A 52,176-nucleotide genomic window follows, 5' to 3' on the forward strand; every position below is an offset into this window, starting at 1 on the left:
ACCGCCGCGCGGTCGGCGGCGGGCGTCGCGGCCCAGCGCGCCGCGGCATCCCGCACCCGCGCGATCGTGTCGTCGAGCGCGAGCTGGTCGGCGATGCCCGCCCCGGCGAGGGTGTCGTCGCCCGCCGTGGACGACGGAATGCGGGCGAGGATGCCGCGGGCCCACTCCCGATTCACCGCGAGGGCGGGGTCGGTGTCGGGCGCGTTGCGGAATCCCGGCGCGCCGACGACCGCGCGGCGGCTCTCTTGCGTCGCGTAAACGGCCGTCTCCACAAACTCCTGCCCGCCGAACAACTGCGAGGCGGCGTCGGGTGGCAGTGGCGCCGTGTCGTCGCCCGCGCCCGCCGAGCGGGCGATGCCGAGCACCGCCTGCGTCGCGTCGCCGGCGCGGGTGCCTCCCTCCTCGAGCTCGGCAGCGACCGGCCGCGGGGCCGACGAGCGGTCTTGGCTCCGGCGCGGGCCGACCGGAAGCGACGGATCGGCCGCCCGCCGCATGGAGGCGAGGAAGCGGTCGCGCTCCCGGTCGAACAGCTCGGGCGTGTCGGCGAGGTCGAAGGCGGCGGAGAGGAAGTTGTCGCTGGACGCGTTCTCTTCCAGACGCCGCACGAGGTACGAGATGGCCACGTCGAACTCGTCGGGGCGCACAACCGGCACGTACAGCAGCACCGCGCCGACGTCGGCGGCCACCGCGGCGACCTGGCCCTGGGCCATGCCGAGCAGCATCTCGAACTCCACGGCGTCGCGCACCCCGCGCTCGCCGGCGAGCAGCCACGCGTACGCGATGTCGAACAGGTTGTGCCCAGCCACGCCGAGGCGCACCGCGCGCGTGCGCTCGGGCTGCAGCGCCCAGTCCAGGCACTTCAGATAGTTGGCGTCGGAGTCGAGCTTCGTGTCGAACGTCGCCAGCGGCCAGTCGTGCATCACGGCATCCACTCGCTCCATGGCGAGGTTCGCGCCCTTCACGAGCCGCACTTTGATGCGCGCCCCTCCGGCGTCGACGCGCTGCGTCGCCCACGCGGCGAGCTCTTGCAGGGCGGGCAGCGCGTCGGGCAGATAGGCCTGCAGCACGATGCCCGCCTCGAACCCCTTCAGACGCGGGTCTTCGAGCAGGCGCGTGAACACCGCGATCGTGAGGTCGAGGTCGCGGTACTCCTCCATGTCGAGGTTGATGAACGTGGCGCTCTCGGCGGCCTGCAGGTACAGCGGCAGGAGCCGCTCGACGACCTTGTGCACGGTCTGGTCGAAGCCCCACATCGAGATGTGGCTGATCACGGCCGACACCTTCACCGACACGTAGTCCACGTCGGGACGGGCGACGAGCTCGGCGATGCCGTCGAGCCTGCGCTGCGCCTCCCGCTCGCCGAGCACGGCCTCGCCCAGCAGGTTGAGGTTCAGCCGGATCTCCGGCCCCTGAGCCCGCGCTGCCCTGAGCTTGTCGAAGGGAAGGGCGCGCAGCTTCTCCAACGCGGGGCCGAGCTTGTGCGGCCGGGCGTCGACGATGAGGTGCCCGACCATCTCGCGCAGCACCCGGCGCGCGATCGGCACCACGGGGGTCGGCAGCACGGGGGCGACCTCGCCTCCCACGCGCACCGCCGCGCGCAGCGGCCACGGCAGGAAGCCCGGCACCAGCGGCGCGATCCGGTGGAGCTGGGATGCCGCGGCGGTCAGGCTCTCCGGGCGCATGACGCCGTCGACGAAGCCGAGCGTGAAGGGCAGCCCGTTGTCGTCCTGCAGCACGCCGGCCAGGCGCTGCGCCGCGGGCGCGATGTCGGCGTCCGCCTCCGCGGCCGCCCAGCGGGCGGCGAGGGCGACCGCGTGCTCGGCGAGCGGGTGATCGTCATTCATGCGCGTTCCTGCTCCTGCTCTCGGGCTGCCCAGCGGCGGCCGCCTGTGGTTCTAGCGTGCGCCATCCAATTATTCGCGAAAAGCGATGATCTATGATCATTACCGTTCGATCCTATCGATGGGATTCCGTGTTCGAGTTGCGACGCCTTCGCCTGCTCCACGAGCTGTCGCTGCGCGGCACGCTCGCTGCCGTCGCCGAGGCGCTGTCGTACAGCCCCTCCACCGTTTCACAGCAGCTCGCGCAGTTGGAGAAGGATGCCGGCGTGCCCCTTCTGGTGGCCGACGGCAGGCGTGTGCGCCTCACCGGCCACGGCGAGCACCTCGCCGCCCACGCCGCCCACGCGCTCGAGCTCGACGAGCGGGTGCGCGGTGAGCTCGAGTCGCTGCAGACTGCCGGCGCGCCCGTGCGGATCGCGGCCATGCAGACGGCCGCGCAGTCGTTGCTCGCGCCGGCGCTGTCGCTGCTGGCCGAGCGAGAGCCGGCGCTTCCCGTCGTGGTCTCGGAGGCGCCCCCGGAAAGCGGCCTGTTCGAGCTGGCAGCCCGCCGGTTCGACCTCGTCGTCGCCGAGCAGTACCCCGGGCACACCCGCGAGCACCGCTCCCGCATCGACCACGACACGCTCGGCGCCGATCCGATCCGGCTCGCGCTGCCCTCGCATGACTCCGCTGACGGCCTCGCCGCGCTGCGCGACCGGGCGTGGGTGCTCGAGCCGGAGGGCACGGCCGCCCGGCAGTGGGCCGTGCAGCAGTGCCGGGCCGCGGGCTTTGAGCCGACCGTGCGCTTCGAGGTCTCCGATCTCACGGCGCACGTGCGGCTCATCGCCGCGGGCCACGCGGTCGGGATGCTGCCCGACCTCGTGTGGGCCGACGAATCGCCGCGAGTGCGACTGGTCGACCTCCCCGGCTCGCCCTCGCGGGAGATCTTCACGGCCACGCGGTCGTCGTCGGTGTCGCGCCCCGCCATCCGCGCCGTGCGCGACGCGCTGCGAGACGCGTTCGCCGCCCGCGCGGGCTGACCGCCCACGATTTCGCGAGTCGCGCGGCCGAGCGTAGAGTCTGGCCATGGAAGCCGATCTCCAGACCACCGTCATCATCCGGCCGGTGCGAGATGTCGACGCCGAGGCCCTCGGGCGAGTCCACGCGACGTGCTGGCACGAGACCTACGACCACCTGATCAGCCAGGCGGCCCTCGAGAAGATCTCGCCGCGTCGGCTGGCGGAGCTGTGGACGCACTGGGCCGAGCAGGGTCCCGACTATCCGATGTTCGCCGCGCTCGTCGAGGGCGAGATCGTGGGGTTCGCCGGCTCCGGGCCCGCGCGCGACAACGACGCTCCGCGCCCGCGCGAGCTGTACTTCATCTACCTCCTGCACGCTTTCCACGGCACCGGTCTCGGCCAGAAGCTGTTCGACGCCGTCGTCGCCGACGACGAGCCCGTCTACTTGTGGGTCGCCGACGACAACCCCCGCGCCCACCGCTTCTATGCGCGCAACGGATTCTCGCTGGACGGCGCGTCGCACACCGAGCCGTTCCTCGGCGAGACGCTGACCGAGGTGCGGTTCGTCCGCTGAACGATGCTCCACGTGTGGGCGCTGGACGGCATCCCCGAGATCGAGTCGGGTGACGATCTCGTCGCGGTGATCGCCGACGCCGCGAGCGGCACGCTGGCCGACGGCGACATCGTGGTCGTGACATCCAAGATCGTCTCCAAAGCCGAGGGGCGCGCCGTGGCCGCCACCGACCGCGAGGACGCGATCTCGGCCGAGACCGTGCGGGTCGTCGCGACCCGCGCCTCGTCCTCGGGGCGCACTCGCATCGTCGAGAACCGCCTCGGCATCATCTCCGCCGCGGCTGGCGTCGACTCGTCGAACACCCCGCGCGGCACCGTGTTGCTGCTGCCGGTCGACCCCGATGCGTCCGCCCGCGCCCTCGCGGCGGGGTTGCGCGAGCGCACCGGCGCCCGGGTCGGAGTGCTCGTCTCCGACACGATGGGCCGCGCGTGGCGCGACGGGCAGACCGACGCCGCGATCGGCGCCGGCGGCGTGCGGGTCTTCGAGGATCTGCGCGGACAGACGGATGCCGAGGGCCGCCCCCTCGTCGTCACGATGCCGTGCGTCGCCGACGAGCTGTGCGCGGCCGCCGATCTGGTCAAGCGCAAGTCGCTGGGCCTTCCCGTGGCGGTCGTGCGCGGCCGCGCCGACCTCGTCGGCGAGCTCGGCCTGCCCGGTGCGCGCTCGATCATCCGGCCCGCCGAGCGAGATCTGTTCCACACCGGCGCCGAGGAGGCGTACGAGCAGGGCTACGCCGCCGGGGCCGCCGAGGTGTGGGACGAGAATCCGGGCTGAGCTTCTGTTCCTCTCCCGTGCCTAACTCAGTCTGGCGTGGCATGCGGCGCGAGGCAGTCCGCGCCAATCCGCGGCTCACGCGGCGAACGGCACCCGCCAGACTGAGTTGTGCACGCGTCTGACGCCTGTCGGGTCATCCCCCCTGTCGGCCGGTGACCGTGCCGAACAGCCGCGCGATGGGCGCGAGCACGAGGGGGCGCGCGGCGATCCAGCCCGCGGCGATCACGGCGAGGGATGCCACGAAGATCCAGAACCCGGCCCAGTTGCCGGCGTACGCGGTCGGATCGACGCTGCCCTGGGCCGCGTACATGTGGTTGAGGTTGCGCAGGGCTCCGGTCGCGAACACGAGCGCGGTGTGCACGACGATGAACAGCACGAACACGACCATGACCGGGAAGTGGAGTGCGCGGGCGAGTTCGACGGGGTAGGCGCGGTTCAGCGCTTTCGCATCCCGCGGCCACACCCCCGACATCCGCGCGCCCGTGATCGCCGCGAGCGGCGCCGCGACGAACACGACGACGAAGTAGGTGAGCTGCTGCAGGCTGTTGTAGTTCACCCACCCGTTCTCGGTGGGCCAGTCCAGGCTGGCGTACTGCAGGGCGGCGCTGAGGGCGTTGGGGAAGACCTCCCCGCTCGTGGGCACGAGCCGCATCCACTGCCCCGTCGCGAACAGCAGAATGACGAACACGGCGCCGTTGACGAGCCACAGGATGTCCAGCGACTGGTGCAGCCAGAGGTTCAGGCTGATCTTTCGGTTGGCTTTGCGGCGCGGCGACCAGAACGCGGTCGGGCGCTTCTCGGTGCGCACGCGCAAGCCGCTGCGGATGATCAGCACGATCAGGAACACATTGAAGAAGTGCTGCCAGCCGACCCACGCGGGGATGCCGACCGGAGCCCCGTCCGGCAAGCAATACGTGCCGGGGTACGCGTCGAGGAACTCGCGCATCGTGTCGAGGCTGACCAGCCACCGGGTCGCCAGCACCACCATCGCCGCGACGAAGACAAGCGCCGCGGCGGCGACGACGATCGAGCCCGCCCATTGCGCCCTCGTGAACGGGCCGACACGGCACGGCTCGGGCGGCGCGAGCGGCGGCTTGCCCCGGCGCTCGACGCGGTCGGCGTTCCAGCGCTCGGCGTTGGGGGTGAGGAACACGGTCGGCGTGAACCCCAGCGGCTCTCTGTCCCCTGAGCTTGCCTTGGCCCCTGAGCTTGTCGAAGGGCCTCCCCGCGAAAGTGGCGCTTCGCGCCGCATCCCGGACCCCGACGCGGCACCTCGCGCCACCTTCGCGCCCGACGGCGGCGCGAGCCCGGCGGGCGGCCACGGCTCCCCGCCCGGCACTCGAGGCAGCCCGCGCCGCAACACCTTCCCCGACGCGCCCTGTCCTTCATTTCCTGGCGCGACGACGGCCACACTCTCCTGCGAAAGTGGCGCTTCGCGCCGCATCCCGAGCCCCGGTGCGACGCCGTGCGCCACCTTCGCGCCCGGACCCTCCTGCGAAAGTGGCGCTTCGCGCCGCAACTCGAGCCCCGGTGCGGCGCCGTGCGCCACCTTCGCCCCCAAGCCTCCCTGCGAAGACGGCGCGAGCCCGGCGGGCGGCCACGGCTCGCCGCCGGGCACACGGGGCAGCCCTCGACGAATCGCACGGCCAGAGGTCGCCACGGACTACGCCTTCTTCGCCTTCAACGCCTCGATCAACTGCGGCACGACCGTGAACAGATCGCCCACGACGCCGAAGTCGGCGATGTCGAAGATCGGCGCGTCGGGGTCTTTGTTGACGGCGACGATCGTCTTGGCGGTCTGCATTCCCGCGCGGTGCTGGATGGCTCCGCTGATGCCGAGCGCGATGTACAGCTGCGGCGACACCGAGACCCCGGTCTGCCCGACCTGGTAGGCGTACGGCACGTATCCCGCGTCCACCGCCGCGCGCGACGCCCCGACGGCCGCGCCGAGCACGTCGGCGAGCTCTTCCACGAGCGCGAACTTCTCCGCCGAGCCGAGCCCGCGGCCGCCCGACACGACTCTCGCGGCGCCGCGCAGCTCGGGCCGGGTCGACACCGCCGCCGCCTGCTCGAACGACTCGACGACGGCGGCCGGCTTGCCCGACGCCGTCACCACCAGCCGCTCGGTCGACAGCGGGCGGGCCACGGCGCGCTCGTCGACGGCGCCTTGCCGCACCGTGGCCACGAGCGGCCCGAACGTCGGCGCCGAGTCCACCGTGTACGCGCCGCCGTACACCGAGTGGCGCGCGACCACTCCCTCCGCGTCGCGCGTCACGCCCACGGCGTCGACCGCGAGCGGGGCGCCGGTCCGCGCGCAGAAGCGGCCCGCGGCATCCCTCCCGTCCACCGAGTTCGAGATCAGCACCGCGTCCGGGCGGACGAGATCGGATGCCGCCTCCAGCGCGTCCACGACCGGCACGACGAGCCCGTCGCCCGGGTCGGCGACCAGCACGACGGCGGCGCCCAGGGTCGCCGCGTCGGAAGCCAGCTCGGCGTTCTCGGTGACCAGCAGCGCCACGGGGGTCCCGACCGCGGCGGCGGCGCCCAGCAGCGCCGCCGAGCTCTTCGCGAGCTCGCCCGTGGCCGTGACCTCGAGCAGCACGAGAATCGCGTCGTCAGCGAACTCTGTCATGACCTCACGCCAGCCTGTTCTGCACGAGGAACTCGGCCAGCTGCTCGCCCGCGTCGCCCTCGTCGGTGATCTTCACGCCCGCGCCGCGCGGCGGCCGCTCGCTGATCGCGACCATGATCGACCTCGCCGCATCCGCCCGCTCCGCCTCGATGCCGAGATCGTCGAGGGTGAGCGTCTCGAACGGCTTCTTCTTCGCCGCCATGATGCCCTTGAAGTTCGGGAACCGCGCGTCGGGCAGCGCCTCGGTGATGGAGATCACAGCAGGCAGCTCGGCCGACACGGTGGCGACGCCGTCATCGGCCACGCGCGTGCCGCGCACTGTCGTCTCGGTCAGCTCCACCGTCGACAGCACCGTCGCGTGCGGCGCTCCGAGCAGTTCTGCGACCATCGCGGGCAGCACGCCGCCCGAGCCGTCGGTGGACTGGTTGCCCGCGATCACGAGATCGAATCCGACGCGGCGGATCGCGGCGGCGAGCACCTCGGCGGTCAGCCCGAGGTCGGCGCCGGCGAGGCGCTCGTCGGCGACGTGCGCCGCCGACGTCGCGCCCCTCGCGAGCCCCTTGAGGATGGTCGAGGCCGCCGATTCCGGCCCCATCGACACCAGCGTGATCTCGGTGTCCGGGTGCTGGTCGGCGTGGGCGAAGGCGACCTCGAGCGCCCGCTCGCAGATCTCGTCGAGCACCGCGTTGCTCGCCGCCCGGTCGGCGAGCCCGGTCTCCAGGCTCAGAACGCGATCACCGTAGGTGTCCGGGACTTCCTTCACCAGAACAACGATCCTCACGAGCGCTCCTTCGTGTCTTCGAGTCTAGGCGCGCGCTCGCCGGGCGCCGCCGGGCGTCGGATAGTTTGGGGAGCGGCCGGAAGGGGGCGCACGATGGCACAGCCGAAACGCCTCCCGGTCGACCCGATCGCCGAGGCGAAGCGGCAGTGGCTCGCCCACGGGTGGACGGATGCCGCGGCCGGAATGACCGCTGTCACGTCGATCATGCGGGCGCACCAGTTGATGCTCGCGCGCGTCGACGAGACGCTGCGCCCGCTCGGCCTCACCTTCGCCCGGTACGAGCTGCTGACGCTGTTGAGCTTCTCGCGGTCGGGACGGATGCCGATGGCCTCGGCATCCGCTCGCCTCCAGGTGCACCCCACGAGCGTGACCAACACGGTCGACCGGCTGGAGGCATCCGGTCTCGTGCGTCGCGAGCCGCACCCGACCGACGGCCGCGCGACGCTCGTGGTGCTGACGGATGCCGGGCGCGCGCTGTCGCGCGAGGCGACCGCCGCCCTCAACGCCGAGGTGTTCGAGCACCCCGGGCTGAGCGCCGACGACACCAACGAGCTGGTGCGGCTGTTGGCCAGGATGCGGCGGGATGCGGGCGACTTCGACGACCCCCGCCCGACGCCCGACCCGCTGTAGACGGCGTGGGCCGCGTCGCCGAACGACACGTCAGCGGTGGCGGAAGTCGGGGGCGCGCTTCTCGCGGAAGGCCGCCATCCCCTCCTTCTGGTCGGCCGTGTCGAACAGCGCCGCGAAGGCGCGCGACTCGAAGCGCATTCCTTCGGCGAGGGTGGTCTCCAGCGCCGCGTCGAGCGCCGCCTTCGCGGCGTAGAGCGACGGCAGCGACTTCGACGCGATGGCCTCGGCGACCGTGGCGGTCTCCTCCAGCAGTTCGGCGGCCGGCACGACACGCGACACGAGCCCGGCGCGCTCGGCCTCGGCGGCATCCATCATCCGACCGGTCAGGACCAGCTCGGCCGCCTTGTAGTAGCCGATCGCGCGGACGAGACGCTGCGTGCCACCCATGCCCGGGATGACGCCGAGCCGGATCTCGGGCTGGCCGAACCTCGCCGAGTCGGCGGCCAGGATGACATCGCACATCATCGCGAGCTCGCACCCGCCGCCCAGCGCGTAGCCCGACACGGCGGCGACCACGGGCGTGCGCACCGCCGCGAACCGCGCCCACGCGCCGAAGTGGTCGTCCATGACCATGTCGAGGCCGGACTTGTCCTCCATCTCCTTGATGTCGGCGCCGGCGGCGAACGCTCGCTCCGACCCCGTGACGACGATCGCCCCGATCCCGGGGTCGGCGTCGAAGGCCTCCGCCGCCTCGACCACCTCGCGCATCACGCGCGAGTTCAGCGCGTTCAGGGCGTCGGGCCGGTCCAGGGTGATCCAGCCCACGCGGCCGCGGGTGCCGACGCGGATCGTGTCGTACGTCATGAAGTCTCCGATCGGCGGGCGCCCGGCGTGCGGAAGGCCGGCACGATGTCGGTGTGGGAGAAGTCGTCGCCCACGAACAGCAGTGACTCGCCCGCCGAGATCGCGAGCGCGTAGGCGAAGCAGTCGCCGTAGTTCAGGCGGGCGGGATGCCCTGTTCCCCGGCCGAATCGCCGGTATGCCTCGCGCGCGATGCGCGCGTGCGCGGCAGTCACCGGCTCGATGGCCACCTCCGCGAGCTCCAACGCCTCCTCGAACTCGGCCTGCGCGAGAGCCGAGCGACTGTCGAGCACGATCGCGGCCTCCAGCCAGTTCACGGCCGACATCCGGCAATTCTCGTCGATCAGGAGCGCGGCCAGGCTCGCGGCATCCTTCTCGCCCTGCACGACCGCGACGATCGCCGAACTGTCCACGATCATCTCGGGAGCCCCGTCGTCGCGTCGTAGAGGTCGTCGATCGTCGCGACGTCGCCTCGGGGCTCGTCCTCGTGCGCACGGAACCGATCGCCGATGGCGATCAGCCGCTCCAGCCGCCGCGTCCGCTCCGCGGAGTCGGGGTCGGCGCCGAGGTCTCGCAGGTACTGCCGCAGAGCCGCCTCGATCGCGCTCGTCTGCGACAGCCCGCTGACGAGCGCTGCTTCGCGGGCCAGCGCGTGCACCCTGTCGCTCTTGATGTTGAGGCTCATGGAACCATGGTAGATCGCATCCTCGGAAGTCTTCTACCCTGATCGATCGCGGATCGTGTGGATGATTGCGGAGAAGTCCTGGCCCGCGCCGGCGCCGGCGGCGAACTCCTGGCAGGCAGGCCCATGTGCCCGAGGCCGAGGAAGGCGACGCGCTGGTCAGCCACGAGCCCGCTCCAGCAGGTCGCGCCCGATGATCACGCGCATGATCTCGTTCGTCCCCTCGAGGATCTGATGCACCCGCAGGTCGCGCACGACCTTCTCGATGCCGTACTCCTGAAGGTAGCCGTAGCCGCCGTGCAGCTGAAGGGCCTCGTTGGCGACGCGGAAGCCGGCATCCGTCGCGAAGCGCTTGGCCATCGCGCACTGCGCCGCCGCGTCGGGCCTCTGCTCGTCGAGCGCGATCGCGGCATCCCGCACGAGCGCCCTGGCCGCCTGCAGCTCGGTCGCCATGTCGGCCAGCGCGAACACGACGGCTTGCTTCTCGGCGAGCGGCTCGCCGAACGTGAAGCGCTCGTGCACGTAGCGCAGCGCGCGGTCGAGCGCCCATTGCGCGCCGCCGAGCGAGCAGGCGGCGATGTTGAGGCGGCCGCCGTTCAGGCCGGTCATCGCGATCTTGAAGCCCTGGCCGATGCCGCCGAGCATGGCCGACGCCGGCACGCGCACGGCGTCGAGCACGACCTGGCGGGTGGGCTGGGCGTTCCATCCCATCTTCTTCTCGTTGGGCCCGAACGAGAGGCCGGGAGTGCCGTCGGGAACGAGGAACGCGGTGATCCCACGCGCGCCCTCGGCGCTCGTGCGGGCCATGACGACGTAGACGGATGCCTCGCCCCCGCCGGAGATGAACTGCTTGACGCCGGTCAGCACGTAGCCGTCGCCGTGCTCGTCGCTGACGGGGATGGCCGACGTGGCGATCGCCGCGGCATCCGACCCCGCCCCCGGCTCGGTGAGGCAGTACGCGCCGAGGTCGTCCATCGTGGTGAGAGTCGGCAGCCACTGCGCGCGCTGCGCGTCGGAGCCGTACGTGTCGATCATCCACGCCACCATGTTGTGGATCGTGATGTACGCCGCGATCGCGGGGTCGCCCTTGGCGAGCTCCTCGAAGATCGCGACGGCGTCACGGCGCGCGAGGCCCGAGCCCCCGCCGTCCTCGCGGACGTAGATTCCACCGAGCCCCAGCTCCCCCGCCTTGCGCAGCGTCTCGCGGGGGAAGTGCTTGGTCTGGTCCCACTCCAGCGCGTGCGGCGCGAGCTCGGTGTCGGCGAAGTCGCGCACCGCGTCGATCATCGCGGCGCGCTCTTCCGGGGTCAGGGTCGGGGTGACAGTCGTCGTGGCCACAGGGGTCTCCTCGTCGGCGGGATCCCGGCTCGTTGTGCGATCCGGTCGTTGGTACACCTCGATAATACTAGGATATCCATGTAAATGGGCCGCGTGCCCTTCGCGCTATCGGAACACGCAGTCGCGCATGCGGCGATCACGCGCGATTGCGGGTTTCAGCCGCGCGAGGGATGCCGCGGCAGCCCGCGGTGCGAGGGGCTCGGGCACAGAGTTAGAGGCGCTCGATGATGGTGGCGTTCGCCATGCCGCCGCCCTCGCACATGGTCTGCAGGCCGTAGCGGCCGCCGGTCGCCTCGAGGTGCGCGAGCAGTGTGCCGAGCAGGCGCGTGCCGGAGGCGCCGACGGCGTGGCCGAGCGCGATCGCGCCGCCCCACGGGTTGAGCTTCGCGGGGTCGGCGGCGAGCTCGGCCGCCCACGCGAGCGGCACCGACGCGAACGCCTCGTTGACCTCGTACGCGTCGAGGTCGTCAAGCGACAGCCCGGAGCGGTCGAGGATGCGACGGGTCGCCGGAATCGGACCGGTCAGCATCAGCGTCGGGTCAGAGCCGGTGACCGCGAACGCGTGGAAGCGGGCCCGCGGCGTCAGGCCGAGTTCGGCGGCCTTGCGCTCGCTCATGATGAGGACGGCGGATGCGGCGTCGGTCAGCGGCGACGAGTTGCCCGGCGTGATCCTCCAGTCGAGCTCGGGGAAGCGCGCGACCAGCTCGTCGGTGCGGAACGCGGGCGGAAGCGCCGCGAGCCCTTCTGCCGTCGTGCCGGGGCGGACCGTCTCGTCCTGCGCCACATCGCCCACCACGAGCAGCTGCGAGTCGAAGCATCCGTTCGCCCACGCGTCGGCCGCGCGCCGGTGCGACTCGGCGGAGTACGCGTCGAGCTGCTCGCGCGAGAAACCCCACCGCTCGGCGATCAGCTCGGCCGACACGCCCTGGTGGACGAGGCCGTCCGGATAGCGGGCCCGGATGCCGGCGGCCGCCGTGCCGCCGCGGGCCGGCGAGCCGAGCGGGACGCGGCTCATCGACTCGACGCCGGCCGCGATCACGACGTCGTAGGCGCCGGCGATCACACCCTGGGCGGCGAAGTGCGCAGCCTGCTGGCTCGATCCGCACTGCCGGTCGATCGAGACGGCGGGCACGGTCTCGGCGAAGCCCGCTGCCAGCACGGCCTGCCGCGCGACGTTGAGCGACTGGTCGGCGACCTGGCTGACGCAGCCCATGATCACGTCGTCGACCTGCGTCGACTCGAGTCCGTTGCGCTGAAGCAGCTCGGTGAGCGTGAGGGCGGCGAGGTCGACGGGGTGCACGTCGCTGAGCGCTCCCCCGGGCTTGCCGCGGCCTGACGGCGTGCGGACAGCGTCGACGATGACAGCGGTAGTGCTCATGACATCCATCCTTTCCTGCACAGGCGGCGGCGTCGACGGGTTGTGCACAGATCTGGCGATCTTCGCCGCGGCGTCGCCGACGATTGGCAAACTGTGGGGACGGGCCGACAATGGGAAGGTGAACCCGATGACCGAGCCGCAAGCGTGGACGCTGATCGGCGTCTTCGCGGCCATCATGCTCGGCGGCATGACGTTGACGACCACGCTCATCATGCACACGATGCGCGCCGAGATCGGCGGGCTTCGTGGTGAGATGCGGGCCGAGGTCGGCGGGCTTCGTGGTGAGATGAACGCGCGATTCGACGCCGTGGACACTCGGATCGATCACCTGGACCGCGACATCACCGCCCTCACGCGCCGCGTGTGGGGCGATCCCTAGAGGGGATCGGCGCCTGGAGGGTCGGCGTCTCTCCGCGGACGCCCGCGCGGGCGCACCGGCTTGATGTCTTGGGGCAGTCGCCCGGCGTCGCGGAGCGCCTCGCGCAGCAGGATCTCGATCTGCGCGTTCACACTGCGCAGCTCGGCGGCCGCCCACCGCGCGAGAGCGTCGTGAACGGCCGGGTCGAGCCGCAGAGGAACCTGCTTGCGTTCGGTCACCGCCGTGTCACGACGTGTAGAGCGTTCCCGCGTTGACGATCGGCGCAGTCGGCTGATCGCTGCACAGCACGACCATGAGGTTGCTCACCATCGCCGCCCGCCTCTCGTCGTCGAGATCGACGATGTTCTGCTCGCTGAGATTGCGCAAAGCCAACTCGACCATGCCGACAGCGCCCTTGACGATGCGCTTGCGAGCCGCCACAACGGCGTCGGCCTGCTGTCGACGGAGCATGACCTGCGCGATCTCCGGCGCGTAAGCGAGGTGGCTGATGCGCACCTCGACGATCTCGACGCCGGCGACCGCCGTGCGCAGCCCGACCTCGGCGGCCAGCTCGTCGCTGACCTCGGGGGTCGAGCCGCGCAGCGACTCCTCGCCATCCTTCCCGTCATACGGGTACGAGCCGGCGATGCGCCGCAGCGCGGACTCGGCCTGTGTGAAGACGAACTGCTCGTAGTCGTCGACGGCGTAGGCGGCCTTCGCCGTGTCGGCGACGCGCCACACCACGATCGCGACGATCTCGATGGGGCTGCCGCCGGCGTCGTTGACCTTGATGCGGCCGGTCTCGAAGTTTCGCACGCGCACGCTGATCCGGCGGCGCGTCGAGAGCGGCATGATCCAGGAGAAGCCCGGCTCGCGCACTGTGCCGACGTAGCGGCCGAAGAACTCGACGACCGCCGAGCCACCCGGCGGCACCGTGATGAGCGACATGCCGATCACGATCGCGGAGACCACGAACAGCATCGAGAGCACTTTCCAGGCGTCCGGCAGCCACACCACCAGCATGATCGCCCCGGCCAGCAGAACGGCGACGACGAGCGTGCCGACGAAGCCATTGGCCGCCCACGCGGGCCGCTCGGAGATGTCGACTCCCGTCACCGGGACGCGCGGGGTGGCGGCGGTGGGGACTTCTGGCGGGGCGGCGAGTGTGCTCATGGCTCGTCCTCCTTAAAGTGATATCACTTTACCGGATGGAGCCGGGGCATCGCAATCCCGGGCTTAGGCGCCCGCCTCTTCTGGCCGCGCCGCGACGTCGATCGCGGCGGTGTCGGGCACGTAGCCGTCAACGTGTCGTTCGTCGGGCCCGTTGTACGCCGACAGCGGGCGGATGAGCGCGTTGGCGGCGAGTTGCTCCATGACGTGGGCGGTCCAGCCCGTGACGCGAGCAGCGACGAACAGCGGCGTGAAAGTGAGCGTGTCGAATCCGATGAGGCTGTACGCGGGCCCGGACGGATAGTCGAGGTTGGGGTAGATGCCCTTGCGCGAGACGAACTCCGACTCCAGCGCGTCGTAGAGGGCCGCGACCTCCGGCCGGTCGTAGTGCTCGACGAGCGTGTCGAGAGCCGCTTTCATCGTCGGCACCCGCGAGTCGCCGCGCTTGTACACGCGGTGCCCGAAGCCCATGATCTTGCGCTTGGAGGCGAGCGCGGCATCCAGCCACGGCACGACATTGTCGGCCGAGCCGATCTCGTCGAAGATGTGCAGCACCGCCTCGTTGGCGCCGCCGTGCAGCGGGCCCTTGAGCGCGCCGATGGCGGCCACGACTGCCGAGTACAGGTCGCTGAGGGTGCTCGTCACGACGCGGGCGGTGAAGGTCGACGCGTTGAACGAGTGCTCGGCGTACAGGATCATCGAGCGGTTGAACGCGTCGACGACGACCGGGGGGGCCTGCTCGCCGAAGGTCATCCAGAGGAAGTTCGCGGCGTAGTCGAGGTCGTCGCGCGGGGCGACGGCCTCTTGCCCGCGGCGGCGGCGCTGGCCGTACGCCACGATCGCGGGGAGGGCGGCGAACAGGCGGATGCTGCGGGCGAGGTTCTCTTCCGGGCTGCCGCTGGCATCGAGCACGGAGTCGATGCCGGCGAGGTCGCGCGCGCCGATGAGGCTCACGGCGGTGCGCACTTCGTCCATCGGATGGGCGTCGACAGGCACGAGGTCGATGACCGCCTTGATCTCGGGCTCGAGCGCGCGATGCCGGCGCTCTTCGGCGCTCAGCTCGGCAAGCTGCTCGTCGGTGGGCAGCTCGCCGTGCCACAGCAGGTAGGCGACCGCCTCGAACGACTGGGTCGCCGCGAGCTCTTGCACGGGGTAGCCGCGGTACAGCAGCGAGTTCGTCTCGGGGTTGACCTTGCTGACGGCGGTGTGGTCGACGACCACGCCGGCCAGGCCCTTCTTGATCTCGGGGTCGGTCATGGCGCTCCTAACGCTCGATGCGGAAGTTGAAGACGTCGGTGTCGAAGTGGTTGTAGCCCTCGTAGTCGATGAGGTCGTAGAGGTCGGCGCGATGCTGCATCTCGTCGAGCCGCGACGTCAGCGCGCCCTCGTCGACGAGCGTGTCCAGCGCTCGCCCGGCGGCGCCCATCGCCATGCGCAGCAGCGACACCGGCCAGATCACGAGGTTCACCCCGACGTCGCGCAGCTGGTCGACGGTGAACAGGTCGGACTTGCCGAACTCGGTCATGTTGGCAAGGACCGGCACGTCGACCGCGGCGCGCATCGCGGCGAACTCGTCGAGCGTGCGCATCGCCTCGGGGAAGACCGCGTCGGCGCCGGCGTCGACGAGCGCCTTGGCGCGGTCGAGCGCGGCATCCAATCCCTCCACCGCGCGGATGTCGGTGCGCGCCATGATGAGGAAGTTCGGGTCGCGGCGCGCGTCGACGGCGGCGCGGATGCGCTTGACGGCGGTGTCCTGGTCGACGACGGCCTTGCCGTCGAGGTGGCCGCAGCGCTTCGGGTTGATCTGGTCCTCGATGTGCGTGCCCGCGAGCCCCGCGTCTTCGAGGGTCTGGATCGTGCGGGCGACGTTCATCGGCTCGCCGAAGCCGGTGTCGGCGTCGATGATCGCGGGAAGCTCGGTCATCCGCGCGATCTGCTGACCGCGCGCGGCGACCTCGGTGAGCGTCGTGAGGCCGATGTCGGGCAGGCCGAGGTCGGCACTGAGCACCGCGCCCGAGATGTACACGCCCTCGAACCCCTTGCGCTCGATGAGCCGGGCCGACAGCGGGTTGAACGCGCCGGGGAACCGCAGCAGCTCGCCGCTGGCGAGCCGTTCGCGCAACAGCCGCCGCTTCTCGGCCGCCGGGGTTCGCGCGTACAGCATCAGAACAGGCCCTTCGGGGCGGGCGCGCCGGCCAACACGCCGGGCTTCGCGACGATCGTGAGCTGCAGCACCTCGTCGGCGGTGAGCTCGGGCAGGCGCTGGGCGAGGTCGAGGAACCGCTCGATCTCGTCGGGCTCGAGCACGGGCTCGGCCAGCGTCCGGAACTTGGCGATGTAGTCCTCGCGCGCGAACGGCCGCGCGCCGAGCGGATGCGCGTCGGCGACAGCGATCTCGTCGACGATCGTCGACCCGTCGGCGAAGCGGATCTCGACGCGGCCGCCGAACGCCTTCTCATCGGGGTCTTCCGAGTGGTAGCGGCGCGTCCACTCCTCGTCCTCCGCGGTCGTCACTTTCCGCCACAGCGCCACGGTGTCCTCGCGGCCCGCCCGGGAAGGCAGGTACGAGTCGACGTGGTGCCACGCGCCGTCCTGCAGCGCGACCGCGAAGATGTACGGGATCGAGTGGTCCAGCGTCTCGCGCGACGCCGCCGGGTCGTACTTCTGCGGGTCGTTCGCGCCCGAGCCGATGACGTAGTGCGTGTGGTGGCTGGTGTGCAGCACCACCGACTCGATCTGCTCCTGCGACCCCGGCCCGTGGGCTTGCCGCAGCGCGGGGTGCTCGTTGCCGAGCCGGCGCGCGAGGTCGATCCACGCCTGCGCCTGGTACTCGGCCGAGTGCTCCTTCGTGTACGAGTCGAGGATCGCGCGCTTCGGCTCGCCCTCGCCGGGCAGCGGCACGTCGTACGCGGCGCCCGGGCCGTCCAGCATCCACGCGATCACGCCGTCCTCGCCCTCGTAGATCGGGCTCGGCGACGTCTCGCCGCGCATCGCCCGGTCGACGGCCTCCACGGCCATCTTCCCCGCGAACGCCGGAGCGTGCGCCTTCCACGTGGAGATCTCTCCCTTGCGGCTCTGCCGCGTCGCGGTCGTGGTGTGCAGCGCCTGGCCGACCGCCTGGTAGACCGTCTCGACGGGCAGGCCCAGCAGCGTGCCGATGCCGGCGGCCGCCGACGGGCCGAGGTGCGCGACGTGGTCGATCTTGTGCTTGTGCAGGCTGATGGCGCGCACGAGGTCCATCTGGATCTCGTAGCCGGTCGCGATGCCGCGGACGAGCGCCCGCCCGTCGGCGCCGACGTGCTGGGCGACCGCCACGATCGGCGGGATGTTGTCGCCCGGGTGCGAGTACTCCGCGGCCAGGAACGTGTCGTGGTAGTCGAGCTCGCGCACCGCGACGCCGTTGGCCCACGCCGCCCACTCTGGCGACGTGCGCCGGTCGAGCCGGCAGCCGAACACCGTCGCGCCCACGCCGCTGACCGACACGGCGTGGTCGAGTGCCTGCTGGCGGGCCGCGCTCACGGGGGCGCGGGTGAGGGATGCCGCGGCCACCGCGGCGTTGTCGATCACCCGGTTCACGATCATGTCCACGACATCGGGGTCGACCTCGACGGGATCGGCGGCGACACGCGCAATGGCCCACGCGAGCTGGCCCTCGCGCGCGAGGTTCTCCTCGCTGCGGTGCACGCGGACGTGGTGGGTGATGCTCATCGGACTCCTCCGGTCGGGACGGCTTGTCGCCTACAAGCATCCCACCGCCTGAGCGGGACCGAGCACACGCCGAGTGGCGCCGGGCGCCTCGGCGCGAAGCGCGTCACCCTGCGAGCAGCCGCTCGGCGCGCGCGTTCCCGAACGTCGGAGGAACGCCCGAATGTCGGAGGGTCGGGGCGGAATCCTCCGGCATTCAGCACAATCTCCGACATTCAGGTGGCGAGGGGAGGCTCACCGACCGAGAACGGCCGCCGCGTTTCGACTCGCTTCGCTCACTCAACGACCGGGGGTCGGGTGCACGGCGGCGGTATCCGCCTCGACCGTCGCAACGGCGCCGGTCGCGAGCTGCGCGCCGGTGGGGTCGTCGACGTCGATGGCGGCCTGCTCGAACTGCGAGCGGTACAGCCGCCAGTACGCGCCCTCGTCCGCGATCAGCTCGTCGTGCGTGCCCTTCTCGACGATGTCGCCGTGCTCCATCACGAGGATGAGGTCGGCGTCGCGGATCGTCGAGAGCCGGTGCGCGATGACGAACGATGTGCGCCCCTCGCGGAGGGCCGACATCGCGTGCTGCAGCAGCAGCTCGGTGCGCGTGTCGACCGACGACGTGGCCTCGTCGAGGATGAGCAGCGACGGGCCGGCCACGAACGCGCGCGCGATCGTGATGAGCTGCTTCTCGCCCGCCGACACGTTCGACGCGTCTTCGTCGAGCTCGGTGTCGTACCCGTCGGGCAGCGAGTGCACGAACCGGTCGACGCGCGTCGCGCGGGCGGCCTCGACGATCTCGTCATCGGTGGCGGTCGCCTTGCCATAACGGATGTTCTCGCGGATCGTTCCGGCGAACAGCCACGGGTCCTGCAGCACCATGCCGGTGCGCGAGCGCACGTCGTGGCGCGTGAGCTCGGCGATGTCCTGCCCGTCGAGCAGGATGCGGCCCTCGTCGAGCTCGTAGAAGCGCATGAGCAGGTTCACGAGCGTCGTCTTGCCGGCGCCGGTCGGACCCACGATCGCCACCGTCTGGCCCGGCTCGACGCGGAACGACAGGTCGCGGATGAGCGGGCGGTCGGGCGAGTACGAGAACGAGACGTGCTCGAATTCGATGAGGCCCCGGCCGCCGTCTGCGATCGGGGCGTCCGCGGCATCCGGCTCCTGCTCCTCCTCGTCGAGCAGCTCGAACACGCGCTCGGCCGACGCGGTTCCCGACTGCACGACCGCGGCCATGCCGCCGAGCTCGGCCAGCGGCTGGGTGAACTGCTGGGCGTACTGGATGAAAGCCTGCACGTCGCCAAGTCGCAGCTGGCCCGTCGTCACCATCAAGCCGCCCAGCACCGCGATGCCGACGTAGGTGAGGCTGCCGATGAACGTCATGCCGGGCATGATCATGCCGGAGAGGAACTGCGCCTTGAAGCTCGCCTGGAAGAGCTCCTCGTTCTCGGCGGCGAACTTGTCGCGCGAGTCGCGCTCGCGACCGAACACACGCACGAGCGCGTGGCCGGAGAACGACTCCTCGACGCGCGCGTTGAGCCGGCCGACCTTGCGCCACTGGGTCTGGAACGCCTTCTGCGACCGCGGCCCGATGACGCCGAAGATCACGCCCATGAGAGGCAGCGCGACGAGCGAGACGAGGGCCAGCTGCCACGAGATCGAGAACATCATGACGAGCACGCCGACGACGGTGAGCACGGCGGTGAGGGCTCCCGACAGCGACTGCTGCATCATCTGCGTGATGTTGTCGATGTCGTTGGTGACCCGAGAGATCAGCTCGCCGCGCTGCACCCGGTCGAAGTACGACAGCGGCAGCCGGTTGATCTTCGCCTCGACCGCCTCGCGCAGCCGCCACATCGTGCGGACCATGACGATGTTGATGACGTAGCCCTGGACCCAGCTGAGCAGCGCCGAGGCGATGTAGATGACCAAGACCCAGAGGATGACGACGCGCAGCCGATCGAAGTCGACCCCTGCGCCAACCTGGAAGTCGCTCATCGCGGCAACCATGTTGGCGAAGTCGGTTTGGCCCGCGGCCCGCAGTGCCTCGACGATCTGCGCCTGTGTCGTGCCGGCCGGGAACTGCTGGCCGAGCGCCGATGAGACGACGCCCTCGAACACGATGTTCGTGGCCTCGCCGAGCACCTTCGGCGCGATCACGGCGAGCACGACGCCGAGAGCGCCGGCCAGCGACACGAGCCCGAACGCGAGCGCGTGCGGGCGCAGCAGCCCGATCAGCCGCGTGAAGCTCGGGCCGAAGTTCGCCGCCTTGCCGGGGGCGACACTGTCCCAGTCGCCGGAGGCCAGGCGCGCCTGCTCGGCGAGCTCGAGCTCGAGCTGCTCCTGTTCAGTGAGCTCGTCTTGTGAGCTTGCCGTCTCGGCCCCTGAGCTTGTCGTCTCGGCCCCTGAGCTTGCCGTCTCGTTCCCTGAGCTTGTCGAAGGGCCGCTCATGCGTCCACCCCCAACTGCGACTGGACGATCTCTTTGTACGTCGCGTTGGTCTCGAGCAGCTCGGCGTGCGTGCCCGATCCGACGACGCGGCCCTCGTCGAGCACGACGATGCGGTCGGCCTCGGTGATCGTCGACACGCGCTGCGCGACCACGATCTTCGTCACCGAGGGCAGTCGTTTCCACAGCGCGGCGCGCAGCCGCGCGTCGGTGGCGAGGTCGAGCGCCGAGAACGAGTCGTCGAAGACGAGGATGTCGGGCTGGTGCGCGATCGCGCGGGCGATCGCGAGCCGCTGGCGCTGGCCGCCCGACACGTTGGTGCCGCCCTGCGAGATGCGCTCGTCGAGCCCGTGCTCTTTCTCGAGCACGAAGTCGCGGGCTTGCGCGATGTCGAGCGCGTCCCACAGGTCTTCGTCGGTCGCCTCTTCGCGCCCGAAGCGCAGGTTGGATGCGATCGTGCCGGTGAACAAGAACGGCCGCTGCGGCACGAGCCCGATGCCCTGCCACAGCAGGTCGGGGTCGGCCTCGCGCACGTCGACCCCGGCGACGCGCACCGCGCCGGAGGTCACATCGAAGAGCCGCGGGATGAGCGAGACGAGGGTCGTCTTGCCCGATCCGGTCGAGCCCACGATCGCGACGGTCTGGCCCGGCTCGGCGCGGAACGAGATGCCCTCGAGCACGGGGGCGTCCGCCCCGGGGTAGGTGAAGGTGACGTCGTCGAACTCGACCGCGCCGGGGCGCGGGAAATCGCGCACCGGGTGGGCGGGCGGCCGCAGCGAGCTCGCGGCATCCAGCACCTCGCCGATGCGCTCGGCGGAGACGGCCGCCCTCGGGATCATGATCGTCATGAAGCTCGCCATGAGCACGCCGAACAGGATCTGCCCGACGTACTGCATGAAGGCGAACAGCGTGCCGATCTCGACGTTGCCGGCGTCGACCTCGACGCCGCCGAACCAGATGACGCCGACGACCGTGATGTTCAGCACGAGCATCGCGAGCGGGAACAGCAGCACGAACAGCGACCCGACCTTGCGCCCGACCACCATGATGTCGGTGTTGGCCTCGCGGAAGCGCTCCTCCTCGATGCGCTCGCGCACGAAGGCGCGGATGACGCGCACACCGGTGAGCTGCTCGCGCATGACGCGGTTCACGGCGTCGAGCTTGCGCTGGTACGAGCGGAACAGCGGCACCATGCGGCTGATCACGACGCCGGCGACCAGCAGCAGCGTGGGCACCGAGACGCCGATGAGCCAACTCAGGCCGACGTCTTGCTGCAGCGCCATCACGACGCCGCCGATCGCGAGCAGCGGCGCGGTGACGAGCATCGTCGCGCCCATCATCGCGAGCATCTGCACTTGCTGCACGTCGTTTGTGTTGCGGGTGATCAGCGACCCCGCGCCGAACCGCGAGATCTCGCGCTCGGAGAACGCGCTGACGCGGTCGAAGACGTCGCGGCGGATGTCGCGGCCGGCCGCCATCGCGGCGCGCGCGGCGAAGTAGGTGGCGATGACCGCGGCAACGATCTGGCCGAGCGAGATCGCCAGCATGAGCAGGCCGTGCGACCAGATGTAGGCGGTGTCGCCGCGCGCGACTCCATGGTCGATGATGTCGGCGTTCAGGCGCGGCAGGTAGAGGTTGGCGATCGCGGACGCGAACTGGAATGCCAGCACGCACACGAGCAGCCAGCGGTACGTCTTGAGGTAGCGAACGAGCAGTCGACCAAGCACGGGTTCTCCTGAAGGGTCGTCGCTCTCCAGGGGTTGCCTCGAGAGCGGGTCTCAGCCTGGCACGACCCCCCGACATCGGCCACCCGGTTCGCTGGCGGCGTACGTCGTTGGGGCGAACGTCGGAGAATCCGGCGATGTCGGGGCGAAACACTCACCTTCTGATCTCCGTCGGGATCAGAGCGTGAGCGTGTCGGACCGAGGGTGGGGCCGGCGGGCCGAGGGTGGGGCTGGGCACTCACCTTTTGATCACGGGGGTGATCAGAGTGTGAGTGCGGCCGCTGAACAGGCTCAGGCCTCCGCGGGAGTGGATGCGGCAAGCTCGGCATCCTGCTCGGTCGCCACGAGCTGGCCGCACGCGCCGTCGATCTCCTTGCCGCGCGTGTCGCGCAGGGTGGTCGGGATGCCTTTGGCCTCCAGCCGGCGGACGAACTCGTCTTGCGCCGCCCTCGTCGACGACGTCCAGACCGAGCCCGGCGTCGGGTTCAACGGGATGGGGTTGACGTGCACCCAGCCGCGGCCGCGGGCGTTGAGCTTGTCGCCGAGCAGGTCGGCGCGCCATCCATGGTCGTTCATGTCTTTGATCAGCGCGTACTCGATCGACACGCGCCGGCCGGTCGCGTCGAAGTAGCTGCGCGCGGCATCCAGCGCCTCGTCCACCTTCCAGCGGGAGTTGACCGGGATCAGCTCGTCGCGCAGCTCGTCGTCGGGGGCGTGCAGCGACAGCGCGAACGTCACCGGCAGCTCTTCGGCGGCGAGCTTGTTGATCGCCGGCACGAGTCCCACCGTTGAGACGGTGACGCCGCGCGCGCTCATGCCCATGCCGTGCTTCTTGTCGGTCATGACACGCACGGCGTGCATCACCCGCGCGTAGTTGGCGAGCGGCTCGCCCATGCCCATGAACACGATGTTGGTGACCCGCTCGGTGCGTTTCGTCTCGGCGCTGCGCTCCTCGCGAGGCGACCGGGAGGAGTGGCCCAGCCCGCCGGCGCGGATCAGCGCGTTCGCGCGCACCACTTGCTCGACGATCTCAGCCGCCGACATGTTGCGGGTGAGCCCGGCCTGCCCGGTCGCACAGAAGGGGCAGTTCATGCCGCAGCCCGCCTGCGACGACACGCACAGCGTGATGCGGCCGGGATAGCGCATGAGCACCGACTCGACGAGCGCCCCGTCGTGCAGCTTCCACAGGAATTTGACCGTGTCTCCGCGGTCGGTCTGCAGGCGCCGCACTTCGGTCAGCAGGGGCGGCAGCATCCCGTGCACGAACTCGTCGCGGCCGGATGCCGGCAGGTCGGTCATGTCGGCGGGGTCGTGCGTGCAGTGGGTGAAGTAGTGCTTCTCCAGCTGCCGGGCGCGAAAGCCCGGCATCCCGAGCTCCTGCACGCGCTCGACGCGCTGCTCGGGCGTGAGGTCGGCGAGGTGCGCGGGCGGCTTGCCGCGCTTGGGCGAAGCGAACTGCAGCAGCGGACGGCCCGAGGCATCCTTCTGCTGCGTCCATCCCTCGGTGCGCGGCCGCACCTGCGGCGCGCGTTCGGGCGGGGTGGTCATGGTCTCAGGGTAGGGGAACGCGTCTGCGCGAACGCTGGGCCGGGCGATCGAGCGCGGGAGAATGGATGCCGTGACTTCTCGCCCCGCGCCCGCTCGCCGCGTCGTCTTCCTCGATGTCGACGGGACCATCACCGCGCACGGGGGGCGCATCTCGCCCCGCACTCCCGATGCCGTTCGTGCGGCGCGCGCGAACGGCCATCTCGTGCTCCTGTGCACGGGGCGGGCGGCGGGCGACATCCCTCCCGACGTCGCCGCGATCGGCTTCGACGGCGCGATCACCGACAGCGGCGTGCTGGTGACCGTCGGCGACGACGTCGTGCTCGACCGGCCGCTGCCGCGCGAGCGGGCGCGGTTCATGATCGAGACGATGGACAGCCTCGGCGTGCACTACGTGCTGCAGGCCGACGGCGAGGTGTATGCCAACGAAGGCATGAACGATTTGCTGCAGGAGCACGAGCGGGCGATCCGCGAGCGCACCGGTGCCGTGCGCCCCGAGGACTCGTTGTCGGGACTTGTCGACCAGACGTTTCCGCCCGCAGCGGAGGCCGACCTCGACCGGGTCGCCAAGGCGGTGTTCGTGTGCGACGAGGAGGAAGGCTTCGACGAGCTGCGGCAGAGCCTCGGCGACGGCTTCCACCTGGTGCGCGGCAGCATCCCGCTCCCCGGCGGCTCGAATGGCGAGGCGAACGAAGCCGGCGTCACGAAGGGCTCGGCGATCGAGCGGCTGCTGCCGGTGCTCGGAATGGATGCCGCCGACGCCGTCGCGGTCGGCGACAGCTGGAACGACGTCGAGATGTTCCAGGTGTGCGGCGTGAGCGTCGCGATGGGCAACGCCCACCCCGAGCTCAAAGAGCTCGCCGACGTCGTCACGACCGACGTGCTCGACGACGGCATCTGGAACGCGTTCGTTCGCCTCGGCCTGGCCGCGGACTGCAGTATCGACGACGAGTGACCTGCTGCCCCACACCGGAATCACCGAGCCACGGTGGAATCGTGAAGAACGCGATAGAGCATGCCGAGTTCGCGCGGCTCGGGGGGCTTCAGCGGCGTGCCGGCGTCGGTCAGGAAACCGACATCGGCCTGGCCGGTGAGCACGGCATCCATCGCGGGTTTCATGATGCCCTCGATGGTGGCGGCGTTCGCCGTGATCGGGAAAGCGACGAGAAGCGCCATCGCGTCTTCGAGCCGACGCTCGTCGGCCGCGCCTCCTGCGGCTGCACGGCCGACGCCTGAGGCGAGGGGGGGCACCCGGCCCGCCGTCGGCGGCCGTGCGTTGCGCGCATCGTTTCGGCGCGCCCTGACACGCATATTGACTGAACATACTTACATGCCTAGAGTCGCTGATGAAGCGCCCGCAAGGCGGGGGCTCGCCACACCGGCGCTGTGAGGGCCGGACGGCTGCGCGCATCGCTCGATGAGGAGGAGTGACGTGACGAGATCGATCGGCATCGGACTCATCTCCGTCGGCTGGATGGGGCGGCTGCACTCGCGCGCCTACCTCGCCGCCCGGCACCACTACCCCGAGCTTCCCGTTCGCGCCATGCTGCGGACCGCGGCCGACCCCGACGAGGGCGGGCGGCGCCACGCCGTCGACGCGCTGGGGTACCGAGAGGCCGTCGCCGACTACCGGGCGCTGCTCGCCGACCCGGCGATCGACGCGGTGTCGATCTGCGCGCCGAACTTCCTGCACCACGAGATCGCCGTGGCGACCGCGGCGGCGGGAAAGCCGTTCTGGATCGAAAAGCCCATGGGGCGCAACGCCCGCGAGGCGCGCGAAATCGCCGAGGCGGCATCCGCTGCCGGGGTCGTCACCTCGGTCGGGTTCAACTACCGGCACGCCCCCGCCGTCGCCGAGGCGCGCCGGCTCGTGCGCGCCGGCGCTCTGGGAGAGGTCACCAACGTGCGGGTGAGCTTCCTGGCCGACTACTCGTCCGACCCGCGCAGCGTGCTGACGTGGCGCTACCTCGAAGGGCAAGCGGGGTCGGGCGTCATCGGCGACCTGCTCTCACACGGACTCGACCTCGCGCAATTCATCGTCGGGCGCATCGCGCGCGTGACGGCGGCGACCGAGACATTCATCCGAGAGCGCCCACTGCCGAGCTCAGCCACCGTCGACCGGCTCAGCCGTGGCGCGGACGACGCGCCGACCGGAGCCGTCGAGAACGAGGACTACGCCGTCGTCACGGCGCGCTTCGACAGCGGCGCGGTGGGCGTGTTCGAGGCGAGCCGCATCGCGGTCGGCCCGCGCGCCGAGTACACGGTCGACGTCTACGGCACGCGAGGCTCGCTGCGCTGGGACTTCCAGCGGCTCAACGAGCTGCGCCTCGCCGACGACCACGCCGGCTACCGCACGATCATGGCCCAACCCGACTTCGGCGACTTCGCGCGCTTCCAGCCGGGGCCCGGCACGAGCATGGGCTTCGACGACCTGAAGACGATCGAGGCATCCCTGTTTCTCCGCTCGATCGCCGAGAACCGGCAGCTCGCTCCGTCGGTCGCCGACGGCTGGGCGACGGCAGAGGCAGCGGATGCCGCCCTGCTCAGCGCCCGCACCGGCGCCTGGGTGGACATGCCCTCGGTGACGGGTCCGCTCACGTTCGACGCGTAGCCCGCCCTCTTCCCGCGAGAGAACACCTGGTCGCCGAGAGGCAGGGGGGTTCCCTATCCCTCGGCGACCAGATGCACTCTCGGCGCCGGGAAGGCGGCGGTGCCTTACCTCCGGGCGGCCGGCAGCAGGATGGCGCCGGTCGTCACGTCCTCCTCCAGCTCCTCGAGCGTGCGTCCGCGCGTCTCGGGCAGGAACCGGAAGATGAACAGGAACGAGACCACGTTGACGACCGCGAAGATCAGGAATAGCCCCATGCCGACGGCGTTGACGATCGACGGCACCAGGAGCGCGAGCACGCCGTTGGCGAGCCACAGCACGAGCACCGAGACACCCATCCCGATGCCGCGCATGTGCAGCGGGAAGATCTCGGAGAGGTACACCCACGTCGCCAGATTGAGGAACAGCTGGATGGAGCCGATCATGACAATGATGAGCACCAGGAACACCCACGGGCGCGCGGCGCTGCCCTCGGGGAACAGGAGCATCATCGCGATCGCGATGAGGATGTGCGACAGCGCCGTCATCCCGTAGCCCCACAGGAAGTTGGTGCGCCGGTTGATGCGGTCCATCAAGAAGAGCGCGACGACGCCGCCGAGCACCGCAATCACGCCCGGCGCGATGTTCACCCAACCGATCATGTCCTCGCTGAAGCCCGACTCGGCGAGCATGCGCTGCCCGTAGTACATGATCGCGTTCACGCCGGTGAACTGCTGGGCGATCCCGAGGCAGCAGGCGATGACCAGGATGACCAGAAGGCTCTTGTTCTTGAGCACCGCTGCGAACCCGAGGCGTGCGCCCTCCAGCTCGTGCTCTTCCGCGGCGACGTTCTCCACTTCGGCGAGCTCTGCTTCGGCGCGCTCCTTCGAGCGAATGGTGAGCAGCACCGCACGCGCGTCTTCCTGCCGGCCCTTCTCCACCAGCCACCGCGGCGACTCGGGCATGCGGAGCATTCCGAAGAACAGGAAGATCGCGGGGATGGCGCAGATCGAGAACATCACGCGCCACAGGCCCGGCGTGTCCAGACCCATGACCGCGGCGATGATCGCGTTGACGACGAAGGCGGCAAGCTGGCCGACGACGATCATGAACTCGTTGCGGCCCGAGAGCGAGCCGCGGATCTCGAACGGCGCGAGCTCGGCGAGATAGACCGGAACCACCGCTGACGCGCCGCCGACTGCGAGACCCAGGCAGATGCGTCCGGTGATGAGCATCGCGTACCCGAACGCGGTGTGCGTGCCGAGCTCGGGTCCGCCGGGAGAGGTCACCACGATGGCCGTGCCGCAGAAGAACAGCACGGCGAGGATGATGATGGTCGGCTTGCGCCCGATCTTGTCGGCGATCTGACCGCAGACCATGGCGCCCACCGCCGCCGCGAAGATGAGCGCGCTGATCACGATGCCGATCTGTAGCGCGTCAAAGCCCATCTCGTGCGCCAGCGGCCGCTCGGCGCCGTTGGCGACGCCCGTGTCGTAGCCGAACAGCAGACCGCCGAACGTCGCCACGAGCGCGACGAGACCGAGGCGCTTCCTGTGCGGCCCCGGTGTCAACGGTGGCAGTTTGAATTCACTGGCTGATACGCCATGCGCCATAGGGGACTCCTTTGTCGGATCGCGGGCGCCTACCGCTCGCGACAACGCCATAGTGGCAGATGTCCATATGTCCTGTCAATCACACATGCGCGCGTTTGTTCACCTCCGCCGCATTGCGCGCGCCGGCCGTTCACCCGCGCTTTGGCGCGCGCGAACCCCTCAGCGCGGGCGGGGAGCGGGAGCAGGTGAGGAGAGGCGACGGGGCGTCAAGCCGAGACCAGCTCGCGCAGCCGCTGCAGCTGGTAGCGCGAGACCTCGTCGGCGTTCTCATCCTCCGCGAACACGTTCGAGACGATGAGCGCGTCGTCGCGGTCGAGATACCCGATCTGCCGCAGCGTCGTGAACAGCTCGGCCCAGTCGACGTCGCCGTCGCCGATGCGCAAGTGCTGGTGCACGCGCGACGGGTTTCCCGGCGGGTTCGAGATATACCGCAGCCCGTGCGAGCGGCGGTGGTCGAACGAGTCCGCCGTGTAGACAGCGCCGAGGCGGTCGCCGATCTCCGGCAGCAGGCTCGTGGCACGGTTGCCGTAGTGGAAGGTGTGGGATGCCACGTACACAAAGCCCACAGCCGAGGAGTCGAGTCCGCGCAGCACCCGCCACGCCTCGAGCCCGTCCTCGACGAAGTCATCGGGATGCGGGTCGATGTTCAGCCGCAGCCCCTCCGACTCGATGAGCGGCAGCAGCTCCTCCATCGAGCGGTAGAACGCAGCCTCACTGTCTTCGGACCGCTCCGGGCGGCCGGAGAACTCGGTGTTGATCACCGTGACGCCGAGCTCGACGGCCAGCTGGATGACCCGCTTGTAGTTTCGCACCGCCGCCTCGCGTTGCGGCTCGTCCGGCCACGAGATGCGCTGCACGGGCAGGATCGCGGGGATGGCCACACCGGCATCCGAAGCCGCTTTCTTCAATCTCGCGACCACGCCCCGATCGGCCTTCGGGTAGCGGAAGAACGGCGCGAAGTCGACGTGCGGCGTCAGCTGCAGATGCGCGTAGCCGAGCCGGGCCGCGATGTCGGGGAACTCGAACAGCGAGTAGTCGTGGTGGTACGGCGTGGGGTCGAGGGCGATGCGGACCATTGTGTCTCCGTGGCTCTGTGGCTCTGGCGCTTCGTCTCGCTCAGCTCGCGAGGCCGCCGGACGCGTAGAAGTCGGGGCGTTGCGGAGCCTCGACGGCGACCACGCCGCCGTCGAGCGCCTTCACGCCCGCCTCGCACGAGAGGGCGACGAGGTAGCCGTCCCACGCGTCGGGGCCGTCCACGAGCCGGCCGTCGCGCACGGCATCCACCCATCGCTGCACTTGCGTGTCGTACGCGGCGGCGAACCGCGTGGTGTAGCTCACGTGCTCGCCCACCGAGAAGCGCGCGTCCCGCCACTGCTGCAGGCCGGACGGCTGGCCGATGCGCGCGATGCCCCGCTCGAAGACGGCCTCGGCGGCGACCTGGTAGCCGAATTGCACGCTCACGCTCATCTCGACGTCGACGAGCACGCCGTTCTCGAGCTCGATGAGCACGAGGATCGGCTCGCGCAGGCGATCGGGGGCGAGGCTGTTGCGGCGGGGATGCTTCACCTCGACGCTGCGCACAGGCGATCCGGCGAGCCACGGCACGACGTCGAACTCGTGCACGACCGAGTCGGTGATGAGCATCGTCTGGGTGTAGCTGTCGGACACCGACGGGTTGCGGTGCAGGCAGCGGAGCATGAGCAGCTCGCCGGCGTCGCCCGTCGCGATGAGCTCGCGCAGGGCCGCGTACTCGGCGTCGAAGCGGCGCATGAACCCGACCTGGATGTGCGGGCGGTCGAGCTGCTGCTCGTGCTCGAGCACTTCCCACGCCGTGGCGGTGTCCGGGGTCAGAGGCTTCTCGCACAGGATCGGCAGGCGCGCGTCCAGCGCCGGCCGCAGCACCGGAAGGTGGAACGGTCCGGGCGTCGCGATGAGCACGGCGTCCACGGCGCCCGCCTCGATCGCGTCCTCGACGCGGGTGAACGCCTGCGCGCCGGACGCGGTGGCCACCGCCGCGGCGGCGCGCCCGGCATCCGGCTCGATGATGGCTCCCACGCGGGCGCCGCTGATGCGCTTCTGGATGCGGACGACGTGGTCGGCGCCCATCATGCCGGCGCCGACGACGCCGACGCGGAGTTGTTCGCCCATGGTGTCCTTCTCGAGTGTTTCGGGATGTCAGTGGATGCGCGCCAAGTGGGTGCATCCGAAGATGTGCTCGCGGGTGCGCTTGGCGATGGGGAACGGGCGGTCAAGGTCGCATCCGTACATATCCTGCTCGACGATCGCGAAGATGTCGGGGTCGATCGCGGCAGCCGCCTCGATGATCGGCGCAAGATCGGGCACGCCGTGCGGCGGCTCGATCATGATGCCCTCCGCCACGGCCTGCGCGAACGGCACGTCGTTTTTCAGCACGTCGAACAGCAGCGACGTGTCGACCTGCTTGAGGTGCAGGTAGCCGATGCGGTCGGGGCGCTCTCGGATGAGCGTGACGCTGTCGCCGCCGTAGTAGGCGAAGTGACCGGTGTCCAGGCACAGGTTCGTGTAGCGCGGGTCGGTCTCGTCGAGGAAGCGCACGACCTCTCGCGTCGTGCCGACGTGGCTGTCGGCGTGGGAGTGGAACTGCTGCTTGACGCCGAACTCCTCGAGCAGCGCCTTGCCGAGCCGGTCGTGCCCGGCGGCGAGCTTCGCCCACTGCTCGTCGGTGAGGGTGCGCGCCTCGAGCACCTCGCTCGTCGCGTCGCTGCGCCACAGGTCGGGGATGACAACGAGGTGCTCCGCGCCGAGCTGCGAGGCGAGGCCGGCGACCTTCAGCGCCTGGTCCCACGCGCGCTGCCACTGGTCGTCGCCCCTGCCCATCGACACAGCTCTGTGGAAACCCGTGAAGACGGTGCCGGCGGAGAGTTTGAGCCCGCGCGTGCCGAGCTCGTCCTCGAGCTGGTGCGGGTCGGTGGGCAGGTACCCGTACGGTCCCAGCTCGATCCACGCGTAGCCCGCGTCGACGACCTCGTCGAGAAAGCGCTGCCACGGCACCTGCTGCGGGTCGTCGGGGAACCACACGCCCCACGAGTCGGGCGCGGTGCCGATCCGCAGGCCTGGATTCGCCATCGTGACCTCGTCTGCCATGACAACCTCTCGACCGCCGCGCTGCGGGTTCACCGGATTTGATAGGACAATAAGTCCATTGTATGCGCGCTGTGGTCGAGAAACTATACGTGAATAGCGATCGAAGGATCGACGGTGCGGCATAACTCCTCCAATTTGCCGATGCGGAGGATCAGGATCCGCGGGATTCCGAGCGAGACCGCACCGCGATCGACCGCGGAGGAGGAGTTGTGACGAGCCTCAGCCCAGCAGAGGCCGCTGCGCGGCCCGCTGCGAGACGTACTCCTCGCGGGCGCGCTGCGTGGAATCCAGAGTCGAGACCCCGGCGACGGGCACGTCCCACCAGCCGGCGCCGTCCGGCGCATAGATCAACGGGTCGCTGTTGATGTGAATGAACGTCGAGCGGTCGGATGCCTTCGCCTGCGCGATCGCGGCCTTCAACTCGACGACGGCCATGGGGCCGGGCGCAACCTCGATCACATCGAGGCCGTAGCTGCGCGCGTTCATCGCAAGATCGACCGGCAGCGTCTTCTCACCCTGGAAGTTTCGGGCGTCGGGGTCGTACTCGCGGTACCACGTGCCGAAGCGCTCCGAGCCGACGGTCTCGGAGAGGTGGCCGATCGAGGCGAAGCCGTGGTTCTGGATCAGGATGACGATGAGCTTGATGCCCTCGGCGACCGCCGTCACGAGCTCGGAGTTGAGCATGAGGTACGAACCGTCGCCGACCATGACGATGACGTCCCGGTCGTCGCCGTCGGCGAGCAGCCCGCGCTTCGCGCCCAGGCCGCCGGCGATCTCGTAGCCCATGCACGAATAGGCATATTCGACGTGGTAGCCGAGCGGGTCGCGCACGCGCCACAGCTTGTGCAGGTCTCCCGGCAGCGACCCCGCCGCCTGCACGATCACATCCTCGGGCGCCGACGCCTCTTGCACCGCGCCGATGATCTCGGGCTGGCCGGGGAGAGGCAGGCCCGACGGGGCGAACGCGGCGTCGACCGCGGCATCCCACTCCGCCTTCTCGCGGGCGACGCGCGCGGCGAACTCGGGCGAGACACGGTGTCCGTCGAGCTCTCGCGCCAGCGCGACCAGCGTCTCGCGGGCGTCGGCGACCACCGGCAGCTGCGAGCCGTGCTTATGCGCGTCGAACGACGCGACATTGATGCTGACGAACACGACGTCGGGATGCTGGAACGCGGTGCGCGACGCGGTCGTGAAGTCGCTGTAGCGCGTGCCGATGCCGATCACGACGTCGGCCTCGGCGGCGACACGGTTCGCGGCGAGCGTGCCGGTCGCGCCGATGCCGCCGAGGTTTTGCGGGTGGTCCCAGCCCAGCACGCCGCCGCCGGCCTGCGAGGTGCCGACAGGGATGCCGGTGGCCTCGACGAGCGCGCGCAGCTGCTGTTCGGCGCCGGAATAGAGCACGCCGCCACCGGCGACGATGAGCGGCTGCTTCGCGGCCCGGATCGCCGCGACTGCGCGGGCGAGCGGCCCGGCCTCGGGCAGCGGGCGGCGGAGGTGCCACTCCCGCTCCTGCAGGAACTCGAGCGGCACGTCGATCACCTCGGCCTGCACGTCTTCGGGCAAGGCGATGGTGACCGCCCCGGTCTCGGCCGGGTCGGTGAGCACGCGCATCGCGGCGAGCGCGATCGAGTACAGCTGCTCGGGCCGCTGCACGCGGTCGAAGAACTTCGACAGCGGCCGGAACGCGTCGTTGACCGTGAGCCCTGTGTCCCACGGCTGCTCGAGCTGCTGCAGCACGGGGTCGGCGACCCGCGTGGCGAACGTGTCGCTCGGCAGCAGCAGCGCGGGCATCCGGTTGGTGGTGGCGAGAGCGGCCCCGGTCAGCAGGTTGGTCGCGCCCGGGCCGACGGATGCCGCCGAGGCGAACGTGCCGCGGCGGCGGTGCATGCGGGCGTAGCCCACCGACTGGTGCACCATCGCCTGCTCGTTGCGCGCCTGGTGGTACGGCATGAGATCGGGCTGCTCGGCGTTGAACTGCTTGAGCGCCTGGCCGATGCCGGCGACGTTGCCGTGGCCGAAGATGCCGAACATGCCCGGGATCGTGCGCTCGCGGATGTCGCCGTCGACGGTCCACTGGCGGGCGAGGAACTCGACAAGCGCCTGGCTCACCGTCATCCGTTTCGTGCTCTGGGCCATCTCAGCGCGCTCCTTCTGCGGTGTAGGGCAAGCGGTCGTCGAACTCCTGGTCGGCCCACGTGTCGCGCACCCACGCGTGGGCGGGGTCGTCGCTGATGAGCCACACGCGGTCGGGGTCGGGCCCGGCCATCACGTTCAAGTAGTACAGGTCGTAGCCAGGCGCGGCGACGGCCGGGCCGTGGTAGCCGTAGGGCACAAGCGCGATGTCGCCGGTGCGGACCATCGCGCCTATGTCGATGTCGCCCGCCGGCGACGAGTACGCGGAGAACATGCCGAATGCGGCATACGCTGTTCCTCGCGTCGATCCGCGGGCGGGGGCGGCTTCGAAGTAGTAGATCTCCTCGAGCCTTGACTCGTGCCCGGCAACGCGCTCGTCGTGCTTGTGCGGCGGGTAGCTCGACCAGTTCTCGGCTGGCGTGATGACCTCGCACACGATGAGCCGGGCGGCATCCAGCGCCTGCGGCGTGCCGAAGTTGTGCACTTGCCGGCTCGACGCCCCGGCTCCGCGCAGCTCGACGGGGGTGTCGGCGGCGGGGATGCGGCGAGTCGGCCGGATGTCGTCGGTCGGCGAGGTCGCCACGGCGACGCGCCCCTCCCCCGAGACCGTCGCGGTCGCCGCCGCCGACAGGTACAGCACGTCGGTGGGGCCGTCGAAGACGCTCGGCCGGCCGACCAGCTCGGTGCGCGTCGTCTCGCCGTTCTCGACGTGCACCACGGTGAACGATCCGGCCAGCGGCACGACGATGCGCTCGACGCCCGTCTCGGCGAGCGGGAGCTCGTCGCCGGCGCTCAGCGCGGCGACCCGGATGCCGGTGTGCTGCCACCCCGGCGTGCGCTCGTCGACGAGCGACTCCCAGCCGTCGCGCGCGAGCTCCCCGCGGCGGTGGAACCAGCGTTCGTGTGCCATGTCAGTCCTCGGCGTCGCGGTGGACCAAAGCCGCGGCGGTGTCGACGGCAGCGGCCACGTCGCCGTCGGGTGGGTAGAGGAGGGTCCGCCCGACCGTCAGGCCGCGGACGCCCGGCAGCGCCAAGGCGCTCTCCCATGCCGCGAACGTCTCGTCGGGGTGGACCCCGGGGTCGCCGCCGAGCAGCAGAGTCGGCATCGTCGTGGCGGCCATGACGCGCTCCATGTCGGCGACGACCGGCAGCTTCATCCACGTGTACGAGCTGTCGGCGCCGAGCCCGGAGGCGATTGCGACGGACAGGACGACCGCTTCCGTCGACAGGTCGTTGACGATCCGGCCGTCGTGCCACTCGCTCATGAAGGGCTCGAGCATGATGGGCAGCCGTGCCGCTGCGGCGGCGCTCACCGCCTTCGCGGTGGCCTCGAGCGTGACAGCCGTCGCCGGGTCGGCGAGGTTCACCCGCACCAGCGTTTTGGCGAAGTCGATACCGGCGGCCGCCATCGCGGCGACGTCGTACGCCGTGTAGCGGTCGTCCATCTCGAACGCCGCGCCGCGCAGCCCGCCGCGGTTCATCGAGCCGACGACGACCTTGTCGTCGAGCAGTCCCAGCGCGGCCAGGTCGTCGATGATGTCGGGCGTGCCCAGCACGCCATCCACCCCGGGACGGCTCAGCGCAATGGCGAGCCGCCCGAGCAGCTCGTAGCGGTCGGCCATGGCAGTCGGGTCGGCGCCCACCGCGAGCGCGCCGCGAGCAGGGTGGTCCGCGGCGACGATGAAAAGCCGCCCGTCGCCGCGGAGCACCTCGCGGCGACGGCGCGCGCGCAACGCCTCGCGGATGCCCTCCGGCCGGGTCGCGCGCAGATCGCGCAGGCGATCGAAGTCCGCCGGGGTGATCACCGCATCGCTCATCGCACACTCCCCAGGATCTCGTCGACCTCCGCGGCCGCCGGCATCGCGGTGGAGCACTCGATGCGCGTGGCGACGATCGCGCCCGCCACATTCGCGAACCGGAGAGTCCGCTCCAGCCCCCACCCTTCCAGCAAACCGTGGCACAGCGCGCCGCCGAACGCGTCGCCCGCACCGAGCCCGTTGACGACGTCGACGAAGTGCGGCGGCACGACGACGCGCTCGTCGGCGGTCTTGGCCAGCACGCCCTTGGGCCCCTGTTTGACGATCGCAATCTCGACGCCGCGCTCGAGCAGGGCGTCGGCGGCGCGATCGGGCTCGGTCTCACCGACAGCGACTTCGCACTCCTCGCGGTTGCCGACGGCGACCGTGACATGCGGCAGCGCGCGAGCGATCTGCTCGGTGGCCGCCGCGGGCGTCTCCCAGAACATCGGCCGGTAGTCCAGGTCGAGGATCGTGTGGCGCGCGCCGGCGCGGCTGGACAGGGCGCTCAGCTGGGTCGAGCGGCTCGGGTCCTCGCTGAGCCCGGTCACCGTCGACCACAGGATGCGCGCGTCGCGCACGGCGTCGACGTCGAGCTGGTCGACCGAGATCTGCAGATCGGGGGCTGTGGGCTCGCGGTAGAAGTAGAGCGGGAAGTCGTCGGGCGGGAACATCTCGCAGAACGTGACCGGGGTCTTGTACGTCGGATCCGTCGCGACGAAGCGGGCACTGACATCCAGCCGCTCCAGCTCCGCGAGGAGGTAGCGCCCGAACGGGTCGTCGCCCACGCGCGAGACCAGGGCGACGTTGTGGCCGTAGCGCGCCGCGGCGACCGAGACGTTCGCCGCGCTGCCGCCCAAATACTTGCCGAAGGTCGTGACGTCCTCGAGACCGACACCGCTCTGCAACGGGTAGATGTCAACCCCGAGCCGGCCCATCGCGAGCACTTCCAGGGGGTTCGAGCTGGTGGTCATACTCCGCTGTACAAACTCTCTCGAGAGGGCCGCCGAGCGGCGGCGGATATTTGTGCTGACAATATCACAACATGCACGGTCGGCCTGCAGCTGTCGGCGGGCCACCGCCCCCGTTAGGATTGTCCCGACATTCTGCCGAAAGGCGGTCGCATCGGGGAGGGCTCATGGCCGGCAGCGAACCCATCTGGCCGGACGACCTGTTCGCCGACCTCGATCGCACCGGGCCGATGCCGCTCTACTATCAAGTGTCCAGCCGGTTGGAGAGCGCCATCCGGTCCGGCGCCATCCCGCAGGGGTCGCGACTGGAGAACGAGATCGCGATCGGCCAGCGGCTCGGCCTGTCACGGCCGACGGTGCGGCGCGCGATCCAGGAACTCGTCGACAAGGGCCTGCTCGTGCGGCGCCGGGGCATCGGCACGCAGGTCGTGCAAGGCCAGGTGACGCGCCCGGTCGAGCTGACGAGCCTGTACGAAGACCTGAAGACGTCGCACCACGAGCCGGGCACCCGCGTGCTCGAGCTCGACCAGCGTGCGGCGGACCACACGGTCGCAACGAGCCTCGGCATCCCGACCGGATCGACCGTCGTCCACTTCCGCCGCCAGCGCAGCACCGACGGTGTGCCGGTCGCGATCCTCGAGAACTACCTCCCCGCCGAGCTCGGAGACATCACCGTCGCCCAGCTCGAGGAGCGCGGTCTGTACCAGCTGCTGCGCGGGCGCGGGGTCGCGATCCGCGTCGCGCAGCAGCGCATCGGCGCGCGACGCGCCGAGGTCGACGAGAGCGAGTTGCTCGGCATCGAGCGCGGCGGCCCTGTCCTCACGATGGACCGGGTCGCGTTCGACGCGTCGGGCCGCGCCGTGGAGTACGGGCACCACTGCTACCGGCCCGACATGTACAGCTTCGAGACCACACTCGTCGCAAAGTGACGGGCCGAGGAGGTCAGTCCAGGAAGATGTCGGGAAACAGCGCGTCGTCGGGCGTACCCGGCACGGCCGCATAGCCCGACAAGTCGGTGACGCCGGCCGCCTCCAGCACGTCCTCCACGATGAGCGTCTGGCCTGTGCGCTCGCGCGACGGCGTCGTCAGCACCGCGTGGGCGGCGTCGGCGTAGACCTCGGGGGTGCGGCTTGCCCGCATCATCCGCTCTCCTCCGAGCGCGAACCGCACGGCCGCGGTCGCGATCGTCGTGCGCGGCCACAGCGTGTTGGCGGCGATGCCCGCGTCGGCGAACTCCGCGGCCAGGCCGAGCGTGGCCATCGTCATGCCGTACTTCGCGAGCGTGTACCCGGTGTGCGCGCCGAGCCAGCGCGGCGAGAGGTTCAGCGGCGGCGACAACGACAGGATGTGGGGGTTCTCGGCATCCCTCAGCATCGGCACGGCGGCGCGGCTCAGCATGAACGTGCCGCGCACATTGACGTCTTGCATGAGGTCGTACTTCTTCCCCGCCAGCTCGAGCGAGCCCGACAGGTCGATGACCGACGCGTTGTTGACGACGATGTCGATGCCTCCGAACTCGCCCTGGGCCGTCAGCACGGCCTCGGCGATGTCGTCGTCGTTGCGGACGTCGCCCACGATCGGCAGCGCGCGGCCGCCCGCGGCGCGGATCTGCTCGGCCGCCGTGTGCACGGTTCCCTCGAGCTTGGGATGCGGGGTGTCGGTTTTGGCGAGAAGGACCACATTTGCGCCGTCGCGGGCGGCGCGCAGCGCGATCGCCAGGCCGATGCCGCGGCTGCCGCCGGACATCAGGATGGTCTTGCCGGCCAGGGTCATTGCGCTTCCTTTCCGCCACGCGCGAACGCCGCCACGCGCGCCCGGGCGTCGTCCGTGTCGAAGAGCGCGCCGATCGAGCGCGCCTCGTCGTCGAGGTTCTCGGCAAACGTGCGATCCGCCCCGACGCGCACGAGCCGTTTCGCCTGGCCGTAGGCCGCCGTCGCCCCCGCGAGCCACGACCGGGCGACCTCTGCGGCGCGGGCGGCCACGCCATCCGGCTCGATGACCTCGCTCACGAGGCCCCAGTCGAGGGCCGTCGCGGCGTCGATCGTGACGTCCTGCAGGAGGAACCGCAGCGCGCGGCGCTGCCCGACGGCGGCTGGAAGCAGGGTCGTGACCCCGAGATCGGGGCTCAGCCCGATGTTCGCGTACTTCGAGGCGAAGCTCGCGCGCTCCGACGCCACGATGTAGTCGGCGGCCAGCATGAGGCCCAGCCCGCCGCCGGCCACGACGCCCTGCACGGCCGCAACCGCAGGCTTGTCCGACTCGATGAGAGTGCGGATGCCGTCGTGGATGACGCGGGCCGTCGCCGCCACTTCGACGCCGGTCGCGCCGGCCATCTCGAGCACGTCGCCACCGGCGCAGAACGCCGGGCCCGCGGCATCCAGGATCACCGCGCCCACCGCCGGGTCGGCAGTCACCCGCCGCGCCACATCCCGCCAGCGCCCGGCCATCTCGAAGCCCATGGCGTTGAGCGACGCGGGGCGGTTCAGGGTGACCCGGGCGAGCCCCGCCTCCACCGACACCAGGATTGACTCGGTCACCGCGGCGCCAATTCAGTCTGCGCGCCCGCCGCAGGCCGGATTCCGGCCCCAGCCGGCGCTTCGCCCCGGCTCAGGCTGAGTTGTGGCACGGGGCTCATCGGGGCGCCATCCGGATCGCGCCGTCGAGACGGATCGTCTCGCCGTTGAGGTAGCCATTGTCGACGATGTGCAGCACGAGCGACGCGTACTCGTCGGGGCGGCCCAGGCGTGCGGGGTAGGGCACCTGCTGGCCGAGGCTCGCTTGCGCGGCTTCGGGCAGGCCGGCGAGCATCGGTGTCTCCATGATGCCGGGGGCGATCGTGCACACGCGGATGCTGTGGCGCGCCAGCTCGCGCGCGATCGGGAGCGTCATCGCGTGCACGCCGCCCTTGCTCGCCGCGTAGGCGGGCTGGCCAATCTGCCCGTCGAACGCGGCGACGCTCGCGGTGTTGACGATGACGCCGCGGTCTCCGCTCTCGGGGTCGGGGTCGGTGGCCGCCATCGCGGCCGCGGCCTGGGCGGTGACGGTGAACGTGCCGAGCAGGTTCACTCGCACGACGCGCTCGAAGTCGGCGAGGCTCGCCGGATTGCCGTCGCGGTCGAGCACTTTGGCAGGCGGGGCGATACCGGCGCAGTTGACGACGACGCGCAGCGGGCCGAGAGCTTCGGCGGCCGCGACGGCAGCGCGCACCTGCTTTTCGTCCGTGACATCCGCCGGCTCGAAGACGCCACCGAGCTCTGCCGCGACCTCTGCGCCGGGCGAGCCCGGCAGGTCGACGATCGTGACGGCCGCGCCGCGCGCCCGCAGGCGGCGGGCCGTGGCCAGTCCGAGTCCGCTCGCGCCGCCCGTGACGAGCGCCGCCGCTCTCTCGATGTGCATGCTGCTCTCCTTCGACGCGGCCCGGTCTCCACCCTACGTCGGCGCCACGCCCGCGCCCGAGGCCGTCGACCGGCATCCCCTCGCGTTCCCCCGTCGCGATCTGCGGGTCCGCGCTGAGCACACCGGCGCCTCGCGACTGTTAAGCGGGCACGATTCTGCTCCCCCGGCGGTATGTGCGGGTGCGCGGCGCCGGCATCCGCAGTTTGCGACTGGTGAACCGGCGCGGGTGACGAAGCGGCCTGAGGTGGGCCGCCCCAGCCGTACGCTCAGTTGCCACAATCCGCGCGTCCGCACGACGGAACGCGGCAACTGAAGCGCAACCGGTTCTGGTCCGGCCCCGCCGAGCCGTCGGGAGACGGACCAGCGACCGCGCGTTCACCCGAGCACGGGCCGGAACGACCCGACGACGACCGCGACGGTCAGACCGGCGGCGGAGATCGCGACCCCGGCGAGTAGCAGCATCCAGTCCCCCGCGCCGAAACGCGACTCCCGCGCCCACGTGCGCGGCCCCGGCGCGCCGAACGCGCGGGCCTCCATCGCCGTCGCGAGGGCGGAGCCCCGGCGGATCGCGAGCACGAAGAGCGCGAACGCCATGCTCAGCACGCGTCGCAGCCGGCCGGCGTCGGCAACTCCCCGGGCGCGCCGGGCGAGCGAGAGCGCCCGCCAGTCGTCGGCGAGGAGCCCCAGCATCCGCATGCCGGCCAGGGCCCCGAGCACGAACCGCGCCGGCAGCCGCACGAGCTGCGCCAGCCCGTCGGCGAGGTCGGTGGGGTCGACGGTGACGAACAGCACGATGGCGGGCAGCCCGATCGCGAGCACGCGCAGGAGCGTCGCGAGCGCGAGCAACAGCGACCCCTCGCTGACGCGCACGAACACCCACTCGAACAGGATGTCTCCGCTCGCCGCGCCGTAGAGCGCGATCGTGACGGCGGAGGCCGGAGCGGCGATCCACAGCGGCAGCGTGCGCAACCAGAACTGCCGTGCCGGCAGCCCTGCCGCGAACAACAGCGGCAGCTCGAGCACCAGAGCGACCCCCGCCGACACCGGGTCGATCGTCGCGACCAGCGGCAGCGCGATGAGCAGCGCCGCGCCGAGCTTGGCGACCGGATTGCGTCGGGCGATCACGCCGCGCCCCGCCTCGGGGCTCATCGCGCACCCCCGTCGGCCGGGCGGTGAAGCTCGAACCGGCGCGCGCGCAGGGCACGCAGCACGTCGAGGTCATGCGTGATCGCGGCGATCGCGAGCGGCTCGTCGCCATCGGCGCCGTCGCGCAGCCGCGCGATGATCGCCACGAGCTCGGCCCACGTGCGCGCGTCTTGCCCGAACGTGGGCTCGTCGAGCACCATGACGCGCGGCCGGGTGGCGAGGGCTGCGGCGACCGTCAGCCGCCGCTTCTCGCCGCCGGACAGCGTGTATGGATTCGCCTCGGCGAGCCGCGCCAGCCGCAGCCGCTCCAGAAGCTCGTCCACGCGCGCCTCGGTCTCGGCGCGACCGAGCCCGAGGGCACGCGGCCCCACCTCCAGCTCGGCGCGCACCGTGCGCGCGAGCAGCTGGTGCTCCGGGTCTTGCAGCACGGCTCCGATGCGGGTGAGCAGGTCGCGCGACGACCAGCCGTATGGTCCCGGCATCCGCCCCCGTCGGCCACGCCGCCCGGCCACTCCGGCCGACAGCGACGGGGATGCCTCCACCGCCCCGCGCTCCGGCGGGATGAGGCCGGCGAGCGTCAGGCCGAGCGTCGACTTTCCCGAGCCGTTCGGCCCGACGATGCCGAGCACCTCGCCCGCGCGCACCTCGACGTCGACGGGCCCCGCCACCGGGGCCCCCGGGGTGCGCGCCACGACAAGCTCGCGGCCGGCCACGAGGGGGCGCGCCGCGCCCGGCCCCGACGGCGCGAGCGAACCCGGCGGGACGGGCGGGATGCCGGGAACCCACACGCCGAGCTTTGCGAGCTCCGCGCCGCGGGCGCCCAGCACGGCGTGGGGCGTGCCGTCGGCAACGACTCCGCCGGCCGCGCCCAGCACGACGACGCGGTCGACGAGCGGCAGCCACACCTCGACACGGTGCTCGATGACCACGAGCGTCGCCCCGGTCGCATCGAGCGAGCGGGCCACGGCATCCCGAACCTCTGCGACCCCCGCCGGGTCGAGGTTCGCGGTCGGCTCGTCGAGCAGCACGACTCCGGGGCGCATCGCGACCACTCCGGCCAGGGCGAGGCGCTGCTTCTGCCCGCCCGACAGCGCGGCCGTCGGGCGGGCCAGCGGCACGTCCAGGCGCACCGCGTCGAGTGCGTCGCGCACTCGACGCCAGGTCTCGTCGCGCGAAACGCCGAGGTTCTCGCATCCGAACGCGACATCGTCGCCGACGCGGGCGAGCACGGCCTGGCTGTCGGGGTCTTGCAGCACGAGGCCCGCGGCGCCGCGAACGGCCGCCGCGGGCGCGCCGCCCACCCGCAGCTCGCCGGTGTGCTCACCCTCGTCCGCGCCGCCGAGCACGCCGGCCATTGCCTGCAGCAGAGTCGACTTGCCCGAGCCGGAGGCGCCGAGCAGCAGCACCCGCTCCCCCGGCTCGACGCGCAACGACACGTCGCGCACGGCCCACGCCTTGCGCGTCGCGTAGCGCCAGCCCCACCCGCGCGCCTCCACCGCGGCCGGGCCCATCAGCCAGTGCTCCGTCGCCGAGGGGCCGCCGGTGCCACGCGAAGTCGGCTACACACGCTTGGCGGCTTCGCGACCGGCGGCGAAGCGGCTCAGCGCGCCGGTCGCGGCCACGCCGCGCGTGATGAGCCATCCTCCGATCCCCGCGACCACCGCCCCAGACAGAGTCGTCGAGACGAGGTAGACCGTGGTGAACAGGGTGTCGGCCCCCGCGTACCACCAGATGCGGTCGTTGACCCCGCACGCAAGGCCCGCGACCGCGCCCGCGAGCACGGCGACCGGCAGGCGCCACGCGGCGTACAAGAAGGCGAGGAAGACGAACTCGGCGCCGAGGCCCTGCACGAGGCCGGAGACGATCGTGAGCGGGCCCCACTGGTTGCCGATGAGCGCGGAGATGACGGCCGCGACGGTCTCCGTGTAGATCGCGGCGCCGGGCTTTCGCACAATGAGCCCACCGAGCACGCCCGCGATGAGCCACGGGCCGGCGAGCAGCCCCTGCACTCCGGGCAGCAACGGCGCCAACAGCGCCGAGGGGCCCTCGTAGCCGACGTTCCACAGCAGGAAGACGCCGGCGCAGGCCACCGCGACGACACTGGCAACGACGATGTCGACGACGCGCCAGCGATTGCGAGAAAAGGATGCGGCGGCCCGAGGAGCGGACGTGGAAACGCTCATGTGATCTCCTTCCTGCGCCGGCATGACCCGGATCAGGTTCGACGGTCGAAGCTTGATTGCTTCCTCTCAGCCCGGCACACCGGACTCCCGTGTTGTCGCGACGAGTATATCCGTCGAACGCTGTATTTTAGGCGGGTGACCCTCGACGACGCGCCGCCGGCGCAGCCCACGCGACGGTCACGCCGTATCGCCGCCGCCGGTCAAACCGCACACGCCCCCGCCCTCGGCTGGCTCGACCCGAACGACGTGCTCGCCCGCACGCAGGCGCCGACCGGCATCGACCTGGAGCGAGAGAACGAGCCCGCGCCCGACCTGCTCGCCGAGGCGCGCGAGACGCGGGCGGTGCGTCCGGCAACGGTCATCCCGATCGCTCTCGTCCTGCTGGTGGTCTTGGGCTACGTCGTGACGACACAGCTATGGCCGCTCAACGCGATTCCGCCGCAGATCGCCGCCGTGCAAGTGCAGCCGAGCGCGGCGCCGGCCGCGGAGCTCGCGTGGCCGAAGAACGGCAGCGCGGCGGTCGGCGTCGAAGGCATCGGCGACCCGGTCGCCTCGTCGGAGGACCCCGCGCCGATCGCAAGCATCACGAAGCTCGTCACGACCCTCATGGTGCTCGAAGAGCTGCCGCTGGCCGTCGGCGAGCAGGGGCCCAAGTACGCTTTCACGGCGCAAGACCAGGCGACCTACTACAGCTACGAAGCGGGCGGGCAGAGCGCGCTCGACGTGCCTGTGGGCAGGACGCTCACGCAGTATCAAATGCTGGAGGGCATCCTCCTCGGGTCGGCGAACAACTACGTCGACCGGCTTGCCGGCGAGCTGTGGCCGACCGACGACGTCTTCGTCTCGGCGGCGCAGGGCTGGCTCGACGAGCACGGGCTGGACGGCATCACGGTCGTGAACCCGAGCGGGTTCAGCATGGGCAACACGGCGACCCCCGATGCGCTGATCGAGCTTGCCGAGGAAGCGTTGGCCAACCCGGTCATCGCCGAGATCGTGGCGAAGAAGTCCGTGAAACTGCCCGGAGCCGGCAAGGTCACCAACACCAACCCGCTGCTTTCTGACCGGGGCGTCGTCGGCATCAAGACCGGCGCGCTGCCCGTCTACGACACGTACGCCCTGCTTTCGGCGAAAGACGTCAAGGTCGGCGACACCAAGGTGCGGCTGCACGTGGCGGTGCTCGACCAGAAGTCCGCCAAGGCGCGGGCATCGGCGTCTCGCAAGCTCTACCGGCAACTCCAAAAGGAGGTGCAGCCGACGCCGCTCGTGACGGCGGGCACGCGCGCGGGGCTGGTCACCACGGCCTGGGGCGAGCGGGTCGAGGCGGTGACCACGAGCGACGCGCAGGTCGTGCTGTGGAACAGCGCCACGGCCACCGCGACCATCGACGTGGGGCTCAGCAGAGACGCCAAGAAGGGCTCGCCGGTGGGCACCCTCACCCTCACCGGGCCGCTGAACACGCACACCGTCGACCTCACACTCGCCGACGACATCGAGGGCCCGAGTCCGTGGTGGCGGCTCACGCACCCGATCGAGCTGTTCGGCCTCGGCAAGTAGCGCGCGTCACACGAAGCGCACGGCCTGCTGCAGGCGGGTGCGGATGTCGAAGAGCTCGTTGCCGCCGATGTCTCGAGCGCCGGGAACGCCGGTGCGCAGCAGCATCGCCAGCGCGCTGCGGCGCACGACGACGACGGGCGTGCCGCGCACCGCGCCCAGCGGTGTCACCGCCTGGGCGAGGTCGTCGTCGGGCAGCACGATGATCGCACCGCCGAACTTCACGCGCGCGGTTTTGGCGAGCGCCCGCGTGCGCGCCAGCAGAGCCGTCACGGGGGCGCTGCGTCCGACGGCCGCGCCGGTGATCTCGCCGCGGCGGAACCCGACGGGCCCGCCGAAGTCTTCGGACATCACGCCGTACAGCCCGGACGGGCTGAGCACGACGTGGTCGAGCTTGTCCTCCGGATCGGCGCCGACGGCGACGTCGTGCCACACCGTGTAGCCCATGCCGAGGTCGGACACCGTGCGGGCGGTGGCCTCTTCGGCGAGCGCGTCGGCGAGCATTCGGCGCAGCTCGCGCGGCGCGGTGCGCACGAGCGCGGGATCGTACGGGTCGGGCACGTCGACGCCGCGGCCGACCCACTCGCGGATGAGGGCGAGGTAGCGCTCGCGCCGCCAGCCGCCCGGGTGGCCGTACGAGCGGGCGCGCGGGCGCGAGTCGGCCGTGGTCGCGGCGGGGCGCCAGCTCGAGAAGTCGGCCGCCCCCGGCATCCCGTCGGCGAAACCGTGGCCGCGATCGTATGCCGCGCGGGCGTCGGGAGTGCCGACAAGCTCCCACGCGCGCTGCACGAGAATGAACACGGCGGCGTCGCCGCCGGTGTCGGGGTGCGACTGGCGCAGCTTGAGCCGGTAGGCGCGGCGCAGCTCTTCGTGGTCGACGGTCGCGGCGACGCCGAGCACCTCGTACGCCGACGACGACAGCGGGCTGTCGAACACGCGCCCTCCCCTCGTTCAGCGCCTCAGACTATCCCGCGGCGCTTTGCGTCCGCTGCTCGTTGCGGCGAGGGCCCGCCGTGTTCGCGAAGGTGGCGCTTCGCGCCGCATCCACTCCCCCGATGCGACCCCACGCGCCACCTCCATCTCACCGGTATCGCACGAAGGTGGCGCTTCGCGCCGCGTCCTGTGGGCGAAGCGGCAGGAAGCGACACGTCGAGCCAGCTCGTCAGCTCCAGAGCGGGATGCCGGGGCGGAATGCGAAGGCCGACGCAACCAGGTCGGGGGCCAGCTCGGCGAGCGTGGCGGGCTGCCAGCGCGGGTTGCGGTCTTTGTCGACGAGCTGCGCGCGAATACCCTCGACGAGGTCGGGCTGGGTCGTGCAGAACCACATGACGAGCCCGTACTCCTGCTCGAGAGCGGCGCGCAGATCGGGCAGCCCCCGCGCGCGACGCACGGCGGCGAGGGTGACGGCGAGGGCGGTCGGCGCGAGCGACTCGAGGATGTCGGCGGTCGCCGCCGCGGACGGCTCGGGGCGGTGGCGCAGGCGCTCGACGATCTCGGGCACGGTGTCGGCGGCGAAGGCGTCGTCGATCCAGGCGCGTGCGGCGGCGAGGCGGGACTCGCCCCCGCCCGAGTCCGGTGTGCCCCCGGTCGTCGAGCGAGGCCCGGAGTGCCGAGACGAAACGCGGTGGTCTTCGTGCGACGGAGGCTCGGCGCGTTTCGACTCCTCGCTTCGCTCGTCGCTCAATGACCGAGGATCACGGCGGAGGGCGTCGAGCCGGTCGCTCGGCACGAACACGTCGGCGAACCCGGCGTAGCAGGCGTCGGCGGCATCCATCGACTCGCCCGTGAGGCCGAGATACTCGCCGACCCGCCCGGGCGCGTGCGCGAGCAGCCACGTTCCACCGACGTCGGGCGTGAAGCCGATGCGCGTCTCGGGCATCGCGAGCCGCGAGCGCTCGGTCACGACGCGGATCGCGGCGTGCCCGGCCAGGCCGATGCCGCCGCCCATCGTGATGCCGTCGGCGAGCGCCACGACCGGCTTGGGGAACTCGGCGATCGCGGCGTCGAGCGCGTACTCGTGGCGGAAGAAGATGCCCGCGGCATCCGCGTCCTCCTCGACGATCTGGCGGTACAGGCCTCGCACATCGCCGCCCGCGCAGAACCCGCGCTCGCCCGCGCCGTCGAGCACCACGACGGCCACCTCGGGGTCGTCGCGCCACGCGTCGAGAGCGGCCGACATCGCGAGCGCCATGTCGAGATCGAGCGCGTTGAGCGCCTCCGGCCGGTTCAGCGTGAGGCGTCCGACCCCGCCGCGCACGCGCGCGATCACCCGCTCTGACTCGGACACACTGCCACGCTACTCCGCGGCCGCGCCGCCGCCCGCGGCGCCTGAGATCGGCAAAGATGGAAGCACTGCCGCCTACACGAGAGGTCACTGCATGCCCGACGGACAGACGGTGGAGTTCGCCGGCGTCACGAAGCGCTTCGGCCCCGTGGTGGCGGTGTCGGGCCTCTCCGCCCGCGTGGAACCGGGCGTCGTGACGGGCTTTCTCGGCCCGAACGGCGCGGGCAAGACGACGACGCTGCGCATCCTGCTCGGCCTCGTGCGGGCGACCGAGGGCTCCGCGACGATCGGCGGTGAGCCCTACGCGAGGCTGAAGCACCCGCTGCAGACGGTCGGCGCCGTGCTCGAGGCATCCAGCTTCCACCCCGGCCGCACGGCCGCGAACCACCTCAAGGTCTACGCGCAGGCCGCGGGGCTGCCCGCGTCGCGCGTCGACGAGGCCCTCGGCACGGTCGGGCTCGCGGAGGTCGCGGGCCGCAAGGTGGGCGGCTTCTCGCTCGGGATGCGGCAGCGCCTCGGGCTTGCGTACGCGCTGCTGGGCGACCCGGGCGTGCTCGTGCTCGACGAGCCGGCGAACGGCCTCGACCCCGAGGGCATCAAGTGGATGCGGTCGCTGCTGCGCCAGCTCGCCGCCCAGGGCCGCACGGTGCTCGTGTCGTCGCACCTGCTCACCGAAGTGCAGCAGACGGTCGACGCGCTGCTGATCATCTCCCGAGGGCGGCTCGTGTTCCAGGGCAGGCTCGACGAGCTCACAAACCCGTCCGACTTCGCGACCGTCGTCGACTCCCCCGACCGCCCCGCGCTGATCGCCGCGCTGCGGGCCGCCGGGATCGGCTTCGACGTGCTGCGCTCGGGGCTGTCGGTGCGCGGCAGCGATCCCGTGGACATCGGGCGCCTCGCCGCCGGCGCCGGAATCGCACTGTCGAACCTGCAGAAGCGCGGCCCGGGGCTTGAGGAAGTCTTCCTCGACCTTGTGAGCGGCGTGCGTGTGCACGCGAGCGCGGGAGGGGTCGTTGCCGCGCCGGCACCCGAACCAGAGCCCGAACCGGCACCAGAGCCACAACCGGCACCCGAGCCACAACCCGAACCGACACCCGAACCAGAGCCTGAACCGACGCCCGAACCGGATCCTCAAGAAGACGACCTGGAGTGGCCCCCCAGCGACGACCCGTACCTGCAGACCGGAGCCATCCACCTGCCGCCGCACGGCGAGGAGGCGCAGCGATGAGCCTTCTCGCAGCGAGCCGCTCCGAGCTCACGAAACAGTTCACGACCGCGGGATGGTGGATCCTCGCGATCGTGCTCGTCGTGTACGTCGGCAGCTCGGCCGGCGGCCTCGCGGGCTTCTTCTCGGCGCTTGCCACCGGCGCGCTCACCGACGAGGCGCAGACCGGATCGATCGACGACGCGAGCCTCGCGCGGCTCGTCTACAGCCTCGCGGCATCCCTCGGCTACGTGTTCCCGCTGCTGGTCGGAACGCTCGCGGCCACCGCCGAGTTCCGCTACGAGACGCTCACCCCGACCTTCCTGGCGACTCCGCGCCGCGGTGTCGCGCTCACGGCGAAGGCGCTCGTCGGCATCGTGATGGGGCTGCTGTTCGCCGTCGTCGCGGTGGTTTCGGTCGTGCTCCCGGGCGCCGCGCTCATCGCCTCGTTCGGGCTCGACCCCGCGCTGGGGTCGGGCGACACGTGGGCGCTGCTCGGCCGCGCGGTGCTCGCGCTCGTGATCTGGGCGCTCGTCGGCATCGGCCTCGGCACGCTCGTGCGCAACCAGGTCGTGGCGATCGTGGTCGTGCTCGCGTTCACGCAGTTCGTCGAGCCGATCCTGCGCCTCGCGGGCGGGTTCGTCGACGTGCTGTCGGCCGTCACGAACTTCCTGCCCGGCGCCGCGAGCGACGCGCTCGTCGGTATGAGCATCTTCAACTCGATGGGCCAGGGCGGGCCGGCGAGCGCCGACCCGCTCGAGTGGTGGGCCGGCGGCCTCGTGCTCGGCGGCTACACCCTCGTGTTCCTCGTGCTCGGCTACCTGCTCAGCTGGCGCCGCGACGTCACGTGAGCGTCAGTCGCCAGCGGGCTTCGGGGTGCGCCTCGGGATCGTGATCGGGGCGGTCGGCGCGTCGGTGGCGAGCTCGGTGACATCCACCGGCTCTTCCTCGACCTCTTCCAGCTGCAGCGCCTTCATCAGCGCGACCCCGTGACTAGTCGTGATCACGACGCGCTCGAAGTCGGGGTGGCCGTCGAGGTCGATCACGACGGCGCTGCGGTGACGGCGGATGACGGCGAAGTCGCTGCCGCCCGCAGACTTCCACGTGCCCATCGCGACCACGCCCGGGATGCGCGTGCCGGGGCTGGGCACGCCGCGCAGCCACGTCCACGCGTCGTCGGTCAGCTGCACCTTCGCGATCGTCGAGCGCTCGATCAACACATTCCCCTTGTGGAATGCGAGCGAGCGCTCGGTGAGCGACAGCGCGACCTCGAGGCGGGTCGAGTCGAGGAGCAGCGTCACCATGGCATACAGTCTGCCAGCGGCATGCGCCGCAGATGTGGCGTGAATGCTTACAGACCGACAACGATCGCGCTTCGCGCGCGTGCAACCGGCAGTCGCGCGTGCGATTCGCGAGCGCGACTGCGGGAAACGACCGCGCGAAGCCTCGACCCGGTGTCGCGGCGGCGGTGCGAGACTGGACGGGTGACCCTGCTGGACCCGACGGCGATCGACGCGCGGTCGCCCGCCGCCGCTCTCGATCGCGCAGCCCGCGGCGGGCGACTGGACGCCGCCGACGCGGAAGCGCTGCTCGGGGCGCGCGGCGGCGACTTCGAGCGGATGCTGGAGCTGGCGGCATCCCTCCGCGACGAGGGTCTGCGGCTCGCCGGCCGGCCCGGGGTCATCACCTACTCGCGGAAAGTGTTCGTTCCGTTGACGACGCTGTGCCGCGACCGCTGTCACTACTGCGTGTTCGTCGACACCCCCGGCCAGTTGCTGCGCAAGGGCAAGCCGATGTACATGTCGGCCGAGCACGTGCTCGCCGTCGCGCGGCAGGGCGCCGCGCACGGCTGCAAAGAGGCGCTGCTGACGCTCGGCGACCGGCCAGAGGAGCGCTGGCCCGAGGCCCGGGCGTGGCTCGACGAGCACGGCTACGCGTCGACCCTCGACTACGTCGGCGCGATGGCGCGGCTCATCACGCGCGAGACCGGCATGCTCGCGCACCTCAACCCGGGCGTCATGTCGCGGGCCGAGCTGGAGGAGCTGCGGCCCACCGCGCCGTCGATGGGCATGATGCTCGAGACGACGTCGCGGCGGCTGTTCGAGGAGCCGGGGCACGTGCACTACGGGTCGCCGGACAAAGACCCCGACGTGCGGTTGCGGGTGATCGAGGATGCCGGCGCTGCCCGCGTGCCGTTCACCACCGGCATCCTGGTCGGGATCGGCGAGACCCTGCGCGATCGCGCCGAGTCGCTCGTCGCGCTGCGCGACGCGCACGAGCGGCACGGGCACGTGCAGGAGGTGATCGTGCAGAACTTCCGCGCCAAGCCGCAAACGGCGATGCGCGACGCGCCGGACGCCTCGGTGCTCGAGTACGTCGCGGCGGTGGCCGTCGCCCGGCTCGTGCTGGGGCCGCGCATGCGCGTGCAGGTGCCGCCGAACCTGTCGTCTCCCGAGGAGTTCGGGCTGCTCGTGCGCGCCGGCGCCGACGACTGGGGCGGGGTGTCGCCGCTGACCGCCGACCACGTCAACCCCGAGCGTCCGTGGCCGCACCTCGACGAGCTCGCCGCACGCACGGCGGAGCTCGGGTTCGAGCTGGTCGAGCGGCTCACGGCGCACCCGTTGTACGTGCGGGGCGCCCAGGTGTGGCTCGACCCGGCGCTGCGGGCCCCGGTTGCCGCCCTCGCCGACCCCGCGACAGGTCTAGCCCGCCTGCAGAACTCCTTCGACCCACCCCCGGGCGAGGCCATCCGGCCCGCTGAGCCCCCAACCGGCGGTAACGGGAGGAGTTTTGCAGGCGACTCTCTCCGCAGGCTCGCGGAAGCCGCCGCAGCCGACCCACTCGCCCTCGACGACGGCGAGTGGGAGCTGCTGCTGCGCGCCACGCGCGACGACCTCGACGCGCTGACGGCGACCGCCGACGACATCCGCCGGTACACCGTCGGCGAGGCCGTCACCCTCGTCGTCAACCGCAATCTCACCTCGTCGTGGCTCGGCGAGCGCTTCACGCTCGACGAGGTCGGCGAGATCGCGCGGGATGCCGCCGCGCTCGGCGCGACGGAGGTGTGCGTGCAGGGGGTGCTGCCGGCATCCCAGGAGCCCGCCGCGTACCTCGCGATCGTGCGCGCCGTGACGGCGGCGACCCCCGGAATGCACGTGCACGCGTACCGCCCGCAAGACGTGTGGGACCTCGCCGAGCGCGGCCGGCTCGGGCTCGACGGCGCGCTGGCTGCGATGCGCGAGGCCGGTGTCGACACCGTGCCGGGCACGGGCGTCAAGGTGTTGAGCGAGCGCGTGCGCGGGCTCGTCGCGCCCGGAGATCTCGAGATCGACCGCTGGACCGAGGGCATCACGGCCGCTCACCGCGCCGGGTTCCGCTCGACGTCGGTGCTGTTCTACGGGCACGTCGAGACGGCCGCCGAGCGCGTCGCACACCTGCGCGAGCTGCGGCGGCTGCAGGATGCCGCGGCCTCGCCCCCGGTCGTTGAGCGAGGCCCGGAGGGCCGAGACGAAACGCGGTCGCCCTCGCCGCACGGAGGCGCGACGCGTTTCGTCTCCTCGCTCCGCTCGTCGCTCAACGAGCGTTCAGCCGGCGGGTTCAGCGAGTTCGTGCCGATCCCGCTGCCGGGCGCGCAGGGCGGGGTCCCCCTCGTCGCCGGCCGCAGCCCGCTCGACGAGCACCGCGCCATGGTGGCGGTCTCGCGACTGCTGCTGAGCGGCAGCATCCCGCACGTGCAGATCCCCTGGACGCGCGTCGGCCGCGAGGCGGCGGCCGTGCTGCTGCGCTCCGGCGCCGACGACCTCGGCGGCACGCTCCTCGACGGGCGCGTGCGGCCCGGGGCGGGCATCGAGCAGGGGCTCGAGCTGCCGGTCGAGGATGCCGCGCGCATCGCGCGGTCGTTGTTCCGCCCGTTCCGCCTGCGCACCACCGACTACGGCACCCCCGACTCCCCGGCCTCGGCCCCGGCCCGCGAGCCGAACCCGGCCCCTGAGCCTGTCGAAGGGCCGGCGGCACCCCGGTCGTTGAGCGAGGCCGCGCGCAGCGCGGGCGAGACGAAACGCGGCGACCGAGGGCGCGTGCCGTGACCGCACGGGTCGAGGTGCTCATCGTCGGGGCGGGCTTTGCCGGGCTCGCCGCCGCCATGGCGCTGTCGCGCGCCGGGTTCGACGACGTCGCCGTCATCGAGCGCGCGCCGGCCATCGGCGGCACGTGGCGCGACAACACCTACCCCGGCGTCGCGTGCGACGTGCCCTCGCACCTGTACGGCTTCGCCGAGCACCCGAACCCCGACTGGTCGGGGCTGTACGCTCGCGGCGACGAGATCCGCGCTTACCTCGAGCGCGTGGCCGCGGCAGAAGGCATCCGTCCGCTCCTGAACACCCCGATGCTGTCCGCCCGCTGGGACGCCGACCGCTGGCACGTCGCGATCGGCCCCGACGACACGATCGAAGCCAGCGCGCTCGTGCTCGCGTGCGGGCGGCTGACCGAGCCGCGCATCCCCGACGTCACGGGGCTCGAGACCTTCCCCGGACCGCTCTTCCACACCGCGCGGTGGGACCACACTGCCGACCTCGGCGGCCGCGTGGCGCTCGTCGGCACGGGCGCGAGCGCCATCCAGCTGCTGCCCGAGCTGGCCCGCACGGCCGAGCACATCGCGCTGTTCCAGCGCAGTGCCGCGTGGATCGTGCCGCGCGGCGCGCGGGAGTACACGGATGCCGAGCGCACCCGCTTCGCCGAGCGGCCGGCCGAGCTGGCCGCGCTGCGTGCCGAGCTCTACGCGGAGGGCGAGGCCCGCCACGCGTCGCGGTCGGGCGACGCCGCCGCG

The 52,176-nt window shown here is 71.4% G+C and carries 48 protein-coding genes and 1 riboswitch; of the genes, 13 read left to right on the top strand and 35 right to left on the bottom strand.

Translation table 11 applies throughout. From position 1 onward, the window contains the following. A partial coding sequence (locus QM611_RS06020) for a proline dehydrogenase family protein (protein WP_415078999.1) occupies positions 1-1,844 on the bottom strand: 1,844 nt, incomplete at its 3' end. 128 nt (positions 1,845-1,972) lie between these two features. On the opposite strand from QM611_RS06020, the gene QM611_RS06025 reads away from it, so the two are divergent. Genes QM611_RS06025 through cofE form a run of 3 tightly spaced genes read left to right on the top strand, consistent with a single transcriptional unit; the run spans position 1,973 to position 4,187 of the window. Beyond that, on the top strand, positions 1,973-2,860 hold the full coding sequence (locus QM611_RS06025) for a LysR family transcriptional regulator (protein ID WP_415079000.1): 888 nt from the start codon (positions 1,973-1,975) through the stop codon (positions 2,858-2,860). Between the two features lie 46 nt (positions 2,861-2,906). Next, positions 2,907-3,413 (top strand): GNAT family N-acetyltransferase, encoded by a 507-nt coding sequence (locus tag QM611_RS06030; protein WP_415079001.1) that lies wholly within the window; start codon positions 2,907-2,909, stop codon positions 3,411-3,413. Positions 3,414-3,416: 3 nt separating this feature from the next. Beyond that, positions 3,417-4,187, top strand: a complete 771-nt coding sequence (cofE, locus tag QM611_RS06035; RefSeq protein WP_415079002.1) for a coenzyme F420-0:L-glutamate ligase — start codon at positions 3,417-3,419, stop codon at positions 4,185-4,187. 133 nt (positions 4,188-4,320) lie between these two features. Here the strand turns inward: cofE and QM611_RS06040 are convergent, their stop codons facing one another. From QM611_RS06040 to QM611_RS06050, 3 genes are all read right to left on the bottom strand, one after another. After that, complete coding sequence (locus QM611_RS06040; protein WP_415079003.1) at positions 4,321-5,439, bottom strand: cytochrome b/b6 domain-containing protein; 1,119 nt, start codon at positions 5,437-5,439, stop codon at positions 4,321-4,323. Between the two features lie 411 nt (positions 5,440-5,850). Continuing rightward, positions 5,851-6,819, bottom strand: a complete 969-nt coding sequence (locus QM611_RS06045) for an electron transfer flavoprotein subunit alpha/FixB family protein (protein WP_415079004.1) — start codon at positions 6,817-6,819, stop codon at positions 5,851-5,853. A gap of 4 nt (positions 6,820-6,823) precedes the next feature. Further along, positions 6,824-7,600 carry an electron transfer flavoprotein subunit beta/FixA family protein gene (locus QM611_RS06050; RefSeq protein WP_415079005.1) on the bottom strand — a complete coding sequence of 259 codons (777 nt, stop codon included), beginning with the start codon at positions 7,598-7,600 and terminating at the stop codon, positions 6,824-6,826. Between the two features lie 93 nt (positions 7,601-7,693). On the opposite strand from QM611_RS06050, the gene QM611_RS06055 reads away from it, so the two are divergent. Beyond that, positions 7,694-8,230 (top strand): MarR family winged helix-turn-helix transcriptional regulator, encoded by a 537-nt coding sequence (locus QM611_RS06055; protein WP_415079006.1) that lies wholly within the window; start codon positions 7,694-7,696, stop codon positions 8,228-8,230. A 30-nt stretch (positions 8,231-8,260) separates the two neighbouring features. On the opposite strand, the gene QM611_RS06060 is transcribed toward QM611_RS06055, so the two are convergent. The 5 genes from QM611_RS06060 to QM611_RS06080 form a co-directional block, all read right to left on the bottom strand. Then, positions 8,261-9,034: an enoyl-CoA hydratase gene (locus QM611_RS06060; RefSeq protein ID WP_415079007.1), complete on the bottom strand. Its 774-nt coding sequence runs from the start codon at positions 9,032-9,034 to the stop codon at positions 8,261-8,263. Beyond that, positions 9,031-9,450, bottom strand: coding sequence for a type II toxin-antitoxin system VapC family toxin (locus QM611_RS06065; protein ID WP_415079008.1), 420 nt, complete (start codon positions 9,448-9,450; stop codon positions 9,031-9,033). Before QM611_RS06065 ends, QM611_RS06060 begins: the two co-directional genes overlap by 4 nt. Continuing rightward, positions 9,447-9,716, bottom strand: coding sequence for a type II toxin-antitoxin system VapB family antitoxin (locus QM611_RS06070; RefSeq protein WP_415079009.1), 270 nt, complete (start codon positions 9,714-9,716; stop codon positions 9,447-9,449). Before QM611_RS06070 ends, QM611_RS06065 begins: the two co-directional genes overlap by 4 nt. A 156-nt stretch (positions 9,717-9,872) precedes the next feature. Further along, positions 9,873-11,051, bottom strand: coding sequence for an acyl-CoA dehydrogenase family protein (locus tag QM611_RS06075; RefSeq protein ID WP_415079010.1), 1,179 nt, complete (start codon positions 11,049-11,051; stop codon positions 9,873-9,875). 211 nt (positions 11,052-11,262) lie between these two features. Further along, the gene (locus QM611_RS06080; protein ID WP_415079011.1) at positions 11,263-12,429 is read right to left on the bottom strand and encodes a thiolase family protein; all 1,167 of its coding nucleotides are present in this window, start codon (positions 12,427-12,429) and stop codon (positions 11,263-11,265) included. Here QM611_RS06080 and QM611_RS06085 point away from each other — a divergent pair. Next, positions 12,428-12,808 (top strand): hypothetical protein, encoded by a 381-nt coding sequence (locus QM611_RS06085; RefSeq protein ID WP_415079012.1) that lies wholly within the window; start codon positions 12,428-12,430, stop codon positions 12,806-12,808. The genes QM611_RS06080 and QM611_RS06085 overlap by 2 nt on opposite strands. On the opposite strand, the gene QM611_RS06090 is transcribed toward QM611_RS06085, so the two are convergent. The 8 genes from QM611_RS06090 to rlmN form a co-directional block, all read right to left on the bottom strand. Then, a complete protein-coding gene (locus tag QM611_RS06090; RefSeq protein WP_415079013.1) occupies positions 12,805-13,026 on the bottom strand; it encodes a hypothetical protein in 222 nt (73 codons plus the stop codon). The two genes, QM611_RS06085 and QM611_RS06090, sit on opposite strands and share 4 nt — an antisense overlap. A gap of 7 nt (positions 13,027-13,033) precedes the next feature. Then, complete coding sequence (locus tag QM611_RS06095; RefSeq protein WP_415079014.1) at positions 13,034-13,960, bottom strand: SPFH domain-containing protein; 927 nt, start codon at positions 13,958-13,960, stop codon at positions 13,034-13,036. A gap of 63 nt (positions 13,961-14,023) precedes the next feature. Then, on the bottom strand, positions 14,024-15,214 hold the full coding sequence (locus QM611_RS06100) for a bifunctional 2-methylcitrate synthase/citrate synthase (protein ID WP_415079015.1): 1,191 nt from the start codon (positions 15,212-15,214) through the stop codon (positions 14,024-14,026). A 7-nt stretch (positions 15,215-15,221) separates the two neighbouring features. Continuing rightward, the gene (gene prpB, locus QM611_RS06105; protein WP_415079017.1) at positions 15,222-16,121 is read right to left on the bottom strand and encodes a methylisocitrate lyase; all 900 of its coding nucleotides are present in this window, start codon (positions 16,119-16,121) and stop codon (positions 15,222-15,224) included. Continuing rightward, a complete protein-coding gene (locus tag QM611_RS06110) occupies positions 16,121-17,665 on the bottom strand; it encodes an MmgE/PrpD family protein (RefSeq protein WP_415079019.1) in 1,545 nt (514 codons plus the stop codon). The genes prpB and QM611_RS06110 overlap by 1 nt, the downstream gene beginning before the upstream one ends. Before the next feature lie 276 nt (positions 17,666-17,941). After that, positions 17,942-20,098, bottom strand: coding sequence for an ABC transporter ATP-binding protein (locus QM611_RS06115; RefSeq protein WP_415079020.1), 2,157 nt, complete (start codon positions 20,096-20,098; stop codon positions 17,942-17,944). After that, entirely contained in the window at positions 20,095-21,822 is a 1,728-nt protein-coding gene (locus QM611_RS06120) for an ABC transporter ATP-binding protein (RefSeq protein ID WP_415079021.1), read from the bottom strand. Before QM611_RS06120 ends, QM611_RS06115 begins: the two co-directional genes overlap by 4 nt. Before the next feature lie 288 nt (positions 21,823-22,110). Beyond that, complete coding sequence (gene rlmN / locus QM611_RS06125) at positions 22,111-23,367, bottom strand: 23S rRNA (adenine(2503)-C(2))-methyltransferase RlmN (RefSeq protein WP_415079022.1); 1,257 nt, start codon at positions 23,365-23,367, stop codon at positions 22,111-22,113. A gap of 70 nt (positions 23,368-23,437) precedes the next feature. Between rlmN and QM611_RS06130 the strand changes: the two genes are divergently transcribed. Continuing rightward, on the top strand, positions 23,438-24,319 hold the full coding sequence (locus QM611_RS06130; RefSeq protein WP_415079023.1) for a Cof-type HAD-IIB family hydrolase: 882 nt from the start codon (positions 23,438-23,440) through the stop codon (positions 24,317-24,319). Positions 24,320-24,339: 20 nt separating this feature from the next. On the opposite strand, the gene QM611_RS06135 is transcribed toward QM611_RS06130, so the two are convergent. Then, entirely contained in the window at positions 24,340-24,540 is a 201-nt protein-coding gene (locus tag QM611_RS06135) for a hypothetical protein (protein WP_415079024.1), read from the bottom strand. A gap of 256 nt (positions 24,541-24,796) precedes the next feature. Between QM611_RS06135 and QM611_RS06140 the strand changes: the two genes are divergently transcribed. Further along, complete coding sequence (locus QM611_RS06140) at positions 24,797-25,975, top strand: Gfo/Idh/MocA family protein (RefSeq protein ID WP_415079025.1); 1,179 nt, start codon at positions 24,797-24,799, stop codon at positions 25,973-25,975. 104 nt (positions 25,976-26,079) lie between these two features. Here QM611_RS06140 and QM611_RS06145 read toward each other — a convergent pair whose 3' ends face one another. The 8 genes from QM611_RS06145 to iolC form a co-directional block, all read right to left on the bottom strand. Next, positions 26,080-27,615: a sugar porter family MFS transporter gene (locus QM611_RS06145; RefSeq protein WP_415079026.1), complete on the bottom strand. Its 1,536-nt coding sequence runs from the start codon at positions 27,613-27,615 to the stop codon at positions 26,080-26,082. A gap of 155 nt (positions 27,616-27,770) precedes the next feature. Further along, positions 27,771-28,640 carry a sugar phosphate isomerase/epimerase family protein gene (locus QM611_RS06150; RefSeq protein ID WP_415079027.1) on the bottom strand — a complete coding sequence of 290 codons (870 nt, stop codon included), beginning with the start codon at positions 28,638-28,640 and terminating at the stop codon, positions 27,771-27,773. A gap of 40 nt (positions 28,641-28,680) precedes the next feature. Then, entirely contained in the window at positions 28,681-29,712 is a 1,032-nt protein-coding gene (locus QM611_RS06155; protein ID WP_415079028.1) for a Gfo/Idh/MocA family protein, read from the bottom strand. A 27-nt stretch (positions 29,713-29,739) separates the two neighbouring features. Continuing rightward, a complete protein-coding gene (locus QM611_RS06160) occupies positions 29,740-30,669 on the bottom strand; it encodes a sugar phosphate isomerase/epimerase family protein (protein ID WP_415079048.1) in 930 nt (309 codons plus the stop codon). 237 nt (positions 30,670-30,906) lie between these two features. Further along, complete coding sequence (gene iolD, locus QM611_RS06165; protein ID WP_415079029.1) at positions 30,907-32,823, bottom strand: 3D-(3,5/4)-trihydroxycyclohexane-1,2-dione acylhydrolase (decyclizing); 1,917 nt, start codon at positions 32,821-32,823, stop codon at positions 30,907-30,909. A 1-nt stretch (position 32,824) separates the two neighbouring features. Further along, the gene (gene iolB, locus QM611_RS06170) at positions 32,825-33,730 is read right to left on the bottom strand and encodes a 5-deoxy-glucuronate isomerase (RefSeq protein WP_415079030.1); all 906 of its coding nucleotides are present in this window, start codon (positions 33,728-33,730) and stop codon (positions 32,825-32,827) included. Between the two features lies 1 nt (position 33,731). Further along, positions 33,732-34,637: a deoxyribose-phosphate aldolase gene (locus QM611_RS06175; protein ID WP_415079031.1), complete on the bottom strand. Its 906-nt coding sequence runs from the start codon at positions 34,635-34,637 to the stop codon at positions 33,732-33,734. Continuing rightward, positions 34,634-35,590 carry a 5-dehydro-2-deoxygluconokinase gene (gene iolC / locus QM611_RS06180; RefSeq protein WP_415079032.1) on the bottom strand — a complete coding sequence of 319 codons (957 nt, stop codon included), beginning with the start codon at positions 35,588-35,590 and terminating at the stop codon, positions 34,634-34,636. The genes QM611_RS06175 and iolC overlap by 4 nt, the downstream gene beginning before the upstream one ends. Before the next feature lie 164 nt (positions 35,591-35,754). Here iolC and QM611_RS06185 point away from each other — a divergent pair, with 164 nt between their 5' ends. Next, positions 35,755-36,516, top strand: a complete 762-nt coding sequence (locus QM611_RS06185; RefSeq protein ID WP_415079033.1) for a GntR family transcriptional regulator — start codon at positions 35,755-35,757, stop codon at positions 36,514-36,516. A 13-nt stretch (positions 36,517-36,529) separates the two neighbouring features. Here the strand turns inward: QM611_RS06185 and QM611_RS06190 are convergent, their stop codons facing one another. The 6 genes from QM611_RS06190 to QM611_RS06215 all read right to left on the bottom strand — a co-directional run bounded on the left by QM611_RS06190 (position 36,530) and on the right by QM611_RS06215 (position 42,312). Next, positions 36,530-37,360 (bottom strand): SDR family oxidoreductase, encoded by an 831-nt coding sequence (locus tag QM611_RS06190; RefSeq protein ID WP_415079034.1) that lies wholly within the window; start codon positions 37,358-37,360, stop codon positions 36,530-36,532. Then, positions 37,357-38,124 carry an enoyl-CoA hydratase/isomerase family protein gene (locus tag QM611_RS06195; RefSeq protein WP_415079035.1) on the bottom strand — a complete coding sequence of 256 codons (768 nt, stop codon included), beginning with the start codon at positions 38,122-38,124 and terminating at the stop codon, positions 37,357-37,359. Before QM611_RS06195 ends, QM611_RS06190 begins: the two co-directional genes overlap by 4 nt. A gap of 94 nt (positions 38,125-38,218) precedes the next feature. Continuing rightward, a complete protein-coding gene (locus QM611_RS06200; RefSeq protein WP_415079036.1) occupies positions 38,219-38,983 on the bottom strand; it encodes an SDR family NAD(P)-dependent oxidoreductase in 765 nt (254 codons plus the stop codon). A gap of 375 nt (positions 38,984-39,358) precedes the next feature. Next, positions 39,359-40,132, bottom strand: coding sequence for an energy-coupling factor transporter transmembrane component T family protein (locus QM611_RS06205; protein ID WP_415079037.1), 774 nt, complete (start codon positions 40,130-40,132; stop codon positions 39,359-39,361). Further along, the gene (locus QM611_RS06210) at positions 40,129-41,640 is read right to left on the bottom strand and encodes an ABC transporter ATP-binding protein (protein WP_415079038.1); all 1,512 of its coding nucleotides are present in this window, start codon (positions 41,638-41,640) and stop codon (positions 40,129-40,131) included. Before QM611_RS06210 ends, QM611_RS06205 begins: the two co-directional genes overlap by 4 nt. Before the next feature lie 48 nt (positions 41,641-41,688). Then, complete coding sequence (locus QM611_RS06215) at positions 41,689-42,312, bottom strand: ECF transporter S component (protein ID WP_415079039.1); 624 nt, start codon at positions 42,310-42,312, stop codon at positions 41,689-41,691. Continuing rightward, positions 42,305-42,413: riboswitch (TPP riboswitch) on the bottom strand. It overlaps the preceding gene by 8 nt. A gap of 34 nt (positions 42,414-42,447) precedes the next feature. Between QM611_RS06215 and QM611_RS06220 the strand changes: the two genes are divergently transcribed. Continuing rightward, positions 42,448-43,866, top strand: a complete 1,419-nt coding sequence (locus QM611_RS06220) for a D-alanyl-D-alanine carboxypeptidase family protein (protein WP_415079040.1) — start codon at positions 42,448-42,450, stop codon at positions 43,864-43,866. A 6-nt stretch (positions 43,867-43,872) separates the two neighbouring features. On the opposite strand, the gene QM611_RS06225 is transcribed toward QM611_RS06220, so the two are convergent. Together QM611_RS06225 and QM611_RS06230 are read right to left on the bottom strand one after the other, a co-directional pair. Continuing rightward, positions 43,873-44,799: a J domain-containing protein gene (locus QM611_RS06225; RefSeq protein ID WP_415079041.1), complete on the bottom strand. Its 927-nt coding sequence runs from the start codon at positions 44,797-44,799 to the stop codon at positions 43,873-43,875. A 226-nt stretch (positions 44,800-45,025) separates the two neighbouring features. Continuing rightward, positions 45,026-46,150 (bottom strand): enoyl-CoA hydratase/isomerase family protein, encoded by a 1,125-nt coding sequence (locus QM611_RS06230; protein WP_415079042.1) that lies wholly within the window; start codon positions 46,148-46,150, stop codon positions 45,026-45,028. A gap of 91 nt (positions 46,151-46,241) precedes the next feature. Between QM611_RS06230 and QM611_RS06235 the strand changes: the two genes are divergently transcribed. Together QM611_RS06235 and QM611_RS06240 are read left to right on the top strand one after the other, a co-directional pair. After that, a complete protein-coding gene (locus QM611_RS06235) occupies positions 46,242-47,375 on the top strand; it encodes an ABC transporter ATP-binding protein (RefSeq protein WP_415079043.1) in 1,134 nt (377 codons plus the stop codon). After that, complete coding sequence (locus tag QM611_RS06240) at positions 47,372-48,202, top strand: ABC transporter permease (protein WP_415079044.1); 831 nt, start codon at positions 47,372-47,374, stop codon at positions 48,200-48,202. Before QM611_RS06235 ends, QM611_RS06240 begins: the two co-directional genes overlap by 4 nt. Before the next feature lie 3 nt (positions 48,203-48,205). On the opposite strand, the gene QM611_RS06245 is transcribed toward QM611_RS06240, so the two are convergent. Continuing rightward, on the bottom strand, positions 48,206-48,655 hold the full coding sequence (locus QM611_RS06245; RefSeq protein ID WP_415079045.1) for a hypothetical protein: 450 nt from the start codon (positions 48,653-48,655) through the stop codon (positions 48,206-48,208). Positions 48,656-48,835: 180 nt separating this feature from the next. On the opposite strand from QM611_RS06245, the gene cofG reads away from it, so the two are divergent. Both cofG and QM611_RS06255 read left to right on the top strand, forming a co-directional pair. After that, positions 48,836-51,436, top strand: coding sequence for a 7,8-didemethyl-8-hydroxy-5-deazariboflavin synthase CofG (gene cofG, locus QM611_RS06250; protein ID WP_415079046.1), 2,601 nt, complete (start codon positions 48,836-48,838; stop codon positions 51,434-51,436). Then, positions 51,433-52,176: flavin-containing monooxygenase (locus QM611_RS06255; RefSeq protein ID WP_415079047.1), on the top strand; the 744-nt coding region annotated here is incomplete at its 3' end. The genes cofG and QM611_RS06255, both read left to right, overlap by 4 nt.

The sequence above is a fragment of the Microbacterium sp. genome, from assembly GCF_047606685.1.
Taxonomy (GTDB): domain Bacteria; phylum Actinomycetota; class Actinomycetes; order Actinomycetales; family Microbacteriaceae; genus Microbacterium.

Coding starts and splice junctions, on each gene's coding strand:
- QM611_RS06030 (WP_415079001.1), top strand. CDS start 2,907: ATGGAAGCCGATCTCCAGACCACCGTCATCATCCGGCCGGTGCGAGAT.
- cofE (WP_415079002.1), top strand. CDS start 3,417: ATGCTCCACGTGTGGGCGCTGGACGGCATCCCCGAGATCGAGTCGGGT.
- QM611_RS06040 (WP_415079003.1), bottom strand. CDS start 5,439: ATGCGGCGCGAAGCGCCACTTTCGCGGGGAGGCCCTTCGACAAGCTCA.
- QM611_RS06045 (WP_415079004.1), bottom strand. CDS start 6,819: ATGACAGAGTTCGCTGACGACGCGATTCTCGTGCTGCTCGAGGTCACG.
- QM611_RS06055 (WP_415079006.1), top strand. CDS start 7,694: ATGGCACAGCCGAAACGCCTCCCGGTCGACCCGATCGCCGAGGCGAAG.
- QM611_RS06060 (WP_415079007.1), bottom strand. CDS start 9,034: ATGACGTACGACACGATCCGCGTCGGCACCCGCGGCCGCGTGGGCTGG.
- QM611_RS06065 (WP_415079008.1), bottom strand. CDS start 9,450: ATGATCGTGGACAGTTCGGCGATCGTCGCGGTCGTGCAGGGCGAGAAG.
- QM611_RS06070 (WP_415079009.1), bottom strand. CDS start 9,716: ATGAGCCTCAACATCAAGAGCGACAGGGTGCACGCGCTGGCCCGCGAA.
- QM611_RS06085 (WP_415079012.1), top strand. CDS start 12,428: ATGACATCCATCCTTTCCTGCACAGGCGGCGGCGTCGACGGGTTGTGC.
- QM611_RS06080 (WP_415079011.1), bottom strand. CDS start 12,429: ATGAGCACTACCGCTGTCATCGTCGACGCTGTCCGCACGCCGTCAGGC.
- QM611_RS06095 (WP_415079014.1), bottom strand. CDS start 13,960: ATGAGCACACTCGCCGCCCCGCCAGAAGTCCCCACCGCCGCCACCCCG.
- QM611_RS06100 (WP_415079015.1), bottom strand. CDS start 15,214: ATGACCGACCCCGAGATCAAGAAGGGCCTGGCCGGCGTGGTCGTCGAC.
- prpB (WP_415079017.1), bottom strand. CDS start 16,121: ATGCTGTACGCGCGAACCCCGGCGGCCGAGAAGCGGCGGCTGTTGCGC.
- QM611_RS06110 (WP_415079019.1), bottom strand. CDS start 17,665: ATGAGCATCACCCACCACGTCCGCGTGCACCGCAGCGAGGAGAACCTC.
- QM611_RS06115 (WP_415079020.1), bottom strand. CDS start 20,098: ATGAGCGGCCCTTCGACAAGCTCAGGGAACGAGACGGCAAGCTCAGGG.
- rlmN (WP_415079022.1), bottom strand. CDS start 23,367: ATGACCACCCCGCCCGAACGCGCGCCGCAGGTGCGGCCGCGCACCGAG.
- QM611_RS06135 (WP_415079024.1), bottom strand. CDS start 24,540: ATGGCGCTTCTCGTCGCTTTCCCGATCACGGCGAACGCCGCCACCATC.
- QM611_RS06145 (WP_415079026.1), bottom strand. CDS start 27,615: ATGGCGTTGTCGCGAGCGGTAGGCGCCCGCGATCCGACAAAGGAGTCC.
- QM611_RS06150 (WP_415079027.1), bottom strand. CDS start 28,640: ATGGTCCGCATCGCCCTCGACCCCACGCCGTACCACCACGACTACTCG.
- QM611_RS06155 (WP_415079028.1), bottom strand. CDS start 29,712: ATGGGCGAACAACTCCGCGTCGGCGTCGTCGGCGCCGGCATGATGGGC.
- QM611_RS06160 (WP_415079048.1), bottom strand. CDS start 30,669: ATGGCGAATCCAGGCCTGCGGATCGGCACCGCGCCCGACTCGTGGGGC.
- iolD (WP_415079029.1), bottom strand. CDS start 32,823: ATGGCCCAGAGCACGAAACGGATGACGGTGAGCCAGGCGCTTGTCGAG.
- iolB (WP_415079030.1), bottom strand. CDS start 33,730: ATGGCACACGAACGCTGGTTCCACCGCCGCGGGGAGCTCGCGCGCGAC.
- QM611_RS06175 (WP_415079031.1), bottom strand. CDS start 34,637: ATGAGCGATGCGGTGATCACCCCGGCGGACTTCGATCGCCTGCGCGAT.
- iolC (WP_415079032.1), bottom strand. CDS start 35,590: ATGACCACCAGCTCGAACCCCCTGGAAGTGCTCGCGATGGGCCGGCTC.
- QM611_RS06185 (WP_415079033.1), top strand. CDS start 35,755: ATGGCCGGCAGCGAACCCATCTGGCCGGACGACCTGTTCGCCGACCTC.
- QM611_RS06190 (WP_415079034.1), bottom strand. CDS start 37,360: ATGACCCTGGCCGGCAAGACCATCCTGATGTCCGGCGGCAGCCGCGGC.
- QM611_RS06200 (WP_415079036.1), bottom strand. CDS start 38,983: ATGCACATCGAGAGAGCGGCGGCGCTCGTCACGGGCGGCGCGAGCGGA.
- QM611_RS06205 (WP_415079037.1), bottom strand. CDS start 40,132: ATGAGCCCCGAGGCGGGGCGCGGCGTGATCGCCCGACGCAATCCGGTC.
- QM611_RS06210 (WP_415079038.1), bottom strand. CDS start 41,640: ATGGGCCCGGCCGCGGTGGAGGCGCGCGGGTGGGGCTGGCGCTACGCG.
- QM611_RS06215 (WP_415079039.1), bottom strand. CDS start 42,312: ATGAGCGTTTCCACGTCCGCTCCTCGGGCCGCCGCATCCTTTTCTCGC.
- QM611_RS06235 (WP_415079043.1), top strand. CDS start 46,242: ATGCCCGACGGACAGACGGTGGAGTTCGCCGGCGTCACGAAGCGCTTC.
- QM611_RS06240 (WP_415079044.1), top strand. CDS start 47,372: ATGAGCCTTCTCGCAGCGAGCCGCTCCGAGCTCACGAAACAGTTCACG.
- QM611_RS06245 (WP_415079045.1), bottom strand. CDS start 48,655: ATGGTGACGCTGCTCCTCGACTCGACCCGCCTCGAGGTCGCGCTGTCG.